Here is a 41603-nt window from a genome sequence, read left to right on the forward strand (position 1 = left end):
GCATTTACCTACCGGGTGTTGGCGGAGTTCGGATTGAAGATGATACAATCGTTACAATTGAAGGTAACGAAGCACTTACTCATTCAACGAAAGAGTTAATCATTCTGTAAACATGTACATGTAGGAGGACAAATTTATGATTTCTGTAAACGATTTTCGCACGGGTGTTACGATTGAAGTAGATAATGGAATTTGGCAGGTTATTGAGTTCCAACATGTTAAACCTGGTAAAGGTGCAGCTTTTGTACGTTCTAAACTTCGTAATCTTCGTACAGGTTCAATCCAAGAGAAAACATTCCGTGCTGGTGAAAAAGTCGCTAAAGCACATATCGAAAACCGCAAGATGCAGTACCTTTATGCAAGTGGTGATAGCCATGTATTCATGGATAACGAAACATATGACCAAATCGAGCTGCCAGCTTCAAGCATTGAACGTGAATTGAAATTCCTTAAAGAAAATATGGAAGTCCATATCATGACTTTCCAAGCCGAAACACTTGGGGTAGAGCTTCCGAACACTGTAGAACTGGAAGTGGCGGAAACTGAGCCGGGAATAAAAGGCGATACATCTTCAGGCGGAACGAAATCAGCCGTACTTGAGACGGGCCTTTCGGTTCAAGTTCCATTCTTCATCAACCAAGGTGACAAATTATTGATCAATACAAATGAAGGCTCTTACGTATCACGTGCATAAATGAAAGAAGGCCGAGATTAATATCTCGGTTTCAGTTGTAGACAAAAAGGTTTCGGAATGGTCTCATTCCGAAACCTTTTTGATTTTTTATTGGATTTGACTTCATGATGACGCAGATGATCTGCTTCTTCTTGCCAAATATGGCGTGTCACTACTTTCTGATGGTCTTTACTTTCTGTACACTGTGATAAAAATGAACAAGTTGTACAAAAGGATATGTGATTTGTACTCACGATAGCCCTCTTTAATCTCCATTTTACAAGCTGGCACCAGCCGGTCTAAAGTAATCATTTCAAGCTTATGCCGCTGAATAGAATCATGTTTTAAAAAGAATCCTTATCACCTCAAGTTTTTTTCATCCTTCTATTTTAAAAGACTGTAGGTCTATCTTAATGTTAAACCAAAGTTGATTGGTAACGGAAGGTACGAGACTCCTGCGGGAAAAGTGTGTTCAAGGGAGACCCCGCAGGAGCAATGGCGCCGTGGGCGGACCGCCCGCGGAAAGCGAGTGCCCTACTTTCCAATCAACGTCCAAATTGTACAAGCCATAAAAAACTTAGACAAACTCGCTTTCTTCGAATTTGTCTACAGCTTGAGATCGAGATTAATTTCTCGGTCTTTTTTTGGTTTTTTTTAGATTCCGAAGGATATAAAAAAGTTCAATAAATGGTCTGTTTCTTTATTAGCCTGTCATCATTACGGTCTGGTCGGCATATATTTTATTGAAAGTGGTGTATACAGGAGGATTGTCAAAATGGAAACGATTCTTTCATTTTTACCGAAAAAATTATACGAGCAACTCCGGAGCATGACACCGATGATGATCGAGAAGATGGAAGAGCTGCGGATTCGCGTTGGAAGGCCGCTTGAGGTCATTGTGGGTGGGGAACCTTTCTTCTTTTCCTATGAAGTGACCCATTCGGATGCAGATCAATTATTGAATCAAATAGGTCAATTTTCGTTATATACACTTGAGGAAGAATTAAAGCGGGGATATATAACTATAGCGGGCGGACACCGGGTGGGTCTTGCTGGCAAGGTGATCCTGGAAAATGGGTCGGTCAAAGCGATCAGGGACATTTCCTCATTCAATATTCGGATTGCACGTGAAAAAATAGGTGCCGCTGAACCGCTAACATCTTATTTATATAATGGGGAATGGCAGCATACAATGTTGATCGGTGCTCCGCAAACAGGAAAAACGACCGTATTGCGTGATATTGCAAGAGTGATATCCAGTGGAAATGAAAAACGGGGAATTCCCCCTCAAAAGGTGGGAATAGTGGACGAGCGCTCAGAAATTGCCGGATGTGTTCATGGCGTGCCGCAGCTTGAATTTGGAACAAGGGTGGATGTGCTCGATGGATGTCCTAAAGCGGAAGGGATGATGATGATGATCCGTTCGATGTCCCCGGATGTATTGATCGTGGATGAAATAGGCCGCGCTGAGGATACACAAGCTGTGCTCGAAGCAGTTAATGCAGGTATTAAACTCATGATAACTACACATGGCCATACTTTGGATGAAATTAAGAAGCGGCCTTTTATCGCCGAAATATTAAAGCAAAACATCTTTGAACGTTTTATAGAATTACAGAGAAGCAAATCCGGAAAAAGGAGCTATAAAGTCCTTGATGCAGCGGGGGTTCCTATTTTCTTGGGAGAAGGTGTGAACCCGCATGTTTAAGATAATTGGAGCAGCGATAATCATTATAGCAACGACATGGGCGGGTTTCGAAGCTGCGAAAAAATTAAGTATGAGGCCTCGTCAACTGAGACAGCTGAAAGTCGCCATGCAATCGCTCGAAGCTGAAATCATGTATGGTCATACACCTTTGAAAGAGGCAGCGAGGAAACTGTCTAAGCAGATGGCCAAACCTTTATCCATCTTTTTCGAGACCTTTGCAACTCGACTCGAGTCAGGTGAGACCACCGTCAAAGAAGCATGGGTTGATAGTTTGAAGAAAATATGGCAATCCCTTGCTTTAAAACAGGGGGAATTCGAGATACTTTCACAGTTTGGGGAGACGCTTGGAAGAAGCGATAAATATCATCAGCAAAAGCAAATCATGCTAACGATGGCACACTTGGAAAGAGAAGAGAGCGATGCGCTCGACCGACAGGTAAAGTATGAAAAAATGATGAAAAGTCTTGGTTTTTTATCAGGGCTATTATTGATCATTTTGCTGATGTAGGAATATGTGGGGGGAATGAAAATGGGCATTGATGTGGACATCATATTTAAAATAGCAGGTGTGGGGCTAGTTGTGGCATTTCTTCACACAATACTCGATCAGGTTGGGAAGAAGGAATATGCCCAGTGGGTGACACTTTTCGGATTTATCTATATTTTATTCATGGTAGCTTCTGTAGTGGAGGATTTATTTCAAAAAATTAAATCTGTATTCCTATTTCAGTAAGGGAGGGATTCGCGATTGAAATCATAAAAATCGTGGCCATTGCCCTAGTTGCCACCTTTTTGGCCTTGATCGTCAAAGAGCAAAAACCAAATTTCGCATTCCTGCTCGTCATTTTTGTAGGCTGCTCCATTTTTCTTTTTTTAGCGGATAAAATATACGAAATTATTTTAATGTTAGAAAAAATTGCAGTGAATGCACATGTAAATAGCGTGTATCTAGAGACCATCTTAAAAATAATCGGAATTGCCTATATTGCTGAATTCGCTTCTCAAATTACAAAAGATGCAGGGCAAGGGTCGCTCGCTTCCAAAATAGAATTGAGCGGGAAAATCTTGATTCTTGCCATGGCGATTCCGATTTTGACGGTCATTATCGAAACGATTTTACAGATGCTCCCAAGTTAACGGATCACTCCTACTAGTCAATGAGGTGAATGTATGAAGCAGCGGATGCCTTACTTATCCATTCTATTCGTTTTACTCTTTTTTTTGCATACATCTATTGGACAAGCCGCCGAAAATCCTGAAAATGGTGAAATCGATCAAGAGCCGATCATGCAGACCGAATTGGTACAAGCCCAAATAGACAGGCTGGGTGTCGATGAGCTCAAACAATATTGGGATGACATCGTTACGGAATATGGAGGGTTCTTACCGGAAAGCCAGAAGGGGAGCTTCATGGATTTTGTAAGCGGTGATAAGAAATTCTCCTTTGACCAATGGATAAAGGGAATTACAAAATTCATTTTTCATGAACTGCTTGTGAATGGTAAGCTGCTGGGCTCACTCATTTTATTAACCGTTTTCAGCATGTTCCTGCAGTCTTTGCAGAACGCGTTCGAACAAAGCTCCGTTAGTAAGGTCGCTTATGCAATCGTTTATATGGTGCTGATCATTTTGGCACTTAACAGTTTTCATGTGGCGATTGAATATACAAAGGATACGATAGATTTGATGATTTCCTTTTTAATGGCGCTCATCCCTTTACTCTTGGCCTTAATTGCCGCTTCAGGAGGACTTGTATCAGCAGCTTTTTTTCACCCGGTCTTAATGTTTTTAATGAATACAAGCGGAATCTTGATCCAGTTTGTCGTCCTCCCTCTTTTATTCTTTGCAGCGATTTTAAGCATTGTCAGCACATTGACCGAACATTACAAAGTGACACAGATGGCACAACTTCTCCGAAATTTTGCTATCGGGATACTAGGTGCATTCATGACCATATTCCTTGGTGTCATATCCGTTCAAGGAGCATCCTCCGCTGTAGCAGACGGAGTGACGATCAGGACGGCCAAATTCGTGACAGGTAACTTTATACCGGTAATAGGGCGCATGTTTACTGATGCAACGGATACGGTCATTAGTGCCTCCGTTCTGCTGAAAAATACAGTGGGCTTGTCAGGTGTCATAATTCTCTTGCTCATAACCACATTTCCAGCAATAAAAATCTTGATGATTTCTTTTGTCTATAAGTTGGCAGCGAGTCTTTTGCAGCCGCTGGGCGGAGGGCCTGTAATAAAATGTCTTGACGTTATAAGTAAGAGCATGATCTATATTTTCGCAGCACTGGCCATTGTCTCACTCATGTTCTTTTTAAGTATCACTGTAATTATCGCTTCTGGAAACATTACACTGATGGTTCGTTAAGAAAGGAGGAGGGCTTTGGTGAGTTTTTTAGCTGGCTGGGTATCTAACATCATCATATTTGTATTGCTGGCTACTGTGATCGATATGCTTCTTCCGAATTCAGCTTTACAGAAGTATGCCAAAATGGTAATCGGACTTTTACTGATTGCGATCATCATCACTCCTATATTGGGATTATTCAATAAGGATTTCGACGAAATCCTCTCTGCGGCTACAAGTGAATTTCAAGATCAGAAAAAAAAAGATTTAGGAAATTTGACAGAAATGAAGAAAAAAGAAATACAAGCTACCCAGGGTGCATATATTTTAAAACAAATGGCTGTTGACTTACAGGCAGAAGTGGAAGAGGAGCTGATGGTGGATTATAACATGAAGATTAGTTCAATTGATGTAGGGGTCAAAAATGAGGAAGAACCGAGCGCTGATGATTTGCAAAACATAACGATATCATTGGAAAAGGCAGAAGGGAAAGAAGACTCGGGGATAGAGGCAGTAGCGAAGGTTGATATCAATGCAGAGAAACTATCCTCTTCGAATGATGCCAATCTTGATGCTGTGAAAAGGTTTCTGGCAACAAGTTGGTCCGTTGATGAAGAGATCATTGAAATCGCCGGGGAAAGGAAGTGACTGAGTATTGAACAAAGACAAAGGTCCGTTATCCTGGCTGCAAAAACTATTAAATAAAGACCCTGACCAAAAAGAACCTAAGGAAAAAAAACCTTCCCTGTATGTCTATGCTCTAATAGTTGTCCTTTTGGGAGCGGGAATTATGATGGCCGGGAATTTGTTAACCACCAACCAGACGGGACAAACACCTGAAGTGAAGACTGTATTCAATAATGATAAACAGGACGATGAAGGGGAGGTTGAAACATTCGGTCAGAAGAAATCCGAATTCAAGACGACAAAAGATTATGAAATATATCTTCAGAATGAAATGAAGGAAGCGCTTGAATCCATCGCAGGCGTCCAGGATGTAAAAGTCGTAATCTATGTGGATGCATCCGAGAAAAAAGTATATGAAAGAAACAAAGTCACCCAAAAACAAGTCACACAAGAAACCGACAAGGAAGGCGGCAAAAGGACGGTCGAAGACACATCGGTTGATGAACAGCTCGTTTTGGTCAAAAGCGGTGAAAAAGAAGGACCGATCATTTCGGAAACGAAAAAGCCTAGTGTACGAGGAGTCCTCGTAGTCGCTAAAGGAGCCGAAAACATTCAAATAAAGAAGTGGATCATCGAAGCTGTCACACGTTCACTGGATGTACCGAGTCACCGGGTTTCTGTCATGCCTAAAAAATAAGGGGGAAAATCTACATGTTATTAAAAAAACAAACCGTTTGGTTATTGACTATGCTAAGTCTGGTCGTTGTACTTTCAGTCTATTATTTAACCGCTCCTGAGGAAAATGCCGCCGATATGACGGCAACAGAACAAATGGAAAAGGCAGAAAATAAAACAGAAAGCAAAGCTGATACAAAAGGGGAAAATAAAAGTGAAAAAGAAACGGCCAAAAATACAGAAGGTTCTTCTGTAACCATTGCATCAGGGGATGAATTTGAATCGTTAAGGTTGCAGATTGAAGATGAACGGGCGAAGCTGAATGAAGAATTGACTGCAAAGATGGGCAACACAGAGCTTTCCTCTGAGGAAAGAGACGAGGCCTATGCGAAAATCGAACAATTAAGTGAAACGAAGGTAAAAGAAAATATCATCGAAAACTTAATAGTGGCCATGGATTACAATGCCGCACTTGTCCGTGTGGATGGAACGGATGTAAAGGTGAGTGTCAAGGCCGATAAACAGACGAAAACAGAGGCCAATAACATTATCCGCCTCGTAAGGAAAGAAGTGAGCGATGCACAAAATGTAGTGGTCGATTTTCAACCGGAAAAGTAATCTCACATACAGATGAAAGAGCTGATACACAACAGTTCATAATCATGAAAATGTGAAAGTCCCCCTTAATAAAAAAAGGGTGGCTTTTTTTATTAAGCTTTTTTCGCGATCATCCAATCGGGAAACTTTAGAGGAAAAGTTTTTTTTATGTCTATTTATATCAAGAACTCAAATAGAAATGGTGACTATAATTCTCAGTAATATTCTAGAAAAGTAATTATACTAAAATTTATAGCTGGTATTTCAGGGGTAATTCGCAAAAATCAGGTGAAAACGCTGAGGGGATCCAGTTTAAAATTATTCACAATATTATAATAAAGGTGTAATATAGAAGTATGGATTTCAAGCTGCAACTAATCTATCATTGAATTTGTATAAGCTAATATTGTATGATGTTAGAAGCTGGTCATAAACTTTTCAATTTTCTAAAGGAAACAATATTTTGAGAAAGTGAAATATCTGTTATAATACAGATGAGGTGTGTATTCAGTTTATTCGCTTTCGCATGGAGAAAGCGACTACTTTGTGCATAAATGGACAAGGTAGGATAAGCTAAAGGTAAAAGGTTACATAAAATATTATTGCCTCACAAACTCATATTAAATTAGACAAGGGGTGCCACAAAATGAAAGTGCAAGAAATTCGTGAAATAATTAAGCTAGTCGATCAATCAAATATCAGTGAATTCGTTTTTGAAAATGAAGGAACGAAAATTAAATTGAAAAAAACTGAAACGGGTACAGTATTACACCCAGCAGCTGCTCCAGAAGTTGTTCAAGCCAATGGAGCTGTAGAGGTCAAGCCCGCAGCGGCCCCTGCTCCTGTAGTGCCAAAAGCTGTTGAACCTGCAAAACCGGCTGCTGCCGTCACGGAACAGGAAAATTTACATAAAATCACTTCTCCGATGGTAGGGACCTTCTACCAATCTCCTGCACCGGATTCTCCTGCATACGTAAAAGCAGGCGATAAAGTAACAGGGGATTCCATTGTCTGCATCGTGGAAGCTATGAAACTTTTCAATGAAATCGAGGCCGAAGTAACCGGTGAAATCGTTGAAGTCCTTGTAAAAGAAGGTCAACTTGTAGAATATGGCCAACCATTATTTTTAGTAAAGCCGGAATGAGGAGCTGTTTCTAAATGATTAAAAAGGTATTGATTGCCAATCGTGGGGAAATTGCAGTCCGAATCATCCGGGCATGCAAAGAGTTAGGGATCGAGACTGTAGCGGTCTATTCAGAAGCGGATAAAGAAGCATTACATGTTCAAATTGCTGATGAAGCATATTGCATCGGTCCTAAATTATCAAAAGACAGTTATTTAAATACAACGAACATAATCAGTACAGCCAAGAAAACGGGATCTGATGCGATTCACCCTGGATATGGATTCCTTGCTGAAAATGCCGACTTTGCTGAGCTATGCCGTGAATGTAATATCATTTTCATCGGTCCTAGCCCAGAAGCCATCAATAAAATGGGAACAAAGGACGTAGCAAGGGAAACCATGCGCAAAGCTGGTGTACCGATCGTTCCCGGTTCTAAAGGCATAATTAAAGATACGGATGAGGGTGTAGCCCTAGCTAACGAAATGGGCTATCCAGTCATCATCAAAGCTACTGCCGGCGGTGGCGGTAAAGGTATCCGCGTTGCAAGGACCGAAGAGGATCTCATCAAAGGCATAAACATCACGCAACAGGAAGCCGCGACGGCATTTGGGAATCCAGGCGTGTATATTGAAAAGTTCATTGAGGACTTCCGTCACGTTGAAATCCAGGTCATGGCAGATAATCATGGCAACGCCATACATTTAGGCGAGCGTGATTGTACGGTTCAGCGTCGTTTGCAAAAACTTGTTGAAGAAACTCCATCTCCAGCCCTTGATGGTGAAACACGGGCGGAAATGGGGCAGGCTGCAGTTACGGCTGCTCTTGCCGTTAACTATTCAGGTGCAGGTACAGTTGAATTTATTTATGACTATGTGAATAGAAGATACTACTTTATGGAAATGAATACACGTATCCAGGTTGAGCACCCAGTTACAGAAATGGTAACGGGCGTGGATTTGATTAAGGAACAGATCAAAGTTGCTTCAGGTGACAAACTATCACTTTCACAAGAAGATGTGACTTTTAACGGATGGTCTATCGAATGCCGGATCAATGCAGAAAATCCAGAAAAGAATTTTATGCCTTCCGCAGGTAAAATTCACATGTATTTACCCCCAGGCGGCTACGGAGTGCGTGTGGATTCTGCGGCATACCCTGGGTACTCGATACCGCCGTATTACGATTCCATGATCGCTAAATTGATTGTCCATGCACCGACGAGGGACGAGGCGATTGAGAAGATGAAACGCGCTTTAGGAGAGTTTGTCATTGAGGGGATCAATACGACAATTCCTTTCCATATTAAGTTACTTCAGCATGAACAATTTGTTTCCGGAGAATTTAATACCAAATTCCTTGAAATATATGATGTAATGAACTCATAATGTAAAGGAAGACAGGAGGTGCTTTTGAATGAATGAAATGGAAGGCCAATTACTCGAAATGAATGATTATAATGGGCTGGGTAAAGTGGAGATTGCACCTGAGGTGATAGAGGTAATTGCGGGTATCGCTGCATCGGAAGTTGAAGGTGTTGCACATATGCGCGGGAATTTCGCTACAGGTGTTGTTGAAAAGCTTGGTAAAAAGAATCACGGTAAAGGTGTTAAAGTGGACTTATCGGGAGAATCCATCAAAGTCGAACTTTATTGTGTCATGAAATTTGGTGTTTCGATTCCGAAAGTTGCTCAGGAAGTTCAAGATAACATTCGTGAAGCTTTGTTGAATATGACCGCTATCGACGCGGGCGAAGTGAACATTCATGTAGTAGGCATTGCGTTTGAAAACGCTAAACAAGAAGCGGACCACGAACAAGAAGTGTAAGTGGCTTCATTCGATTCACACCTGCAAAAACCCGGCAAAAAGCCGGGTTTTTGTTTTTGGAATTTTTGACTTGATGATACCCCGCTTATAATATTACGTAAAATGAACATAATAAGGCGGTGTCTGGAAGTTTCCCTTTAATTCAAGGGTGATTTCTGTTAGAGTGTAAAAGGTGAAATATGAGCATGAAAGCTAGGCAAGAGCTTTTTGACACTTAAAAAAAGTATGGGACTTTGTTGGCCGTTTAACTGGAAATGAATCTTGAGATGTTGTCTTGAATCAAGGTGTTTGAGTCTTTTGGCCTTAATTTTAGTGAGATTAGCTTAATTGATAAAAAAAACAGCGAAAATCTTAATATTTTTCAAAAAATATTATTTAATGTTCGTTTGTTCTAGCATTTTCATATATAATAGTAGATGTTAAAGGAGTAAGATTATGAAAAGAAGAGTAGCCCGTGAAAAATCCCTTCAAGCACTATATCAGATAGATATTGCCAAGTCGAATGCAGAAGAAGCAATGGAAAGCGTACTGGATGGTGCTCCTACTGATGAATATTTCAAGAAATTAGTAATGGGAATAACGGAAAATCGTGAACAACTTGATGCAATGATCAGGGACAATTTAGAGAACTGGACGTTGGAAAGACTGGCGAACATTGATCGGAATTTACTGCGGATCGCGGTTTATGAAATGATTCACAGTGAAGATGTTCCTGTAAGTGTTGCAATGAATGAAGCTATTGAAATTGCTAAGAAATTCGGTGATGATCAATCAAGCAGCTTTGTAAATGCCGTTTTATCCAAAGTAAAGGTGAAAAGCGGCAGCTAAAGCTGCAGTCTTGAACGAGGATTTTCTCAGCAATTTCTTTAGCAAATTATCTTGGGAGGAATATACACATGTCAGCTCAAATCATTAATGGTAAAGAAATTGCAGAGTCAGTTAGGCAGGAAATGAGTAAGGAAGTGCAGCAGTTACGTGAAAAAAATATCGTTCCGGGTTTGGCTGTAATCCTGGTGGGCGACAATCAAGCTTCACAAACCTATGTACGCCATAAGCAAAAGGCCTGTGAAGATTTGGGCATGCATTCTGTGTTAATTAAAAAGCCTGCGGAACTATCTCAGGAGGAATTAATTCAGAGCATTGATGAATTAAACCAGGATGACAGTATTCACGGTATATTGGTGCAGCTGCCGTTGCCTGGACATATTCAGGAAAAAGCGATCATTGAAGCGATTTCCCCCGAGAAGGATGTAGATGGATTTCATCCGATTAATATTGGGCGGATGATGACGGGGCAGGATGCCTTTTTACCTTGTACGCCATACGGTGTCATGGTGATGCTTGAGTATATCGACTATGACCTTGAAGGTAAGCATGTTGTCATCGTAGGGAGAAGTAATATCGTTGGAAAACCAGCCGGACAAATGTTTTTAAATGCGAATGCAACCGTTACTTACTGTCATTCAAAGACAAAGGACCTTGCGTATTATACCAAGCAAGCTGATGTCGTTGTGGCCGCTGTCGGCAAGAGGGACACGATCACGAGTGAACATATCAAAGAAGGTGCAGTCGTCATTGACGTCGGAATGAACAGGAATGAAGAAGGGAAGCTTTGCGGTGATGTGGCGTTTGATGAAGTGAAAAATAAGGCTTCATTCATTACACCTGTTCCTAAAGGCGTTGGTCCCATGACGATTACGATGCTTATGAAGAATACGGTCAAATCTGCTCAAAAAGCACTTGAACAGAACAAGCAAGCATTGAAAAGCTGAAAAAAGCGTTAAATTATTTTAAAGAAGCGGACCTCTTGTTTTATAATAACGGGAGACCGCTTTTTTCCATTCATAGATTTAATCAAGTTTTAAGTGTAACCTATAGGTAAGTTTTCTTTATATCCGATTTCCATCGGAAGGAGACATTATATGAGCAACCAACAATATTTGAGTGTATCGGCTTTAACGAAATATATCAAAAGGAAGTTCGATGCCGATCCCCATTTGCAAAATGTATACATAAAAGGCGAAATTTCGAATTTTAAACAACATACAAGCGGACATATGTATTTTACTCTAAAGGACGAGAAGGCCCGACTCCTATCCGTTATGTTCGCCGCCAATAACAAAGGGATGAAATTCCTCCCCGAAAATGGAATGAAGGTACTTGTTAAGGGCGATATATCATTATATGAAGCTGGCGGACAGTATCAGCTATATGTGAAAAGCATGGCACCTGATGGCGTTGGGGATTTGTATCTTGCTTATGAACAGCTGAAGAAAAAGCTGGAGGCGGCAGGTTTGTTTTTGGCCGAACATAAGAAACCGATTCCACAGTACCCTAAGTCTGTGGGAGTCATAACTTCACCGACCGGAGCCGCACTAAGAGATATCCTGACAACAATCAAGCGAAGATATCCAATTGCCAGAATTATCGTTTACCCTGCACTTGTGCAAGGGAATAATGCCGCTAAATCGATTGCCAAGGCAATTTCCTTGGCTAACGCAAGGGCGGAAAGCGATGTGCTCATTGTCGGAAGGGGTGGCGGGTCGATCGAGGAGCTATGGGCCTTTAATGAGGAGATAGTGGCTGAATCGATCTATGATTCTGATATACCGATAATTTCTGCTGTCGGTCATGAAACCGATTTTACAATCGCTGATTTTGTCGCCGATATGAGGGCCCCTACGCCGACTGGTGCAGCAGAGTTAGCAGTTCCCCATCTTAATGAAATACACGAACGTCTGATGAACCGTAAGAATCGCTTGACCCGATCCATTCGTGAAGCGGTGAATTTTGAACGCACCCGATTGACCAGGATGGAGAGGTCTTATGCTTTTCGTTATCCACATAAAATGTATGAACAGAAGCTTGAACAGCTAGACAAGACGATGGACAGGCTAGGGAGGTCCAGCACGCGTTATTTCATGAAAAAGAGAGATGAGCTTAATCAGATCAACGATATTCTGAAAAAGCAGCATCCTGAACAAGCTGTGAAAAAATCCAAAGATGAATTGCGGCAGCATGCAAAAGTATTACGGAGGGCCATGGAAGCCATCTATCGGCAAAAATCACAGCAGTTCGTTCATATTACAGCCACGTTGTCTGCCCTCAGCCCATTAAAAATCATGGAACGGGGCTATGGATTGGTTTTTGCTGAGGATGAGACATTAGTGAAAAGTACACAGCAAGTAACCGAAGGGGATAGAATAGCCGTTTCCATAAAAGATGGAACCCTTGAATGTGAAATTAAAGAAATAAAGGAGCGAATGGAACCATGACAAAAAAACAGGAAGCTACATTTGAAGAAGCGATGGAGAATCTCGAGAAAATTGTGGAACAGTTGGAAGAGGGGGATGTGCCCTTAGAAGAAGCCATCTCCATATATAAACAAGGAATGGATTTATCCAGGCTTTGTCACTCAAAACTTAAGGCAGTTGAAGATCAATTGACTCAAATTTTACGCGAAGATGGGGAACTTGAAAACTTCGCTGTCCAGGAGGAAGAATAACATGGGTACGGCGTCCTTTGATATGTTTTCTAAAGAATATAAGGCGATTATAGAAAGAGAAATCGTTGAATATGTCAATAAGTTGAAAGCTCCGGCTGTGGTCAAAGAATCCATGATCTATTCATTGGAAGCAGGCGGTAAACGGATTCGCCCTTTATTGGTCTTTGCGGTTCTAGAGGCCTTTGGGAAAAACTTGAGGATGGGAATACCTGCAGCCGCTGCCATTGAAATGATACATACATATTCATTGATCCATGATGATCTCCCAGCGATGGATGATGATGATCTTCGCCGGGGAAAACCGACGAACCATAAAGTATTCGGTGAGGCGGTAGCAGTACTGGCAGGTGATGCCCTCCTTACATATAGTTTTCAATTGGTGACGGAAATGATCGATCCCGAGGTGACGGCTGAAATGAAGCTGAACCTTGTATGTGAAATTGCCAGGTCCGCCGGAGCCGAAGGGATGGTTGGCGGTCAAGTTGCCGATATGGAAGGTGAAAATAAACAGTTGACGCTCCAGGAATTGGAGTATATCCATGAACATAAAACAGGGAAATTATTGACTGCTAGCATCCTTTCCGGAGCTATATTGGCCGGGGCGAATGAAGAACAGCGACTGCATTTACGTGACTTTGCATACCATCTGGGGCTTGCTTTTCAGATTCGGGATGATATTCTGGATATTGAAGGATCAGTAGAGTTGATCGGCAAGCCGGTTGGCAGTGATGTGGGAAATCACAAAAGCACATACCCCTCTTTACTTACTCTTCAAGGGGCAAAGGAAAAGTTGGAACATCATATTGAACTTGCTCATGCCGCTTTAGGAAAAACAACATTACAAACGGGTCTGTTGAATGATCTAACTGATTTAATAGCGAACCGTAACCATTGATTGTGGCTAAATTTGTTATCAAATGAGGTTTTATGGTATACTCATTGTGCAAAAATATGTGAAAACCCAAATGGGATTTTTAATTGAGATACGTGATAAATAGGTATATTAAGCCGCCGAAATCACCTGGGTGTTGGCGGCTATTTTTTAACTTAAAACCAATTTTTCGGTCAAGTCTTCCATATAGACCTCTTTTATGAGGCTTTGTTTTTGCTTACAACCGAAAATGACAGAAAGTGAGTGGTCCTGTTTGGATCTTCTATCTATAAAAGACCCTTCTTTTTTGAAGAATATGAATAATGAAGAACTAGTTGAGTTAAGTATGGAAATACGAAAATTTCTTGTGGAAAAATTATCGGTGACCGGTGGGCATATTGGTCCCAATTTAGGTGTAGTCGAGTTGACTATAGCCTTGCATAAAGAATTCGACAGTCCGAACGATAAAATTTTATGGGATGTCGGTCACCAATCCTATGTCCATAAAATCCTGACTGGCAGAGCTGGAGAGTTCAATACCTTAAAGAAATATAAAGGTCTTTGCGGCTTTCCTAAAATGATTGAAAGCCCTCATGATGTTTGGGAAACCGGTCACAGTTCGACTTCTCTTTCAGCTGCAATGGGAATGGCGGCTGCCCGTGATATCAAAGGTGAAAAAAGTTTTATTTTACCTGTCATCGGGGACGGGGCCCTAACAGGCGGAATGGCGCTTGAAGCTTTGAATCATATCGGTGATGAAAAAAAGGACATGATCGTTATCCTGAATGATAATGAAATGTCGATAGCCCCTAACGTAGGTGCTTTACACACGATATTGGGAAGATTGCGGACAGCAGGTAAATATAACTGGGCAAAAGATGAATTGGAATTGCTTTTGAAAAAAATTCCTGCAGTCGGTGGTAAACTTGCGGCTACCGCTGAACGCTTGAAGGATAGCATGAAGTACTTATTGGTCTCAGGAATCTTTTTTGAAGAACTCGGGTTCACATACCTTGGACCAGTTGATGGTCATAATTATGAAGAATTGCTGGAGAATTTAAGATATGCCAAGAAAACGAAAGGACCCGTACTGCTACATGTCATCACGAAAAAAGGCAAGGGTTATTCACCTGCCGAGTTGGATACAACAGGAAATTGGCATGGGACAGGCCCATACAAGATCGAGACAGGCGATTTCGTGAAATCCACTAGTAAAGCTCCTGCTTGGAGTGCCCTCGTAAGCGATACTGTCAGCAGGCTCGCTCGTGAAGATGAACGGATTGTCGCGATTACACCTGCAATGCCTGTAGGTTCGAAATTGGTGGGGTTTTCCCGAGAGTTCCCAGAACGTTTCTATGATGTAGGGATTGCCGAGCAGCATGCAGCAACTTTTGCAGCTGGATTGGCAACGCAAAAAATGAAACCATTCCTGGCTATTTATTCAACCTTCCTGCAAAGGGCTTATGATCAGGTGGTCCATGATATCTGCCGACAGAATCTAAACGTATTCATAGGGATCGATCGTGCCGGATTGGTTGGTTCCGATGGTGAAACACATCAAGGGGTTTTCGATATTGCTTTCTTACGCCACATTCCAAATATGGTGTTGATGATGCCGAAAGATGAAAACGAAGGCCAACATATGGTCAATACGGCCTTAAGCTATAATGATGGTCCGATCGCTATGCGTTTCCCTCGTGGGAATGGTTCGGGAGTTGAAATGGATACTGACTTACAGCAGATTCCAATCGGTACGTGGGAAGTTCTTAAAGAAGGAACGGATGCTGCCATCTTAACGTTCGGTACAACCATCCCCATGGCTCTTAAAGCTGCAGAACTGCTTGAGAAAGAGGATTATTCAGTTAAGGTGATCAATGCCCGTTTCATTAAGCCTTTGGATGAGAACATGCTAAGCAGTCTTCTTGGTGAAAAAATGCCTATCTTGACTATAGAAGAAGCGGTTCTACAAGGTGGTTTTGGTAGTTCTGTACTTGAATATGCTCATGATCAAGGTTTTTATGGGGCAATTATAGATCGAATGGGAATACCTGATTATTTCATTGAACATGGCAGTGTCGATGAACTTCTTGAAGAAATTGGTTTAACGACAGAGACAGCGATCAAAAAGATTAAAATGATAACACCAAAAAAAGAAAAAAGGGCCTGACAATATGAAAGTGATGAAAGAAAGAGTAGATATATTACTTGTAGAACAAGGTTTGGCCGATACACGTGAAAAAGCGAAGCGTATGGTTATGGCTGGTCTTGTCTACGCGAATGAAGAGAGGTACGAAAAACCGGGTGAAAAAGTGCCGGTCGATCTTGAATTTACGATCAAAGGAAAAGTAATGCCTTACGTTTCAAGAGGCGGACTTAAACTTGAAAAGGCCTTAAAGGAATTCGATTTACAAATGAACGGAAAAATCCTGCTTGATATCGGATCATCAACTGGAGGGTTCACCGATTGTGCCCTGCAAAATGGAGCCACAATGTCTTATGCACTTGATGTAGGCTATAATCAACTTGCATGGAAGCTTAGGCAGGATGAACGGGTAAAAGTAATGGAACGGACGAACTTCCGTTATGTTACACCCGCCGATCTCGATGGGGAGATGCCAAACTTTGCAAGCATTGATGTTTCTTTCATCTCGCTAACGTTAATTTTACCGGTGTTAAAGACGCTCCTCGTTCCGGATAGCGACGTCGTTGCTTTAGTTAAACCGCAATTCGAAGCTGGGAAGGATCAAGTGGGTAAAAAGGGGATTGTTCGTGATCCCAAAATCCATAAACAAGTGTTGGATAAGATCATTTCTTTTGCAAAAAAGGAAGGCTACGATATTAAGGATGCTTCTTTCTCACCGATTACCGGCGGTGATGGAAATATTGAATTTTTACTTCATTTATACTGGCAAGGGTCAAAAGACGATGGAGCGATATTGCTTTCGAAAACGGTTGATGACATCGTTAGGGAAGCCCATGCCCAATTTAAAAAAGAATAGCTAGAACTTTTTGTATGGCTCCTTTGGCTGGATGGTTGGCTAAAAGGAGCTTTTTAATTTTAAATGGTCCTGTAATGCACTTGAATCATTTAAGGGGAATACATAAAATAGGTATGAACAAAAAATAGAGTTGTTATGCTTTTTAGAGAAAAAGTTGTACAATTGCATAAAAATCCGATAACATTAATATTAGCCACTTTAGAAAGCGGTCTATTTGCACGTACGGATGATACTTGAAACAATCCCATTTTGGGCAGCTTGCTTAAGTATGATATAAAAGTGATACTCCATTAAATGAGCAACAGTTGAGAAGAGGTGCTTCTACTTATGAATAAAGGACAACGACATATAAAAATAAGGGACATTATAACGAATAATGATATAGAAACCCAGGATGAGCTAGTTGAAGAACTGAAATTAGCTGGATACAATGTAACTCAGGCCACTGTTTCAAGGGATATTAAAGAGCTTCACCTTGTTAAGGTCCCTTTAACTGATGGAAGGTATAAATATAGCCTGCCAGCCGATCAACGTTTCAATCCACTGCAAAAATTAAAGAGAATCCTGGTTGATGCTTTTGTACGCATTGACGCAGCCAATAATTTACTGGTAATGAAGATGCTCCCGGGTAATGCCCAGGCAATCTGTGCATTGATTGATAATTTAAATTGGCAAGAAATACTCGGGACGATCGGCGGCGATGACACTTGTTTAATTATCTGCCGTTCTGAGGAAGATGCAAAGATCATTTCCGGCAAATTCTTGGACATGCTCTAATAATTTTGTGAGGTGACCTAGTTTGTTAACAGAACTATCGATTAGGAATTTTGCGATCATAGACAGCCTGTCCGTTTCATTTGAGAAAGGCTTGACTGTCTTGACCGGAGAAACAGGGGCAGGGAAATCAATTATTATAGATGCCGTTCACCTTTTGGTTGGAGGACGTGGTTCTGCCGAGTTCATACGGCATGGTGAGTCGAAGGCCGAAATAGAAGGATTATTTCAAATTGAAGATGAGAAACACCCGGTCTTTGCCAAGGCAGAGGAGTTTGGCCTGGATATGAATGACGGTATGGCCATTCTTCGTAGGGATATTTCACTGAGCGGCAAAAGCGTTTGCAGGGTAAATGGAAAACTTGTAACGATTGCCATTTTACGCGAGATAGGACGGACATTGATAGATATTCATGGTCAGCATGAACATCAGGAATTAATGGATGAACGGCTCCACCTTCCTCTGCTGGATCAATTCGGCGGAGAAAAAATCGCATCGGCACTCACGGAATACCAAAAGCTATATAAACGTTATGAAACCGCTTCTAAACAATTAAATAGTTTGAGTCAAAATGAACAGCAAATGGTCCATCGCCTTGACTTGATCCAATTTCAATTCGATGAAATCCAAAAAGCTGATTTAAAACTTCGCGAAGATGAAGAATTGATGGAAGAGCGGAAGAAAATTAATAATTTCGAAAAAATTCATGAAGCGCTGCAAACGAGTTATAATGCTTTAAATGGTGAGCAGCATGCAATTGATTGGCTTTCCGTAGCCATGAATAACCTGGAAGAGGCGGCAGGGCTTGATGAAGGTTTAAAAAACAGCTCCGAGACCGTATCAAATAGTTACTTCCTTCTTGAAGAGGCCGTATCGAACATCCGAGATCAATTAGACTCTTTGGATTTTGATACAGAACGTGTTGAATTCATTGAAAGTCGCCTAAATGAAATAAATCAATTAAAACGTAAATACGGGCGGTCCATCGAGGAAATCCTGGAATATGGTGCAGGCATAGAAGAAGAAGTCGAAAAACTGCAAAATAGGGAAACACACATAGCAAAGCTTGAAAAGGAAATGAAATCAATAAAGGCTGATTTAATTGTTGAAGCAAAGAATTTGTCTGACCTTCGTCAGACATTCGCTCAGCAGTTAACCAAAAAGATCCATCAGGAATTAAAAGATTTATACATGGAAAAGACAATTTTCGAACCCCATTTCCTTCAAACGGCTTATACTTTCGATGAGTTATCAGATAGGGGCATTAATCAATCGGGGCTGGATTCGATGGAATTTTATATTTCCACCAATCCGGGGGAACCGTTAAAACCCCTTTCTAAAATTGCATCGGGTGGAGAGCTGTCGAGGATCATGCTGGCTTTGAAAAGCATTTTTTCAAAGCACCAAGGCATAACGTCGATTATATTTGATGAAGTGGACACGGGTGTGAGCGGACGGGTTGCACAATCGATTGCTGAAAAGATCTATAAAGTGGCAACGGGGTCTCAAGTGCTGTGCATATCCCATTTACCACAGGTGGCAGCTATGGCGGATACCCACCTTTTCATAGCGAAAAATGTAAGGGCTGGACGTACGAATACCTCGGTAAAGCCTCTAATTGAAACTGAAAAAATAAAAGAAATCGGCAGGATGATTTCAGGAGTCGAGATTACGGATTTGACGAAGCAGCATGCCAATGAATTAATTCAGCTGGCCAAAAGGCTAAAGATTACATCTTGATGGGCCAGTAAGAAGATTATTTAAACTTTTATCATAAGCATTCATTGTAAAGCTATCCAAAAACGGATAGCTTTTATTTTGTGTACCTGTTATAAATGACTGTCCTGAGGGCTAAATTAAAGGTGTAGCCATAAAGTTTCAGAGAGCGAGGAGAGTGAATGGATTGAAATTTGTATGGATAAACAGAATCATCGGTGGAATTCTCCTTGTTTCGCTATTAACATTAGGGTTATACCAGCCATCTCGTGAATATTTTTTAATTCCAAATCATCTTGTACTATTTGAAGGAAGTCAATATAGTATTTCCAAATCATTGCCTGTTTCTGCAAAAGCTTCGGGATCCAGTGATGGGATTTCGCTTCATGATGAGCAAACTTCAATTACGCTTGGTGCTGAGAAACCAGGGACGAATGAAGTGTTACTCGATGTAGCAGGCCTGCCTGCCAAAAAGGTCGACATTAGAGTGATAAAAGACTTTAAAGTCATGCCTGGAGGCCAATCCATTGGAGTGAAGCTTAATACTCTTGGGGTGCTCGTAGTAGGTCATCATCTTATTGATACTGCGCAGGGAAAAAAATCACCAGGAGAAAAAGCGAAAATTGAAATAGGTGATATTATTACAGAAATCAATGGTCAGACGATAAAGAAGATGGGGGATGTAACCCCTTTTGTTCAACAGGCAGGTGAAAAGGGTCAGGCGTTGAATTTGGTCATTAACCGAGAGAATAAAGTGCTTCATAGTACCCTTTTACCTTTGAAAGATAAGAATGAAGGAACTTACAAATTAGGTTTGTATATCCGTGATTCAGCAGCCGGCATCGGAACGATGACGTTTTATCACCCGGACTCGAAAAAATATGGGGCATTGGGACATGTCATTTCCGATATGGATACAAAAAAGCCGATTGTTGTAAAGGACGGACAGATCGTTCAATCGACTGTCACGTCCATCGAAAAGGGAAGCAATGGTGATCCGGGAGAAAAATTGGCACGCTTTTCTTCTAATAAAGAAAAAATAGGAAATATCAATCGCAATAGTCCCTTTGGGATCTTTGGGAAATTAAATCAAGATTTTAAAAATGGGATAAATGACAAGGCGCTCCCCATCACCCTTTCCCATGAGGTAAAGGAAGGACCAGCTAAAATCCTGACGGTGGTGGATGGTTCCAAAGTAGAGGAATTCGATGTGGAAATCGTCAGTTCAATACCACAGAAGTTTCCTGCGATTAAAGGAATGGTCTTAAAAGTGACGGATAAAGAATTGCTTCAAAAAACGGGTGGGATCGTTCAGGGAATGAGCGGCAGTCCCATCATACAAAATGGGAAATTAATCGGTGCAGTCACCCATGTATTTGTTAATGATCCTACAAGTGGGTATGGAGTTCATATCGAATGGATGTTAAACGAAGCCGGTATAAATATATATGACAAAGATAATTATGAAAAGGCAAGCTAATGAAACCGGGTATCCTTTTGGATGCCCTTTTTTTATAAAACGCAGGTCATGGGTAGGAATTAAATATGATTTCTTCAAAAAATAGATGTTTTTTTAAAACGATGTGATAAAATGAAAACGAAATGAAGATTTTTCGACAATCGGTTCATTCGAATAGCAAACGAAGTCGAAAACAAGAGATATCCGGAGAATAATATTGAATTCCTTATATTTTTTCAAAAATAAAAGGAATTTAGTTTCCATTGTCGAAAAGTTCAATTACAATAGAATTTAGTCATATAGAAAAAAAGACCAATTGTAGTTGAGGAGGAAATCAAGCGTGAAAAAAATTAAGGTGTGCGTTGTAGATGATAATAGAGAACTTGTTGGCCTTCTGGAAGAATACATTTCTGCACAGGAAGACATGGAAGTAATTGGGGTGGCACATAACGGTCAAGATTGCCTGGGGATGCTTGAAAGCGTTGATCCGGATATATTGATCCTCGATATTATCATGCCTCATTTAGATGGGTTAGGTGTACTTGAAAAACTTCGTGAGTTAAAACGGGGTGCTATGCCTAATGTAATTATGCTTACTGCCTTTGGTCAAGAAGATGTCACGAAAAAAGCAGTTGATTTGGGCGCGTCTTACTTTATCCTAAAACCTTTTGATATGGAAAATCTAGCCAATCATATTCGTCAGGTAAGCGGTAAAGGGCAGGCGGTTTTAAAAAATCATAGTCAGTTTAGCTATCGTCCCCAAAATGAACCCAAGCCTAAAAACCTCGATGCCAGCATCACAAGCATCATTCACGAAATTGGAGTGCCTGCACATATCAAGGGCTATTTGTATTTAAGGGAAGCCATATCCATGGTATATAATGATATTGAACTATTGGGATCGATCACCAAAGTTTTATATCCGGATATTGCAAAAAAGTACAATACTACAGCAAGCCGTGTGGAACGTGCTATCCGACATGCGATTGAAGTGGCTTGGAGCCGTGGCAATATAGAATCCATTTCATCCCTTTTCGGTTATACCGTCAGCATGACTAAGGCAAAACCTACAAATTCCGAATTCATTGCTATGGTGGCCGATAAGCTCCGTCTCGAGCATAAAGCATCTTGACAGGGGTAGTAACGTTGATTTGACGGTAATTTGGACGGGAATTTTATCGTGAATTTATCGCCAATTCCGAAAAACTTTGCGGTGGAATACCAATAAAGCTGATCGCATTGAGCGGATAAACTCGGCATCTCTACGAGTCAGTATATAGGAAAATTCCGTAGTCGTCCAAACAAGGCGGCTATTATTTTCGCGTAAGGGGTTGGTAACTATGTCCATCCGTAATCGATTGAAAGAATTACGTCATGATCATCGTATGACCCAAACGGAATTTGCCGCATTTATAGGGCTAAGCGTACATCAGTATAACCGTTACGAAAAGGAAGCCCGCGAACCTACGCTCGACAATGCCATACTCATTAGCGAAAGGCTCGGAATGACGGTAAACGAAATATTTTATAGGGAAGAATCATGACGTCCATTTGTTGGGCGTTTTTTTTATGCTTTCGACTTGCCGACTCCGTTTAAATTTTTGTTAGGTCAGGCAACTTTATGGGCGCACTCCCATACACTCTACTATGAGCATTTCAACACAGTTGAAAAACGGTTGCGTCATAACACAGGCTGTTTTAATTTTCAATTCCGTAACAGATTCAACTCAGTTAGATAAGTGGACTTATACGAGCAATAAAGCCGGTGTAATAGGGATTCGGAAACCTGTTAAGGAAGGACCGGAGGGAGAGAGTTGGGAGGGGGTGCGGGGGAGGGTAGAAACTATACAGACAATTCAAATAAACGGAGATGAGCGAAATGTTTAGAAAACAGCAAATAGAAGTAATCGACTTTAGGGAATTCATGGCGGGGACATATGGGAAGTCGAATCGCATCATAAATTCGAGCGTGTACGGTTTCATGCCGTCCATAACGGTTAGTAGCTTTTTATCGCCAGATGTAGCCGGCATATATGCAGTCGTATTGGGCGTATTTGCTATCGGTATGCTATCGCATTTCTTAGAAACATACGCGGCCAGTTCGGGCCGTGAGGAGCTTGCATGGGCTATCGAAACGGTGACGAGGTTAGCTTTTACGATTGGCGGATTCAGTTCCATCGGATGGTTTTTACTATCGCTATAAGGGGGCGGAATAATGATTCGAGAATTTCTTTATAAATCGAAAGCCAAAGCAGAATTAATCAAAGCGTTTCGGAGTGCCGAATTGCATAAGACGTATAAAAGTAAGGGCGGAACTGAGCGCACCATATTTCCGCAGATACACGCCATACACCTCGACAAAGTAAATAAGACGCTCCGATATACTTTTACTTTGCTCAACGGCATGGATCCGAAGGAGGTAAAAAAGAAGGAGTATGTCTTCCGCCAGCACTTTGGCAGGTCAATTTCCCTTGAAGGCGATTTAAAGAAATACGTTTTGACCATTTATGCGACATCAATGCTGAAAGAGCTACCGTACAAAGTCGAAGGTGTACGCGAAGCTGTTTCGCCTTTTACCCTCGGAATTATCTGCGGGAAGGACCGAAACGGGCAGTATAACGCATTCGACTTATTAAAGCAGCCGCACATCTTGATTGCTGGCGAAACTGGCTCCGGTAAATCCACTCAACTACGTTCTATATTAACGACGCTTATCCTCACTAAAAAACCCTCGGAACTAGAGTTATACCTCGGCGATTGTAAGAAGTCGGAGTTCCATATATTCCGCAAAGTTGAGCATGTTCAATGCGTATTGAGTAGCGCCAAGGATATTGGGAAAATGTTACGCGGCATTAAAAAGGAGCTCGACGAAAGGAGCGACTTAACGGAAATATTCGAAGTTGGTCACGTCGACGACCTTCCAGCTGAGCACCGCAGACCTTACTTGGTCGTATGTATCGATGAATTCGTTATGCTGCGTAAAAACGAAGAGGTAATGGAAATCCTTACGGAATTAGTGGCTATTGGTCGGACGCTTGGAGTATTCGCCATATTATCCATGCAAAGGCCAAACGCCAAGGTGTTGGACACGACTATTCGTGCGAATCTGACCGTCAGTATGGGCTTTAAACTGCGCGATGTTATCGAGTCGCGGATAGTCAATACGCCAGGGGCGGAAGCCATCGAAACGAGTGGCCGATTTATAATGAACAGCGATAAACTTTACGAGGTGCAGGCGCCGTATATTACGATTAAAAAGGCGAAGGAACTTCTTAATCCGTTCACGATTGCGAAGGGTCCCGTCAAAGAAGTTACGCCAGAGGAACCGGTCATAAAGGAATTAACCGAAAAGGACGTGTTTAACGATGTCGTTGACTAAACGAGATAGGGTGATAATTAAAGCGCTCGATAAATTCCGCGTTATGGATCGTGATAGCATCGCGGAGCTATTCTTCGCAGGCTTAAAGAGTCCCAAGGATGCGGCGAATAACGTCTTGCTGCGGTTACTTAGGGACGGAGAGATACAGCGCTCGACCGCTTTTATTCCGTATTGCTATTTCGGTCCTAATGTCCAAATGAAACAACAAAGCCAGAAAATCGGACACTTCCTCGCGATCCTAAACGTTTATAAAGAAATACTGAAGCTTGGCGAACTGGAATCGTTTCTCGTAGAACCAAAATACGGGAAGAAAAAGGACGGATGCTGCGAGCCGGATATCAGCGCACGTTTCAGGAAGACTCCGTTTTTTATCGAGGTACAGAAAACAGTTTATAGCACGAAGCAAATGGACGAAAAGCTCGAGCGCTATGTCCAGTTATACGAAAGTGGATTTATCGAAAAACCGTTCCCGCACGTCCTTATCCTTTCGGATCAGCGTTATGCAATCGACGAAGATTACCCCTTCAAAGTGTTCCAGAGTGAATCGTTTACGGAGTTTGTAGCATCGCTGAAAAGCGCGCCAGTTAGTAAGCCTAGCGAATGTGGAGTGCGGATCGTTGTTAAATAAAAATAGGCTTGTAATGTTTGAACAAATAAAAGAGACCACTTATTGTGGTCTTCTTTAGTCCATCATAGAGCTAACGCACCTGTTAGTTGAACAAGATAGTCTGTAAAAAACCTCCCTTAAAACAAGAGAGGGTAACATAAGGTTTTTATGTCACTTTGTGAACTTCTCTTTTTTTGCTTGTTTTTCATACTGCTGAGGGTTTCGGTATATCCGTCCTTAAAATAAGTAAATGACTAACAAATTAGACAAACTCCTATTTAGGTCATAAGCATAGTCTAGAATATACTGTTAACATTTCACTAAAGGAGGTTCCTTGTCAATGGATAAAAATAACACTAATTATGAGTCATATCTCCACCCTTATCAACGAAATTTTGTTCGTCAACAGTTGGATATTGGTGGATTATGGCTTACAGACGATGGCGGACGTTTACAATTTACTTATTATGATGACTCTGGTAATTTTAGCCCTACTCCTACTAATAATGTTGAAGGATATTACCGTGACCCTTCAATGAGCCAGAGTGATATAGGTAAAATCGTAGGAAAATTATCAGCGGGAAATCGTTTAATTGGAACATGGACTCGATCCACCTCCCAATCACAAAGTAGCGGCGGAATTTATTTGGATTTTTATGAAAATGGAAAAAAATTCATGGGGAAATGGGGTTATGGCTCTGAAGTCCCGCAGCATCCTTATTCTGGACACCGGTAGTTCCACCGTTCTAAATCAGAAAGTGACCTTATTCCAATATACGGTTTCTTAGAAATCCGACATTTGGAATGTTCACCCAAACCGCTAATCACCCGTTGACTTTTAATTAAACTATTCTGCTCCGTTAGTTCATCAATAAAATCAACAACATACTTTAACAGAGCCATAAAAAAAGGATGTCGGGTTTATTCCGCATCCTTTTTGCTGTATTTAAAGATATCATCGATTGTATATGTCTTATTTAGTCCTTCTACATTTCTGGCCAGCTCATTGATTACGTCTAAGATACTTTCTATTGTAGATAGTTCTATTCGCTTTGTTTTTCCCTCAGCCATATCGTAAATCGTAGCCGGTCTAACCTTCGCTTCTACTGCAATCTTATTTCTTGTTTCCTTAATTTCCCCTAGTATCTCATTCAAACCAAATCGAATTGCCATAACAGTACCCTCACTCCTTTAATATTCAGCTCTTAATAGTAGTATAAACGTTAAACTCCAAAAGTGTAACTCTTATTTAATAAAAACTAAAATAACTGTTGACGTTTAACTACAGGAGTAATATTATTAAGTCAGGAGATAAACTACAAGAGTAAAACTTCAAAACGAAAACAGGGAGGAAACAAAGTGATTCAATGGATTAACGGGGAAGAGTCTAAAACAGTCAGTGTCCACGGAAAGAAGACGATAGTCGGCCACTGGAACCTATACTTAGAAGGTACGACGCACTTCGTCACACTTTCACCGGAAGAAATCAAGCAGTACATTCCGGAACTTGGCGCAAAGCAGCGTTATTGCTACGGAGAACTGCTGGACGTAGAAATTGAGCACTTGTATGGTCGAATAAGTAAGGAGGAGATTGCATGACTATCGTAAAAGCTAACGCATACTTTAACTGCTCCGACGATCCTGAATTCGGTGAAACAATGACGGAACCCGTACATGTGATTAATTCATCGTTGGCACTTTCCATCTACGAGGATCGTGATTATGTATTCAGGGAAATTACGGAATGGACTCCGGAAGGCAATCCGATTGTAGACTTGGCAACAGCTAAGCGATTTGAGTTGAGTATGCAGAATGGTCCGGAGAAAATCGATGTTGAGTGGTTTATAGGCGCAAGTGTACTAGAGGTTGTACAAATATTTTTAAAGTAAAAAGCCCGCAAGGTACTGCAATACCTAACGAGCCGAAACAAAAAACTATATCTAAAGGGGATTATAACACATGAATTATTTAAAACGAAAAGTAATGGTACAGTTCATATTCGAAAATAAATCTTTTACAAGTGACAACATGACTGGCGTCTTGCTGGAAGAAAATAGAGTCTTAGTCGTAGAAGAGGGCGTCGAAATTTATGCGTGTACCCCTACCGAAAATCCTAACCATTATATTATTAATTTAGATATTGATGATCGAGACTATTTAAGGGGCACGAGTAATTCTTGCAAAAATGAGTTTCTAATCGATTTAATTGTAGGTTAATTAATCCGGGCGGTTTGGCGCCGCCCTATAAAACGGTGACATCCGATGGAGCCTCATAACCGCGGCAACGGGTGAGGTTGTATCGGGTGCCATTGCGGACGGTTCGTGGGTAATAGGCTGACCTGTGAGCCGTTTTTTTAATGAGTGCGCGAAGTTGAAACGGCATCTGTATCGTATTGTGATATTCCGAAGTGCGCGGTTTTCGATTCTCGTTCTTAATATAGGCTAGGAGGAAAAAACTTAGCGGAAAAATGTCCGAAAAGGAAAAGTCGCGCCTATTTTATAGTAAGGACGAATTTTAAACATGCGCGATTCCGCCAACTCATGCGTCATATATGGTAAGAAAGTGTCCGAAAACGGAAAGTCATGCGTCAAACATATTAAGGCGCAAGAAAGTGCGCGGAAGCTGGAAGTCGGGCGGCATTAATAGTAGGGATAGATTATTTTCCGAAAAGGTGCGCGGATTCAATTGCTCACGCGACATACAGATTAAGAAACAAGTTTCTCGTAGAAAAAGTGTCCGAAAACGGAAAGTCATGTGACATACATGAAGAGGAAGGGGTGCGCGGTTTTAGGTTCTCATGCCTATTATAGGGTAAGCGCCTTAAAATTTACGGCGAAAGTGTCCAAAACCATTCATTACCGCGGCTTTATATGTAATGGCAGAAAGGTAAATAAATTAAAAGGGAGAGATTTTAATGGATCATATCAAACTAATAAACACGCAAGTAGAAGATCAATACAAAGGGGCTGGTAACGCATTTCTCGTAATGGAAAATGGTTCACCGACAAAGTTAATTTATGAAAATCCGGAGTTCCCTCCAGTAGCTAAAGAGCTGAATGAGGATGAATTGATGCAATTATTCGTTGATAGTGAGGTTGATTTTTGGGACTTAGAACAGAAACAGGCAGTGATTTTAATGGGAACTTGCAGTTGTTACGATTTTGCATTTCCTGAAGTGTTTATTGATTTTAAGAACTAGATTTTTGATTAATTGCCCGGCTTCGGCTGGGCTTTTAAAAATATCCAAAGGAGGAATCAAAATGGAAAAAAGAAAGGTTTTTGATAAGCTTGATCCGACTTTTGGCGATAGATTTTTCATCCCGTTGCCAAGCGATGCACAGCACTACATTTTTCACGAAAGGATGAGCGCCGATAAGTTATTTTTATATGCGTTGATTATCGATTATTACAATCCAAAAGAGGGCTACGCATGGCCAGCCGTCGAAACGTTGGCTGTAAAATACGGCAAAGCTCCGGACACTACTAGTAAGCATCTGGACGACCTAAAGGAGGCCGGCTTAATCGACTTCCCGGAAAAGGGTTACTACATTCCGCTTGTTCCGCTAAGTGAAGAAGAATTTTTCCTGGAGTTTCCGCTGGCACTGGAATCTTATCAATTGACTACGAAACGATATGAAGAACGGAAGGCTGCCAGTAAGGAGCGAATAAGGCAATGGCGTGCTAAGTACACGGGGTAATAAACTAAGTACACCTAATTATCTAGGGTACAGAATGGCTCAGTTAGGTGTGAACTAGAACTAATAACTAGACCTATTAATTAGACCTAAAAGATTGCGCCCCTACTAACGTAGGAACGCCAAGGGGTGTTATTTATTAGTATTTATTCGTAAAAGAGAAAGTTCAACAGAACAACAAAGAGATAACGCGTACACCTAATTAACCGCGTTACAAAGGAGGAGTAATGATGGCAAGTGTATCGACAAATCAAATAATTAAATCGGCAATATCGGAGGCTCAGGCCAAAATAGAGCTAAACGCCACGATGCTAAAACTCCGCTCGGCTTACGGATTTGCACCGGCAAAGGGGACTGGATCCGAAGAAATGAAAGCGCGGTGCGAAGTCGTTGCAGAATCAGTGGACAGAGCGATCGAGGCCTACGTTGAAGAGACGGGTAAAGCGCCGGACAGAATGCGGAACACTAGCAAATACGTAACATCGAAGGAATTCCCGGCAAAGAAATACGAAGGCTTACAGGCTTACGCAAACGTGCCTGACGATCGTTTAAAAAGAGCCCCGCTTTATACGTTAGAGGCTGCCGGTAACTTATTAGACTTTAACGCAGAGTATTTGATTCGTACCGCTCATATGGAAGCTGTAGCAAGTCGTACGCGAGCCGAGTGGCAACGCATGGAATATGAGTATGTTGAGCGAAACGATTATAATCTGAGGGATTTATACGACGACTTAATGAAACGGCTGGACGCCCCGGAGAATTATATAACACCTGAGGAATATCGGAAAGAAAGACGGAAATGGAGACGTTGTAAATATTACGCCTGTGATAATTATTATCCGATTGCGAAGGATCATTATAAAAGCGCTAGGTTTAATTGGACCGGACTTAAAGCACGGTCAACCAATACGGAATATTGCTGCGATGAATGTAAGAAGGGTCAGGAAAACGCAGAAACTCGTTTTAAGAAGACTGGGACGTTCCTGCCGACTTATGCTTACGAATATATTTTAGGAGATACGAAAGAGAAAAAAGAGAAGCAAAACATTCCAAAAGAACATGAAAAAATCGTAATAATAGCTGATAAATCAAGCTAAAAACCACCCTAACGGCGCCAATTATTATAGAAGGGCAGACGTGCCCAATTATTATTTGGATATTTTGTAAGGAAAGAGGTGGAAAGTAATGAATAATAAAATGTTTAAAGCGTTGCGGAGTTTTCATGGACACAGTCAAAAAAGTTTTGCAGAGCTTCTGGATGTTTCGGAGAGTAATATTGTGATGATTGAAGCTGGGAAACGCCAGATCACATATGGAATGAAAACAAAAGTAGCGAAGAGTTTCGATATTACCCCTGAATTTCTGGAGTTTTACGAAAGGATTAGTAAGCTAGATTAATTTTTTTAAAAACATTTAGTGAAAATGCATAATATTATCCATTATAATTATAAGTCAATTCACGAAGGGATGTCAAGCGATGCGATGAATAAAAACAATGAAATATGGCGGGTAAGTTCCGATTGGCTCATGGCTTACACGGAAGACAAACGCACTACTCAGAAAATCCAGCGTTCCTATCCTGACTTTATTCCTTTCGCTGACTATTCCAAGAACGGCGAAATCGTAGGAATTCAATATAAAGTTCCGTCAGCAAGGAAACGCAGTGCTATTCACTTGCTCGGCGTAAACGTATCAAAATAGGTGTTTTTAGGGCCTTGGATGCCAGAAGGTATAAACACCCTCGGAATCAATTTGAAGACCGTAAATAGAAGCTATTTCATTGAAAAGCGTACCATATACGCACTTAAAACGGAGGGGTCAGGATGCAGGCAGAGGATTACCTTGAATTGATCGCTAATGCTAAAGCAAGGATCGAAGGACAAGCGGTACTGGACGCGATAGCAGGAACGGAGCCAGACATCGCTTTTATCGAGAAGCAGCACCGGAGGATTGCCGACTATGAACAAAAAATTATTGAAATAACGAAAGGATGACTTAGTATGTCGATTTTCTTAAAGTACTGCAAAGCCTGCGGGTACGTCATATGATCTATAGCGGAAATTTAGAGCCGTTTAAAGAGCTGACGCAACCACAAATGATAGTATCACGACCAGTTCCAAAGCCCGAGCCAGAACCAAATCAACCGCCTAGCGTTACGGTTAAAAGGACAGCAACTACGGAGTTCGGTTCGGTAAATACTAATGTTCGTTTTGACGCGGTTAGCGATGAGACAGGCGAGACTATTCGAAGTAAAACATGTTTGATTTACAGCTGGGAATCGCTCTCTTCGAGTTCAGTCCGCGGGAAGTTGTATGATTTCGTGGAAACGTTGAAAAGAGACCGGTTCCGCGTAAGAGTAGACGGATAAAAGACGCAATTCAATAAAACTAAAAAGGGGACTATTAATATGACAAACATCGAAAAAGCTTTAACTTCAATTCAAAAGGCACATGAAATTAGAGATAACAAATCAAGATTTCTTAAGGCAGAGGCACTTCCTATTCGTGACATGATTAAGAAAATCAAAGGTGACAAAAGTCTTTCGCCAACAGGCAAGGCTGAAAAGATAGCAGAACTTAAAAAGGAACAAACTGAAATATTTATGCGAAAAGTAAGCCTAAGAAAACAAGAATATCAGAGGAACCTACAAGAAGCCAAAACGATTGCAAAAGGTGTCATTGAATCAAATGTAGTTTACCCGGACGATGCAACTAAATTGAAGTTTAGCCGAGCGTTGTCGGAATTAAAGTTCAAAATTTCAATGTTAGATACGAAAGCATCTATGAAAGAAATCGCCAGTTTTGTAGATAATCTAAATGACGCAGGAACGGCAACGTTGCTGTTAGAGAGTTTCCACGAAATCGCTGGGAAATTCAGTGACACTAGTAACGCGGATGGATTCAAGAGCGAACTAACTCAGCTATATAAACGGGTACAGACAGAATTTACACCGGAAGAAGTCATTGAAGCTGAGAGCATCATCGAGGCTGCCGATTCTAACATGAACAATCGATTATTCACTCTTGTAATGCCAGGCGACAATCCTTCGTTAAATCCCGAATTTAGTCTCATAGATGAAGTGTTTTCAAGGGAAGCAACTCGTTTTTATCAAGATCCGGAAGCCTATTATGAAAGTAAGGGATTAGAGTCTCCGGCGCTGGTAGCCGATAAGAAAGAGGAAAAAGCCGAAAAAGTCGTTGAAGTTGATCCGGAGGCCCAACGCTATATGGATATTCAACGGAGAATTTCAGAATTACTCGCTCAAACAAGACATAACAATGACGGAGGTGCTAACGATGAGGCCACGCGGTAATAGAATCGAGCCCCAACGGGGTGGAAATGGTAAAGGAAATAAGACTGTTACCTTCCCGAAGTATCAAGTCGGCTTAGTTGTCGGCTGTTCGGGCGGATCGCTTACCTTCAAAATCTATACGGACCACAATACCGTAGAGACGTTTACCTTAAAAGATCGGGAAGTTTTCAACGAACTTACTTTGCAGTTCAACAAGTTAGAAATTATCGCAGGCTATACGGTTGGGTGGTATTTCATAAGTAGCGAGGATTTAGACGCAAGATAGTATCGCTCCCGAGATGAACCTAGTTCTGGTCATGACTAACGTAGAGGGACGAAATAATCTCCTGAGATTGGCGTCCGTTTCCCGCGGGCGTCTTTTTATTATATATAACCCAACTGCATATAGACAGATGTAGGAGGAAAAAGGATATACAGTCGAAGAAGCATCTACTGAATAAAGCATTTTTTCTTGATTTAACAAATATCATTTTTATAAGGAGGGATTTATATTGATTAATAAAAAAACTATTTATTTTATTTGTTCAATTTTATTACCTCCATTTATTATAATATTTATTTATTATCTTATGACTTGGATATTTATTTAATAAATTGTCCAAATGTTGTATACTTCATCTAATGAAATTAGTAAAGGGAGTATACATAATGTCAAAAGAAAAGTTAATTCAACTGCAGTTCGCTCTGTTTTTTGAGGAGATGGATAATCGCCCAGATAAATTCATAAATAAAATCGATGAAGCACTAGATGGTGTATTTGATCAGATGCCGACTATACTTCCGATACCTGCAGATGCTCCGCCTGAAATTCCTAGTGTTACTATGCAAAGTTCAAATGGTCTTTACGTTTGTAATATTGCTAAAAATAGGATAGATTTCGTGATGAATTGTATTAATTCGGGTGATTCTGCTTCTGTTATTTTTGAAAATTTCATCTCAAAAATACGCTTATTTTCTAACGTCGTTTTTGGTTCGAAGAATATTATTAGGTTTGGTTTTATAGGAAGATATTTTTACAAACGAAATGATCCTGCTAAAGTAATACAATCAAAATATTTCAAAGACGATCTAGGGGAGTTAGAAGAGATTAACTTAAGATTTAACAAAAGGTTTGAGAGTAATGATTTATCTTTTAATGATGTTGTTGAAATAAGCAAAGGTAGCGTTAGTGAAAATAACGGTCCAGAGCAGTATGGTATTGTTATCCAAAGAGATATGAATAATATTCCAGTTGTATCTTTGCAAAAGGAAGATATGTTGTCGGTGATAAAATCAAGAGAGGATAATTTTAAGCTTTCTGGCATTTCGGAGTTGGTATTATGACCATTGAAACGTCGACTTCCTCAAGCTCCACTTCAAGTTCGAGTTCTACAACTGCACCCTCAATGGAGCCTAGTTCAGCAACAAATACTGTAATACAGGAGGCGTTCCTCAAGCAGTATATTGCAAATAATAAACCTCAAACTGCGGCTCAAATAAAAGCCACAGGTGAAGTGAAACTTGCTGAAGCAGAAGCAAAGCGTATTGAAGGGGAATCGAAAAACAAATCTATAGTCCTTTATATAGTTGGAATAATTAGTATATTATTAGCTCTTTTTGGTTGTACTATTTTTATCGTAAAGCCTGATATTTCAAAAGATGTTTGGGTGGTAATAGGGCCTATAATTACTGCAGGTATGACTGGCACTATGGGTTTTCTTACTGGTGAAAAACAGGGCGCTGCTAAAGAATGAAAAAATTGAAGAAAGTTTAGGCCGTCCCAAAAGGGCGGCTTTTTATTTATCCAAATTCGAAAGGATGAGAAATTATGAACGACGCACTAAGAAAAGCGAGGGCTCAACGCCATCTGGAATTCGGTATTTTGTGCCAACGCATCGATGAACACGAAGGTAAGTTTTCACGAAATGTACTTCGTAGGCTTTCAAAGTGCCGAAGTCAATTTAACGCGACGGTTAACGATCAAATTTTAGGTGAGTTAATTAAATCGAATTTATCATGCTTGGCCGAGATGGAGTTGTTTGTGAAAGCTCGCAACGCTGGCGACTCTGTTGCCGAATATAAGCACCGCAAAGAGGCTACACGACTTTGGGACGAAGGCAGCGTGATTGCGATTAGGATAACCGAGGAGTTGAGTTAGATGGAGTTAAAAGCAAGACTCAGTCTTATAGATAATATGACGAAACCAATGCGCCTGATGTCGAAGCAAATGCAGACGTTTCAAAAGCATGCGGAATCCGTAAGTAAAGGCGTCGGCAAAATGAGGACGAACATGTCCGGATTTACAATGGGTCTAGGCGCAGCTGCGACCGGTGTCATAGGTTTAGTCGGAGCGCAAAAGTTACTTAACGCAACGATCGGTGAAGCGATGAAACTCGATTATAACAAGGTGAGCTTAGAGGCAATGTTTAGCGGGGACGTTAAAGCGGCGAAAGAACTTTCCGACTTCATCCAAAACAAGGCGGTAAACTCCGTAATGACATACCAGGAAGCGTTAAGCTCTACGCAATCCTTTTCGACGTTAACAAAAAATACCGATGAGATTAAGACGATGGTCAATTTAACCGAACGCTTAAGTTACCTCAATCCGATGCAAGGCTTTGAAGGCGCGGGTTTTGCGATTAAAGAGGCTCTCGGAGGTGACTTGGTATCTCTGAAAGACCGTTTCAATTTGACGAAAGATCAGGTTCAGCCGATTAAAGATGCAGCCAATCAGGCCGAGAAGTTGAGGGCGCTCGACACGGTACTATCGGATATCGGGATTGATACAAAATATCTCGGAAAAGTAAACGATACAACCTATGCGAAATGGGGCAAGCTCGTTGACACGACGAAGCAATTTCTCGTAGGGCTCGGAGAATCAGCGCTAAGTTCCGTGGCCCCGTTTATTGACAAGTTTACTGCCTTCATGGAAAGTGGTAAGTTTGCGGATTTCAAGGTAAAGGCGGAAGAGACGTTCAGCGCAGCAGTCTCCGGAGCTATAAGTCTAGCCACGACAATTGCGAACAACTGGCCGGCGATTAGAGAAACGATTATTGCGGTAAGTGGAGGCCTCGTCGTACTGAAGGCAGGCTTTGTCGCAATGTCTGTCATTAGTACCGTTACTACGATGATGAACGCTTATAAACTGGCAAACGTCGGTGCTACAACGGCCGCAGCCCTTTTTAATGGCGTACTTTTAGCTAACCCTATCGGCTTGGTTATCGCTACAATCGGTTTGCTCGTCGCGGCAGGCGTTTATCTATATCGCAACTGGGATACGGTCAAAGCGAAAACAGTCGAGCTTTGGAATAAACTCGGATTTTTAAAAGGCGCAGTTATTGCCATGCTTGGGCCATTCGGTCAAATCGTTGCAGCTGGCGTAGCTATTTATAAAAACTTCGACACTATCAAGAGCAAAGCCGGCGACATGGTCAACTCGGTTGTTTCCGGAGTCAATAAAATGATTGGCGTCCTGAATAAGATACCAGGCGTAAATATCCCGATAGTACCGAAAGTAAGTTGGGGTAATGTTACAAGCGCTTCGGCGTATAGCAAATCGGTAGGTCAAGGCCGCCAAACATCGCATGCAGGCGGACTTTCACGTGTTCCTTACGATGGGTACGGTGCTAGCTTGCATAAAGGCGAAAGGGTCCTTACGAAGCAAGAGAACAAGGAGTATTCGTCTGGAAAAGGCGGAGGGAATACGTACAATTTTGGTGGCGTTCATTTACACGGAACAGAATCAACGGAGAAAGACGCAGAAAAGTTGTTCGATTTATTCGTCAAAAAAGTAGAAAGAGCCGGATTTGCGGGCGCTTAAAAATTAACGGCTGGCCTTCGGGCTGGCTTTATTTATTTGAAAAAAGAGAAAAAGGAATTGTCTTAATATTTGTCGAAATATAATTGGGAGGAGTTGGTAGAATGACGTTTAATGACAATCTTAATAAGTTAATTACGGAGATGTCTGAAGCAGAAGCGAAGAATCTGTTAGCTAAGGTATTTCGCAAGATGGGTCGAGTAAATGGTATTAATTATAAAGCAACTGATTGCTATTCCGAAATTGAATGTATCTTTCGCGATGAAGTTGTAGGGAAAATGATGAATTTTGAAAAGGGAGATGTGAAGTAATGGCAAGGATTGATGAAGTAACTTATGAGGAAATTGGACGCAAGTTAGTTGGCTTAGTTAAAGCGGCTGAATTAGCAGGGCATCAACGAGTGAAGTCATCCGCAGATCATGACGTTGATCCAGGTGAAAACTTGGCGGCTCAGTTCGTTATTGACGCTTTTACGAAGAAGGTTCCAGAAATTAATGAGAAGTGGTTTAAAGGGTGATATTGAACTAAGCGTCCTATAATAGGGCGTTTTTTATTTGGATGACTAAAGAACGTGTGTTCGTGTTATAATGTCGTTACCGTTACGAAGGGGTTGACGATATGACAATACGCGATAGAGGCAAGGTCAAGTGGGCTCCAGCTGCATTCCTACCCGAATATACGAAGATGCTGCGTGAATTAAATACGGATTACCACCGAAAACGAAAACCGATTATTGATGAGTTTCAATTCGAAGAATTCGACCAACGTATTTGCTATGCGAGGGAATATAATTTTGCGGTGAAGATTATGAAGTGGGTGGACGGCTTTAATTACGAAATAATAGGACGCGTACATTACGTCGATCCTATACGTAAGGAAGTACGGCTGAAAACGGAAGCGGACGAAGTGAAGCGCTTGAAGATGTCGGAAATAATAGCGGTGGAGGTACACGAGTAAAGGGGCGGCCGTACTGGTTTACATTTCATCCTCGAAAGAAACACTGGAAGAAACGGTGTTTTAGGAGGAATTGACGTGGAGGACGAGAAGAAGCCTTATGAATATAAGATTGGTAACGCGACCATAATTATTAATTCCGGCTTAATGAAACTAACTGTAGAAGAACGAAAGCAATGGTACGCCGATGAATTAGCGAAGGGGAACCCCGTTTTATTAGACATAGTAAGGGCGATCAATAATTGTTATCGGAAGTATGAAGGTGAGGATACGTAAAAATCAGGCTGCCTTTAAGGCGGCTTTTTTATATTCGAAGGAGGAGATCGTATGGGTAAACGAGGACCAGCACCGCGACCATTAACAAATATTCAACGCTTTGCTGCTTTCCGGCTAGTATACCGGCAAGGGCTTACGATGGAGCAAGTCGCAGAAGAGGCGGGAGTTTCGCGTATGACGTTATGGAAGTGGCAACAACGGGAGGATTTCGCTAAGGCTTACGAACAGGAATACCGGAATATGGTACAGCGTTTTAGATACAATCGCAGGGCATAACGTGATAATGTCGTATGACCTGACAATGTCCGAAATGTAGTCGTATCAAGGGTTTTCGTGGTAATAACTGGTTTACAAAATTACGCAATTTCCGACGTTTTGCGTGCACGGGGCTCATGACGGACGGCCCCTCGAAACGTTTTGACGGGGTAATATAACGTAAGGATTTCCGATTAGTTCCCGTATATTCTGCACGCGGGGCCTGCCGGATGTGCCTCCGAAAATCTCAGGGGGTTGTATAATCCAATTGCCCCTGTATTCGAAGGCTCAGCTTATGCAGTATGACGGGATCATTAGGCGGAGTGATAGTCGTATGAATGGCGTTAAATTAACGATGTTTAAATAATGTATATTCGATAATAATTGCGTATGCACAAACGTAGTCATTCCAACGGTTATGTAATTAGTTAACTACCGCAAATGTCTATTATGTTAACTAGAATTGCGTTGTTCATGCAGCGAAATGAATAAATTAATTAAGCAATTCGCGTGCCAACGAAGACATACGCACGTGTATCGGGAGTGGACGACGGGGGGGATGACCGATTTACCCCAAGCCCGGGGTCGAATATCTCTGCATCTGCTGTATTATAAATCCGCGCAGTAAAATTTCACTTCGGGGGGTTGGTGCACGCAATTCTGACGCAACTATACGAAACTCACACGCTGGTTTATTTTGGAAATGATTCTATCATATTACGGGAGGTTCCGTTTATACTTAAGGAAAAGGGGCGATGTAAATGCGGAAGATATTAAAGGTGCTTGGCGGATTGGTAATCGTATTAAGTCTGGTGGCATGTGGCGATGAAGATAGGCCGGTTAAGTCTGTAGAAACTACGGCATCAGAGCCTGAACAAAAGGCAGTCGAAGCTAAGCCGAAGCCTTCTATTGATAAGGTAGAACTTAATAGCGAAGAAGTAACGCCAATCTTAAAGGAACGTATTGCTGACGTTGATAAAGTTGAAATAAAGGACGGGCACGTTAAAGTGATATTCCGAGCTGATGAATCACACTGGGATGAAACGGAAATCGCAAGTTCAACGGCACATCAAGGGCTAACGTTAATAGAGATGTTGTTTAAAAATTCGGAAGTTAAAGAGGTGGAAATAATAACTCCGACAACTATGATTGATAGTAAGGGTAACGAAAAAGTAACTGAAGTTGTAAAAGTTACGTGGGATCGTGCAACAGCTGATGAAATTAACTATAAAAACTTTAGCGATATGTTATATGTAGAGTTTCCACGATTTTACAATGAATCGAGTAGTTATTACATTCACCCAGGAGTGTTCTCCAAGATTAAAGCAAAGAATCTGGCTCAGTTCGAAACCGGATTTCAGAAGGAATAGTAAATCATGCCTTGACCTTAAGCGGAATCGTCCGTTTGGGTCGGGGCTTTTTTTCGTATGTAAAAGTAGAAAAAGCGACCGCAATTGGTCGCCTTTCTTCTTATTTATATAGTCGTCCACGTCGCTTCTTAGCGTTGCCTTCTTTGAAAAGGTTTGCGACAGGAGATGCTACTTCGTGATTCTCTTTTATATCTGCTTCGGCATATTTGACGTAACGTTGCGTCATGCTGATGTCGGTGTGCCCGAGTATCTTCATTAACGAAAAGGAGTTACCACCTGAACGAAGATACTTAATCGCAAAGTAATGGCGGAATGTATGTGGCGATACACGCACGTCGATGACTCCTGCTTTAGCTGCGTACTTCTTAAGCATCTTCGCAAAGGTATCCGAATTGTAACGTTCCCCAAACGACGTAAGAAATAGATAATCGTCCGGCTCAACGTTAATATAGTCGACCAAGGTCTGTATCTCTCCGACAGTCTTCTTCGTTAAAGGTAAAATGCGCGTGCGGTTGGACTTAGATATTTCGCCACGCACAGTTATTTGTCTTAACGTAAAGTCTACGTCATTTATTCGAAGATTAGTGAGCTCTCCGATACGTAACCCTGTATCGATTAAAATTAACATCATTACGCGATCCCGAAAGCCGGTAAACGTTTTTATATTCGGCGTAGCTATGAGTCGGATTACATCGTCGTCAGCGAATACCTCGAAAGTATCGTCAGTTTCCGTTTGGTATTTGATGCTCTCCGCAGGGTTGTGCGATATATAACGGTGGTCGACCAGGTAATTAAAGAACACGCGCAGCACTCGAATGATATTATTTATCGATCGTGCCGACACGCCTTTTTGCGCAGAGTGGTTCGTCGGGTGGTCGTCCCACTTAACTTTATCGAACGTCATGTACCGAATATACTCTCCGATAGCGGATTCGTTAAGCTCCTCGTAATTATTATCGGTGTACCACCCGCAAAACTTTCCGATTATTTGAGCATACGCCTTGATGGTTTTATCCGACCGTTTCTCCAACTTCTTAGCTTCGATAAACAAGTCGAACGCTTCCCTTACGTTGAAACCCTTCTGAATTTTATCGCGCTTTTTGAACGCGAATTTACGTGAATTGTACGTCTGATTTGTCGCCAATTTAGCGAACCTCCTGATTCCTATAAATTTTTCGTAGAGGTGCCGATAAAGCCGTCCAATTTTGCCGTGAATTTATCGGAATTTAGCGGGATAAAGCCCCCCAAAACCGTTCGGTTATACCGTCAGCATGACTAAGGCAAAACCTACAAATTCCGAATTCATTGCTATGGTGGCCGATAAGCTCCGTCTCGAGCATAAAGCATCTTGACAGGGGTAGGGGGAAACGGTTGTTAAGATTCAGGGTAACCATTGACCATATAAAGGCTAGAGCCGCTAAATATAAATAAGAACTCTCCGTCTGGTGGTAAGGGGACAGGAAGAAGTTGCTTTGTGATTTTTTATAATCGGCAACTTCAATTTTTTACGCTGCCGATTAAAAAAAATTAAACGCCTTTTATTTATTGGATTTTGCAGGAAGAATCCAATAAATAAAAGGCGTTTTTGTTTGGTGGAAAAAGCGGGATTCATTATCTGAATCATTAATTTTTTTTAGTTTAGCGACATATTCGCCGGGGAGTTTCCTAAAAAGCCAAGAATATCTTCACGGATGAAAAGATGGAAAATTAATCGGCGTCGTTATTGAGGCGGATGGAAAAGTTAGAGCGGCAGTTATCGGGATTCGTATGGAGGGAAAACGATAATTAATGGCAAGGGGTTTGACCGTAATCTTTTAAAAAAAGGATTGAATGATACTTTGCTTTTATATGAATCAAAAATAAAGGAACTCGAATCAATAAAGGAATATGAACAAACAAAATGTTGATTGAAGAAATTGATGGCGCAATACTTCAATTGGATGAGAAACGGAAGTCAATCATAGATATGCTTGAATCAAAAGGGGAAGGTGAAATAACGATTGGTCAAATGGCCTTTCCGGATACCTGCTGGCAAATCAAAAGTTTGGAAAAGAAATTGAGTTGTTTGACGAAAGGAACCTTCTATGCCGAAAATAATCACCTGCATTTTGAAAGTTTCCGATAAATGATTGATCTAGATGAAAATAATTTGCTGTGTCTGTTCATAAAATTGGGATATAACGATTTTTGGGAGAGGTGGCAGATTTCATCATGACCTTAATCTTTGCACATCGAGGCTCGTCAGGAACACATCCGGAAAATACGATGTCTGCGTTCAAAGAAGCTGCACGTGTGGGGGCTGACGGAATCGAAACGGATGTCCAGCTCTCGAAAGATGGAGAAGTGGTCATCATTCACGATGAAAAGCTCGATCGGACCACGAATGCCTCAGGGTATGTAAAAGACAGGACCTTGATGGAGTTGAAAACACTTAATGCGTCCCCAAACTTTAAGGGGAAATTGAGTAAAGAAAACATTCCGACGCTTGAAGAACTATTTATCTGGCTTAACGACAATCAGCTTTATTGCAATATTGAACTGAAAAACACGCTTTTTCTGTATCCAGGTTTAGAAGAGAAAGTCATACAGCTCACCCGTGCCTACGAAATGGATGAAAGGATTATCCTTTCATCATTCAATCATTACAGTTTGGTTAAATGCCATCAATTGGCACCGGAACTGGAGACGGCACCGCTTTATAGGGATGGTCTGTACATGCCGTGGATATATGCCAAAGCAATAGGCGGGAGCGCAATCCATCCAAATTTCCGGGCTGCCCCTGATTTTGTTATTCAAGCATCGTTGAGCATGGGTGTTGCTGTACGGCCATATACCATCAATGAGGAAGCCGAGATGAAAAGATTATTCAAATTGGGGTGCAGTGCCATCATAACCGATTTTCCTGAGGCAGCCGTACGGGCCAGAGAAGGACTTAAATCGAGATAAAGAAAGAAGGTGCCATAATTATAAACTGTACCCTATGTAAAGGACAATTTTAAAAAAAGGTTAGGCTATCTCTAGAAGATGATCTCTGTATTGAACAG

Annotated in this window: 54 protein-coding genes and 1 pseudogene (1 of these 55 running past the window's edge); 53 read left to right on the plus strand and 2 right to left on the minus strand. The window is 41.3% G+C overall.

Going from position 1 to position 41603, the window contains the following annotated elements; genetic code table 11:
* The 29 genes from ACFX4X_RS03880 to ACFX4X_RS04020 form a co-directional block, all read left to right on the plus strand.
* A protein-coding gene (locus tag ACFX4X_RS03880) for a M24 family metallopeptidase (protein WP_061464006.1) crosses the window boundary here: on the plus strand, positions 1-110 show its end. 952 nt of this gene lie to the left of the window's left edge; 110 of the gene's 1062 nt are visible here — the last part of the coding sequence; its start codon lies off the left edge, out of view; the stop codon is at positions 108-110.
* A 26-nt stretch (positions 111-136) separates the two neighbouring features.
* Entirely contained in the window at positions 137-694 is a 558-nt protein-coding gene (efp, locus tag ACFX4X_RS03885; RefSeq protein ID WP_034308328.1) for an elongation factor P, read from the plus strand.
* Positions 695-1448: 754 nt separating this feature from the next.
* Positions 1449-2381, plus strand: a complete 933-nt coding sequence (gene spoIIIAA, locus ACFX4X_RS03890) for a stage III sporulation protein AA (protein WP_377381746.1) — start codon at positions 1449-1451, stop codon at positions 2379-2381.
* Positions 2374-2889, plus strand: coding sequence for a stage III sporulation protein SpoIIIAB (spoIIIAB, locus tag ACFX4X_RS03895; protein ID WP_284470243.1), 516 nt, complete (start codon positions 2374-2376; stop codon positions 2887-2889). Before spoIIIAA ends, spoIIIAB begins: the two co-directional genes overlap by 8 nt.
* A gap of 21 nt (positions 2890-2910) precedes the next feature.
* Entirely contained in the window at positions 2911-3114 is a 204-nt protein-coding gene (gene spoIIIAC / locus ACFX4X_RS03900) for a stage III sporulation protein AC (RefSeq protein WP_034308319.1), read from the plus strand.
* A gap of 23 nt (positions 3115-3137) precedes the next feature.
* Positions 3138-3518: a stage III sporulation protein AD gene (spoIIIAD, locus tag ACFX4X_RS03905; protein WP_089361491.1), complete on the plus strand. Its 381-nt coding sequence runs from the start codon at positions 3138-3140 to the stop codon at positions 3516-3518.
* A gap of 33 nt (positions 3519-3551) precedes the next feature.
* Positions 3552-4760, plus strand: coding sequence for a stage III sporulation protein AE (spoIIIAE, locus tag ACFX4X_RS03910; RefSeq protein WP_061464002.1), 1209 nt, complete (start codon positions 3552-3554; stop codon positions 4758-4760).
* 18 nt (positions 4761-4778) lie between these two features.
* A complete protein-coding gene (gene spoIIIAF, locus ACFX4X_RS03915) occupies positions 4779-5387 on the plus strand; it encodes a stage III sporulation protein AF (protein ID WP_089361761.1) in 609 nt (202 codons plus the stop codon).
* A 7-nt stretch (positions 5388-5394) separates the two neighbouring features.
* Entirely contained in the window at positions 5395-6063 is a 669-nt protein-coding gene (gene spoIIIAG / locus ACFX4X_RS03920) for a stage III sporulation protein AG (protein WP_061464001.1), read from the plus strand.
* A 14-nt stretch (positions 6064-6077) separates the two neighbouring features.
* Positions 6078-6659 (plus strand): SpoIIIAH-like family protein, encoded by a 582-nt coding sequence (locus ACFX4X_RS03925; RefSeq protein ID WP_377381752.1) that lies wholly within the window; start codon positions 6078-6080, stop codon positions 6657-6659.
* 625 nt (positions 6660-7284) lie between these two features.
* On the plus strand, positions 7285-7782 hold the full coding sequence (accB, locus tag ACFX4X_RS03930; RefSeq protein WP_061463999.1) for an acetyl-CoA carboxylase biotin carboxyl carrier protein: 498 nt from the start codon (positions 7285-7287) through the stop codon (positions 7780-7782).
* A gap of 14 nt (positions 7783-7796) precedes the next feature.
* Positions 7797-9149 (plus strand): acetyl-CoA carboxylase biotin carboxylase subunit, encoded by a 1353-nt coding sequence (accC, locus tag ACFX4X_RS03935; RefSeq protein WP_284470244.1) that lies wholly within the window; start codon positions 7797-7799, stop codon positions 9147-9149.
* A gap of 37 nt (positions 9150-9186) precedes the next feature.
* On the plus strand, positions 9187-9588 hold the full coding sequence (locus ACFX4X_RS03940; protein ID WP_375166286.1) for an Asp23/Gls24 family envelope stress response protein: 402 nt from the start codon (positions 9187-9189) through the stop codon (positions 9586-9588).
* 435 nt (positions 9589-10023) lie between these two features.
* On the plus strand, positions 10024-10416 hold the full coding sequence (nusB, locus tag ACFX4X_RS03945; protein ID WP_061463996.1) for a transcription antitermination factor NusB: 393 nt from the start codon (positions 10024-10026) through the stop codon (positions 10414-10416).
* Positions 10417-10484: 68 nt separating this feature from the next.
* The gene (gene folD / locus ACFX4X_RS03950) at positions 10485-11360 is read left to right on the plus strand and encodes a bifunctional methylenetetrahydrofolate dehydrogenase/methenyltetrahydrofolate cyclohydrolase FolD (protein ID WP_061463995.1); all 876 of its coding nucleotides are present in this window, start codon (positions 10485-10487) and stop codon (positions 11358-11360) included.
* A gap of 150 nt (positions 11361-11510) precedes the next feature.
* A complete protein-coding gene (gene xseA / locus ACFX4X_RS03955) occupies positions 11511-12863 on the plus strand; it encodes an exodeoxyribonuclease VII large subunit (protein WP_377381758.1) in 1353 nt (450 codons plus the stop codon).
* On the plus strand, positions 12860-13093 hold the full coding sequence (locus tag ACFX4X_RS03960; protein WP_034308286.1) for an exodeoxyribonuclease VII small subunit: 234 nt from the start codon (positions 12860-12862) through the stop codon (positions 13091-13093). The genes xseA and ACFX4X_RS03960 overlap by 4 nt, the downstream gene beginning before the upstream one ends.
* A 1-nt stretch (position 13094) precedes the next feature.
* On the plus strand, positions 13095-13988 hold the full coding sequence (locus ACFX4X_RS03965; protein WP_284470247.1) for a polyprenyl synthetase family protein: 894 nt from the start codon (positions 13095-13097) through the stop codon (positions 13986-13988).
* Between the two features lie 250 nt (positions 13989-14238).
* Positions 14239-16131, plus strand: coding sequence for a 1-deoxy-D-xylulose-5-phosphate synthase (gene dxs / locus ACFX4X_RS03970; protein WP_061466140.1), 1893 nt, complete (start codon positions 14239-14241; stop codon positions 16129-16131).
* 4 nt (positions 16132-16135) lie between these two features.
* The gene (locus ACFX4X_RS03975; RefSeq protein WP_061463992.1) at positions 16136-16963 is read left to right on the plus strand and encodes a TlyA family RNA methyltransferase; all 828 of its coding nucleotides are present in this window, start codon (positions 16136-16138) and stop codon (positions 16961-16963) included.
* A gap of 327 nt (positions 16964-17290) precedes the next feature.
* Positions 17291-17740, plus strand: coding sequence for a transcriptional regulator AhrC/ArgR (gene ahrC / locus ACFX4X_RS03980; protein ID WP_061144401.1), 450 nt, complete (start codon positions 17291-17293; stop codon positions 17738-17740).
* A gap of 22 nt (positions 17741-17762) precedes the next feature.
* Positions 17763-19478, plus strand: a complete 1716-nt coding sequence (recN, locus tag ACFX4X_RS03985; protein WP_284470249.1) for a DNA repair protein RecN — start codon at positions 17763-17765, stop codon at positions 19476-19478.
* 163 nt (positions 19479-19641) lie between these two features.
* A complete protein-coding gene (spoIVB, locus tag ACFX4X_RS03990; RefSeq protein ID WP_061463990.1) occupies positions 19642-20934 on the plus strand; it encodes a SpoIVB peptidase in 1293 nt (430 codons plus the stop codon).
* Positions 20935-21253: 319 nt separating this feature from the next.
* The gene (gene spo0A, locus ACFX4X_RS03995; protein WP_061463989.1) at positions 21254-22045 is read left to right on the plus strand and encodes a sporulation transcription factor Spo0A; all 792 of its coding nucleotides are present in this window, start codon (positions 21254-21256) and stop codon (positions 22043-22045) included.
* Positions 22046-22253: 208 nt separating this feature from the next.
* A complete protein-coding gene (locus ACFX4X_RS04000; RefSeq protein ID WP_377381766.1) occupies positions 22254-22457 on the plus strand; it encodes a helix-turn-helix transcriptional regulator in 204 nt (67 codons plus the stop codon).
* Between the two features lie 335 nt (positions 22458-22792).
* Positions 22793-23116 carry a hypothetical protein gene (locus ACFX4X_RS04005; protein ID WP_377381769.1) on the plus strand — a complete coding sequence of 108 codons (324 nt, stop codon included), beginning with the start codon at positions 22793-22795 and terminating at the stop codon, positions 23114-23116.
* Positions 23117-23317: 201 nt separating this feature from the next.
* Entirely contained in the window at positions 23318-24292 is a 975-nt protein-coding gene (locus ACFX4X_RS04010; protein ID WP_377381772.1) for an FtsK/SpoIIIE domain-containing protein, read from the plus strand.
* Complete coding sequence (locus ACFX4X_RS04015) at positions 24279-24920, plus strand: hypothetical protein (RefSeq protein WP_377381774.1); 642 nt, start codon at positions 24279-24281, stop codon at positions 24918-24920. The genes ACFX4X_RS04010 and ACFX4X_RS04015 overlap by 14 nt, the downstream gene beginning before the upstream one ends.
* Positions 24921-25239: 319 nt before the next feature.
* Entirely contained in the window at positions 25240-25635 is a 396-nt protein-coding gene (locus ACFX4X_RS04020; protein ID WP_377381777.1) for a hypothetical protein, read from the plus strand.
* A 185-nt stretch (positions 25636-25820) separates the two neighbouring features.
* On the opposite strand, the gene ACFX4X_RS04025 is transcribed toward ACFX4X_RS04020, so the two are convergent.
* Complete coding sequence (locus ACFX4X_RS04025; RefSeq protein WP_377381780.1) at positions 25821-26072, minus strand: XRE family transcriptional regulator; 252 nt, start codon at positions 26070-26072, stop codon at positions 25821-25823.
* 186 nt (positions 26073-26258) lie between these two features.
* Between ACFX4X_RS04025 and ACFX4X_RS04030 the strand changes: the two genes are divergently transcribed.
* From ACFX4X_RS04030 to ACFX4X_RS04130, 21 genes are all read left to right on the plus strand, one after another.
* Positions 26259-26498 (plus strand): hypothetical protein, encoded by a 240-nt coding sequence (locus ACFX4X_RS04030; protein ID WP_377381783.1) that lies wholly within the window; start codon positions 26259-26261, stop codon positions 26496-26498.
* A complete protein-coding gene (locus ACFX4X_RS04035) occupies positions 26495-26788 on the plus strand; it encodes a hypothetical protein (RefSeq protein ID WP_377381785.1) in 294 nt (97 codons plus the stop codon). Before ACFX4X_RS04030 ends, ACFX4X_RS04035 begins: the two co-directional genes overlap by 4 nt.
* 70 nt (positions 26789-26858) lie before the next feature.
* Positions 26859-27116 (plus strand): hypothetical protein, encoded by a 258-nt coding sequence (locus tag ACFX4X_RS04040; RefSeq protein ID WP_377381788.1) that lies wholly within the window; start codon positions 26859-26861, stop codon positions 27114-27116.
* A 698-nt stretch (positions 27117-27814) separates the two neighbouring features.
* The gene (locus tag ACFX4X_RS04045; RefSeq protein WP_377381790.1) at positions 27815-28099 is read left to right on the plus strand and encodes a hypothetical protein; all 285 of its coding nucleotides are present in this window, start codon (positions 27815-27817) and stop codon (positions 28097-28099) included.
* A 61-nt stretch (positions 28100-28160) separates the two neighbouring features.
* Positions 28161-28598, plus strand: a complete 438-nt coding sequence (locus tag ACFX4X_RS04050) for a helix-turn-helix domain-containing protein (RefSeq protein ID WP_377381793.1) — start codon at positions 28161-28163, stop codon at positions 28596-28598.
* A gap of 227 nt (positions 28599-28825) precedes the next feature.
* Positions 28826-29692: a hypothetical protein gene (locus ACFX4X_RS04055; protein ID WP_377381796.1), complete on the plus strand. Its 867-nt coding sequence runs from the start codon at positions 28826-28828 to the stop codon at positions 29690-29692.
* A gap of 88 nt (positions 29693-29780) precedes the next feature.
* A complete protein-coding gene (locus ACFX4X_RS04060) occupies positions 29781-29993 on the plus strand; it encodes a helix-turn-helix transcriptional regulator (protein WP_377381798.1) in 213 nt (70 codons plus the stop codon).
* A gap of 84 nt (positions 29994-30077) precedes the next feature.
* Positions 30078-30296: a hypothetical protein gene (locus ACFX4X_RS04065; RefSeq protein ID WP_377381801.1), complete on the plus strand. Its 219-nt coding sequence runs from the start codon at positions 30078-30080 to the stop codon at positions 30294-30296.
* Positions 30297-30418: 122 nt separating this feature from the next.
* Complete coding sequence (locus ACFX4X_RS04070; RefSeq protein ID WP_377381804.1) at positions 30419-30589, plus strand: hypothetical protein; 171 nt, start codon at positions 30419-30421, stop codon at positions 30587-30589.
* 413 nt (positions 30590-31002) lie between these two features.
* Positions 31003-31908, plus strand: coding sequence for a hypothetical protein (locus ACFX4X_RS04075; RefSeq protein ID WP_377381807.1), 906 nt, complete (start codon positions 31003-31005; stop codon positions 31906-31908).
* Positions 31892-32173 carry a hypothetical protein gene (locus ACFX4X_RS04080; protein WP_377381810.1) on the plus strand — a complete coding sequence of 94 codons (282 nt, stop codon included), beginning with the start codon at positions 31892-31894 and terminating at the stop codon, positions 32171-32173. Before ACFX4X_RS04075 ends, ACFX4X_RS04080 begins: the two co-directional genes overlap by 17 nt.
* 383 nt (positions 32174-32556) lie before the next feature.
* Positions 32557-33231 (plus strand): hypothetical protein, encoded by a 675-nt coding sequence (locus ACFX4X_RS04085; protein ID WP_377381813.1) that lies wholly within the window; start codon positions 32557-32559, stop codon positions 33229-33231.
* On the plus strand, positions 33228-33641 hold the full coding sequence (locus ACFX4X_RS04090; RefSeq protein WP_377381816.1) for a hypothetical protein: 414 nt from the start codon (positions 33228-33230) through the stop codon (positions 33639-33641). The genes ACFX4X_RS04085 and ACFX4X_RS04090 overlap by 4 nt, the downstream gene beginning before the upstream one ends.
* Before the next feature lie 74 nt (positions 33642-33715).
* The gene (locus ACFX4X_RS04095) at positions 33716-34045 is read left to right on the plus strand and encodes a hypothetical protein (RefSeq protein ID WP_377381819.1); all 330 of its coding nucleotides are present in this window, start codon (positions 33716-33718) and stop codon (positions 34043-34045) included.
* Complete coding sequence (locus ACFX4X_RS04100; protein ID WP_377381822.1) at positions 34046-35707, plus strand: phage tail tape measure protein; 1662 nt, start codon at positions 34046-34048, stop codon at positions 35705-35707.
* Between the two features lie 101 nt (positions 35708-35808).
* Positions 35809-36015 carry a hypothetical protein gene (locus tag ACFX4X_RS04105; RefSeq protein ID WP_377381825.1) on the plus strand — a complete coding sequence of 69 codons (207 nt, stop codon included), beginning with the start codon at positions 35809-35811 and terminating at the stop codon, positions 36013-36015.
* Complete coding sequence (locus ACFX4X_RS04110) at positions 36015-36221, plus strand: hypothetical protein (protein ID WP_377381827.1); 207 nt, start codon at positions 36015-36017, stop codon at positions 36219-36221. The genes ACFX4X_RS04105 and ACFX4X_RS04110 overlap by 1 nt, the downstream gene beginning before the upstream one ends.
* 101 nt (positions 36222-36322) lie before the next feature.
* A complete protein-coding gene (locus ACFX4X_RS04115; protein ID WP_377381830.1) occupies positions 36323-36661 on the plus strand; it encodes a YolD-like family protein in 339 nt (112 codons plus the stop codon).
* Positions 36662-36736: 75 nt separating this feature from the next.
* Entirely contained in the window at positions 36737-36934 is a 198-nt protein-coding gene (locus ACFX4X_RS04120; RefSeq protein WP_377381833.1) for a hypothetical protein, read from the plus strand.
* Between the two features lie 51 nt (positions 36935-36985).
* Positions 36986-37210 (plus strand): phBC6A51 family helix-turn-helix protein, encoded by a 225-nt coding sequence (locus tag ACFX4X_RS04125; protein ID WP_377381836.1) that lies wholly within the window; start codon positions 36986-36988, stop codon positions 37208-37210.
* Positions 37211-37950: 740 nt separating this feature from the next.
* Positions 37951-38559, plus strand: a complete 609-nt coding sequence (locus tag ACFX4X_RS04130) for a hypothetical protein (protein WP_377381839.1) — start codon at positions 37951-37953, stop codon at positions 38557-38559.
* A gap of 100 nt (positions 38560-38659) precedes the next feature.
* On the opposite strand, the gene ACFX4X_RS04135 is transcribed toward ACFX4X_RS04130, so the two are convergent.
* Positions 38660-39703 (minus strand): tyrosine-type recombinase/integrase, encoded by a 1044-nt coding sequence (locus ACFX4X_RS04135; protein ID WP_377381842.1) that lies wholly within the window; start codon positions 39701-39703, stop codon positions 38660-38662.
* Between the two features lie 109 nt (positions 39704-39812).
* Here ACFX4X_RS04135 and ACFX4X_RS04140 point away from each other — a divergent pair.
* From ACFX4X_RS04140 to ACFX4X_RS04150, 3 genes and pseudogenes are all read left to right on the plus strand, one after another.
* A pseudogene (locus tag ACFX4X_RS04140) lies at positions 39813-39911 on the plus strand (sporulation initiation factor Spo0A C-terminal domain-containing protein); the annotation flags it as partial.
* 548 nt (positions 39912-40459) lie between these two features.
* Positions 40460-40684 (plus strand): hypothetical protein, encoded by a 225-nt coding sequence (locus tag ACFX4X_RS04145; RefSeq protein WP_377381845.1) that lies wholly within the window; start codon positions 40460-40462, stop codon positions 40682-40684.
* An 86-nt stretch (positions 40685-40770) separates the two neighbouring features.
* Positions 40771-41505: a glycerophosphodiester phosphodiesterase gene (locus ACFX4X_RS04150; protein WP_284470251.1), complete on the plus strand. Its 735-nt coding sequence runs from the start codon at positions 40771-40773 to the stop codon at positions 41503-41505.
* The last annotated feature ends 98 nt before the right edge of the window (positions 41506-41603 follow it).

Origin of the sequence: Peribacillus sp. YIM B13481 (assembly GCF_042787985.1) — a bacterium.
GTDB lineage: Bacteria > Bacillota > Bacilli > Bacillales > DSM-1321 > Peribacillus > Peribacillus simplex_A.

Coding starts and splice junctions, on each gene's coding strand:
- efp (WP_034308328.1), top strand. CDS start 137: ATGATTTCTGTAAACGATTTTCGCACGGGTGTTACGATTGAAGTAGAT.
- spoIIIAA (WP_377381746.1), top strand. CDS start 1,449: ATGGAAACGATTCTTTCATTTTTACCGAAAAAATTATACGAGCAACTC.
- spoIIIAB (WP_284470243.1), top strand. CDS start 2,374: ATGTTTAAGATAATTGGAGCAGCGATAATCATTATAGCAACGACATGG.
- spoIIIAC (WP_034308319.1), top strand. CDS start 2,911: ATGGGCATTGATGTGGACATCATATTTAAAATAGCAGGTGTGGGGCTA.
- spoIIIAE (WP_061464002.1), top strand. CDS start 3,552: ATGAAGCAGCGGATGCCTTACTTATCCATTCTATTCGTTTTACTCTTT.
- ACFX4X_RS03925 (WP_377381752.1), top strand. CDS start 6,078: ATGTTATTAAAAAAACAAACCGTTTGGTTATTGACTATGCTAAGTCTG.
- accB (WP_061463999.1), top strand. CDS start 7,285: ATGAAAGTGCAAGAAATTCGTGAAATAATTAAGCTAGTCGATCAATCA.
- accC (WP_284470244.1), top strand. CDS start 7,797: ATGATTAAAAAGGTATTGATTGCCAATCGTGGGGAAATTGCAGTCCGA.
- ACFX4X_RS03940 (WP_375166286.1), top strand. CDS start 9,187: ATGGAAGGCCAATTACTCGAAATGAATGATTATAATGGGCTGGGTAAA.
- nusB (WP_061463996.1), top strand. CDS start 10,024: ATGAAAAGAAGAGTAGCCCGTGAAAAATCCCTTCAAGCACTATATCAG.
- folD (WP_061463995.1), top strand. CDS start 10,485: ATGTCAGCTCAAATCATTAATGGTAAAGAAATTGCAGAGTCAGTTAGG.
- xseA (WP_377381758.1), top strand. CDS start 11,511: ATGAGCAACCAACAATATTTGAGTGTATCGGCTTTAACGAAATATATC.
- ACFX4X_RS03960 (WP_034308286.1), top strand. CDS start 12,860: ATGACAAAAAAACAGGAAGCTACATTTGAAGAAGCGATGGAGAATCTC.
- ACFX4X_RS03965 (WP_284470247.1), top strand. CDS start 13,095: ATGGGTACGGCGTCCTTTGATATGTTTTCTAAAGAATATAAGGCGATT.
- ACFX4X_RS03975 (WP_061463992.1), top strand. CDS start 16,136: ATGAAAGTGATGAAAGAAAGAGTAGATATATTACTTGTAGAACAAGGT.
- ahrC (WP_061144401.1), top strand. CDS start 17,291: ATGAATAAAGGACAACGACATATAAAAATAAGGGACATTATAACGAAT.
- ACFX4X_RS04000 (WP_377381766.1), top strand. CDS start 22,254: ATGTCCATCCGTAATCGATTGAAAGAATTACGTCATGATCATCGTATG.
- ACFX4X_RS04005 (WP_377381769.1), top strand. CDS start 22,793: ATGTTTAGAAAACAGCAAATAGAAGTAATCGACTTTAGGGAATTCATG.
- ACFX4X_RS04010 (WP_377381772.1), top strand. CDS start 23,318: ATGGATCCGAAGGAGGTAAAAAAGAAGGAGTATGTCTTCCGCCAGCAC.
- ACFX4X_RS04015 (WP_377381774.1), top strand. CDS start 24,279: ATGTCGTTGACTAAACGAGATAGGGTGATAATTAAAGCGCTCGATAAA.
- ACFX4X_RS04020 (WP_377381777.1), top strand. CDS start 25,240: ATGGATAAAAATAACACTAATTATGAGTCATATCTCCACCCTTATCAA.
- ACFX4X_RS04025 (WP_377381780.1), bottom strand. CDS start 26,072: ATGGCAATTCGATTTGGTTTGAATGAGATACTAGGGGAAATTAAGGAA.
- ACFX4X_RS04035 (WP_377381785.1), top strand. CDS start 26,495: ATGACTATCGTAAAAGCTAACGCATACTTTAACTGCTCCGACGATCCT.
- ACFX4X_RS04040 (WP_377381788.1), top strand. CDS start 26,859: ATGAATTATTTAAAACGAAAAGTAATGGTACAGTTCATATTCGAAAAT.
- ACFX4X_RS04045 (WP_377381790.1), top strand. CDS start 27,815: ATGGATCATATCAAACTAATAAACACGCAAGTAGAAGATCAATACAAA.
- ACFX4X_RS04050 (WP_377381793.1), top strand. CDS start 28,161: ATGGAAAAAAGAAAGGTTTTTGATAAGCTTGATCCGACTTTTGGCGAT.
- ACFX4X_RS04055 (WP_377381796.1), top strand. CDS start 28,826: ATGGCAAGTGTATCGACAAATCAAATAATTAAATCGGCAATATCGGAG.
- ACFX4X_RS04060 (WP_377381798.1), top strand. CDS start 29,781: ATGAATAATAAAATGTTTAAAGCGTTGCGGAGTTTTCATGGACACAGT.
- ACFX4X_RS04065 (WP_377381801.1), top strand. CDS start 30,078: ATGAATAAAAACAATGAAATATGGCGGGTAAGTTCCGATTGGCTCATG.
- ACFX4X_RS04070 (WP_377381804.1), top strand. CDS start 30,419: ATGCAGGCAGAGGATTACCTTGAATTGATCGCTAATGCTAAAGCAAGG.
- ACFX4X_RS04075 (WP_377381807.1), top strand. CDS start 31,003: ATGACAAACATCGAAAAAGCTTTAACTTCAATTCAAAAGGCACATGAA.
- ACFX4X_RS04080 (WP_377381810.1), top strand. CDS start 31,892: ATGAGGCCACGCGGTAATAGAATCGAGCCCCAACGGGGTGGAAATGGT.
- ACFX4X_RS04085 (WP_377381813.1), top strand. CDS start 32,557: ATGTCAAAAGAAAAGTTAATTCAACTGCAGTTCGCTCTGTTTTTTGAG.
- ACFX4X_RS04090 (WP_377381816.1), top strand. CDS start 33,228: ATGACCATTGAAACGTCGACTTCCTCAAGCTCCACTTCAAGTTCGAGT.
- ACFX4X_RS04095 (WP_377381819.1), top strand. CDS start 33,716: ATGAACGACGCACTAAGAAAAGCGAGGGCTCAACGCCATCTGGAATTC.
- ACFX4X_RS04100 (WP_377381822.1), top strand. CDS start 34,046: ATGGAGTTAAAAGCAAGACTCAGTCTTATAGATAATATGACGAAACCA.
- ACFX4X_RS04105 (WP_377381825.1), top strand. CDS start 35,809: ATGACGTTTAATGACAATCTTAATAAGTTAATTACGGAGATGTCTGAA.
- ACFX4X_RS04110 (WP_377381827.1), top strand. CDS start 36,015: ATGGCAAGGATTGATGAAGTAACTTATGAGGAAATTGGACGCAAGTTA.
- ACFX4X_RS04115 (WP_377381830.1), top strand. CDS start 36,323: ATGACAATACGCGATAGAGGCAAGGTCAAGTGGGCTCCAGCTGCATTC.
- ACFX4X_RS04125 (WP_377381836.1), top strand. CDS start 36,986: ATGGGTAAACGAGGACCAGCACCGCGACCATTAACAAATATTCAACGC.
- ACFX4X_RS04130 (WP_377381839.1), top strand. CDS start 37,951: ATGCGGAAGATATTAAAGGTGCTTGGCGGATTGGTAATCGTATTAAGT.
- ACFX4X_RS04145 (WP_377381845.1), top strand. CDS start 40,460: ATGTTGATTGAAGAAATTGATGGCGCAATACTTCAATTGGATGAGAAA.
- ACFX4X_RS04150 (WP_284470251.1), top strand. CDS start 40,771: ATGACCTTAATCTTTGCACATCGAGGCTCGTCAGGAACACATCCGGAA.